This is a genomic window from Chitinispirillales bacterium ANBcel5, assembly GCA_029688955.1.
GTDB lineage: Bacteria > Fibrobacterota > Chitinivibrionia > Chitinivibrionales > Chitinispirillaceae > Cellulosispirillum > Cellulosispirillum alkaliphilum.
The window spans coordinates 57,672-102,486 of the sequence record JARUKZ010000014.1 but is presented as its reverse complement, the minus strand read 5'-3'; the positions used below and the strand labels follow the sequence as shown (position 1 = coordinate 102,486).

At 40.7% G+C, this 44,815-nt stretch carries 34 protein-coding genes (1 of these 34 running past the window's edge); 14 read left to right on the top strand and 20 right to left on the bottom strand.

Annotated features, from left to right (window positions below; translation table 11 throughout):
- Positions 1-507 precede the first annotated feature (507 nt).
- The 3 genes from QA601_09635 (at position 508) to QA601_09625 (ending at position 5,766) form a co-directional block, all read left to right on the top strand.
- Positions 508-1,449: a radical SAM protein gene (locus QA601_09635; GenBank protein MDG5815340.1), complete on the top strand. Its 942-nt coding sequence runs from the start codon at positions 508-510 to the stop codon at positions 1,447-1,449.
- A gap of 171 nt (positions 1,450-1,620) precedes the next feature.
- Positions 1,621-4,566 (top strand): hypothetical protein, encoded by a 2,946-nt coding sequence (locus QA601_09630; GenBank protein MDG5815339.1) that lies wholly within the window; start codon positions 1,621-1,623, stop codon positions 4,564-4,566.
- A gap of 54 nt (positions 4,567-4,620) precedes the next feature.
- Positions 4,621-5,766, top strand: a complete 1,146-nt coding sequence (locus tag QA601_09625) for a glycosyltransferase family 4 protein (protein ID MDG5815338.1) — start codon at positions 4,621-4,623, stop codon at positions 5,764-5,766.
- Here QA601_09625 and QA601_09620 read toward each other — a convergent pair.
- From QA601_09620 to tgt, 3 genes are read right to left on the bottom strand one after another with little or no spacing between them, the layout of a single operon-like run.
- A complete protein-coding gene (locus tag QA601_09620; protein MDG5815337.1) occupies positions 5,756-6,169 on the bottom strand; it encodes a Smr/MutS family protein in 414 nt (137 codons plus the stop codon). The genes QA601_09625 and QA601_09620 overlap by 11 nt on opposite strands.
- Positions 6,162-7,088, bottom strand: coding sequence for a hypothetical protein (locus tag QA601_09615; protein ID MDG5815336.1), 927 nt, complete (start codon positions 7,086-7,088; stop codon positions 6,162-6,164). The genes QA601_09620 and QA601_09615 overlap by 8 nt, the downstream gene beginning before the upstream one ends.
- A 4-nt stretch (positions 7,089-7,092) precedes the next feature.
- On the bottom strand, positions 7,093-8,256 hold the full coding sequence (gene tgt, locus QA601_09610) for a tRNA guanosine(34) transglycosylase Tgt (GenBank protein ID MDG5815335.1): 1,164 nt from the start codon (positions 8,254-8,256) through the stop codon (positions 7,093-7,095).
- Between the two features lie 331 nt (positions 8,257-8,587).
- Between tgt and dxs the strand changes: the two genes are divergently transcribed.
- Positions 8,588-10,492 (top strand): 1-deoxy-D-xylulose-5-phosphate synthase, encoded by a 1,905-nt coding sequence (gene dxs / locus QA601_09605; GenBank protein MDG5815334.1) that lies wholly within the window; start codon positions 8,588-8,590, stop codon positions 10,490-10,492.
- An 84-nt stretch (positions 10,493-10,576) separates the two neighbouring features.
- On the opposite strand, the gene QA601_09600 is transcribed toward dxs, so the two are convergent.
- Both QA601_09600 and QA601_09595 read right to left on the bottom strand, forming a co-directional pair.
- A complete protein-coding gene (locus tag QA601_09600) occupies positions 10,577-11,419 on the bottom strand; it encodes a glycosyltransferase (protein MDG5815333.1) in 843 nt (280 codons plus the stop codon).
- A 7-nt stretch (positions 11,420-11,426) separates the two neighbouring features.
- Entirely contained in the window at positions 11,427-12,317 is an 891-nt protein-coding gene (locus QA601_09595; protein MDG5815332.1) for a glycosyltransferase family 2 protein, read from the bottom strand.
- 221 nt (positions 12,318-12,538) lie between these two features.
- Between QA601_09595 and QA601_09590 the strand changes: the two genes are divergently transcribed.
- The 3 genes from QA601_09590 (at position 12,539) to QA601_09580 (ending at position 16,284) form a co-directional block, all read left to right on the top strand.
- A complete protein-coding gene (locus tag QA601_09590) occupies positions 12,539-13,699 on the top strand; it encodes an anhydro-N-acetylmuramic acid kinase (GenBank protein ID MDG5815331.1) in 1,161 nt (386 codons plus the stop codon).
- Positions 13,700-13,827: 128 nt separating this feature from the next.
- Positions 13,828-15,114 carry an alpha-amylase family glycosyl hydrolase gene (locus QA601_09585; protein MDG5815330.1) on the top strand — a complete coding sequence of 429 codons (1,287 nt, stop codon included), beginning with the start codon at positions 13,828-13,830 and terminating at the stop codon, positions 15,112-15,114.
- Between the two features lie 105 nt (positions 15,115-15,219).
- Entirely contained in the window at positions 15,220-16,284 is a 1,065-nt protein-coding gene (locus tag QA601_09580) for a cellulase family glycosylhydrolase (protein MDG5815329.1), read from the top strand.
- 219 nt (positions 16,285-16,503) lie between these two features.
- Here the strand turns inward: QA601_09580 and QA601_09575 are convergent, their stop codons facing one another.
- Entirely contained in the window at positions 16,504-18,090 is a 1,587-nt protein-coding gene (locus QA601_09575; GenBank protein ID MDG5815328.1) for a Do family serine endopeptidase, read from the bottom strand.
- Between the two features lie 162 nt (positions 18,091-18,252).
- On the opposite strand from QA601_09575, the gene QA601_09570 reads away from it, so the two are divergent.
- Complete coding sequence (locus tag QA601_09570) at positions 18,253-18,750, top strand: general stress protein (GenBank protein ID MDG5815327.1); 498 nt, start codon at positions 18,253-18,255, stop codon at positions 18,748-18,750.
- Between the two features lie 8 nt (positions 18,751-18,758).
- Here QA601_09570 and QA601_09565 read toward each other — a convergent pair whose 3' ends face one another.
- Positions 18,759-19,583, bottom strand: coding sequence for a DUF4184 family protein (locus QA601_09565; protein ID MDG5815326.1), 825 nt, complete (start codon positions 19,581-19,583; stop codon positions 18,759-18,761).
- Positions 19,584-19,720: 137 nt separating this feature from the next.
- On the bottom strand, positions 19,721-22,060 hold the full coding sequence (locus QA601_09560) for a YCF48-related protein (GenBank protein ID MDG5815325.1): 2,340 nt from the start codon (positions 22,058-22,060) through the stop codon (positions 19,721-19,723).
- A gap of 409 nt (positions 22,061-22,469) precedes the next feature.
- Here QA601_09560 and floA point away from each other — a divergent pair, with 409 nt between their 5' ends.
- From floA to QA601_09535, 5 genes are all read left to right on the top strand, one after another.
- Entirely contained in the window at positions 22,470-23,459 is a 990-nt protein-coding gene (gene floA, locus QA601_09555) for a flotillin-like protein FloA (protein ID MDG5815324.1), read from the top strand.
- Positions 23,460-23,498: 39 nt separating this feature from the next.
- Positions 23,499-24,002: a hypothetical protein gene (locus QA601_09550; protein MDG5815323.1), complete on the top strand. Its 504-nt coding sequence runs from the start codon at positions 23,499-23,501 to the stop codon at positions 24,000-24,002.
- A 181-nt stretch (positions 24,003-24,183) separates the two neighbouring features.
- Entirely contained in the window at positions 24,184-25,704 is a 1,521-nt protein-coding gene (locus tag QA601_09545) for a hypothetical protein (GenBank protein MDG5815322.1), read from the top strand.
- A gap of 138 nt (positions 25,705-25,842) precedes the next feature.
- Complete coding sequence (gene asd / locus QA601_09540) at positions 25,843-26,955, top strand: aspartate-semialdehyde dehydrogenase (protein ID MDG5815321.1); 1,113 nt, start codon at positions 25,843-25,845, stop codon at positions 26,953-26,955.
- 143 nt (positions 26,956-27,098) lie between these two features.
- On the top strand, positions 27,099-27,827 hold the full coding sequence (locus QA601_09535) for a hypothetical protein (GenBank protein ID MDG5815320.1): 729 nt from the start codon (positions 27,099-27,101) through the stop codon (positions 27,825-27,827).
- A gap of 9 nt (positions 27,828-27,836) precedes the next feature.
- On the opposite strand, the gene QA601_09530 is transcribed toward QA601_09535, so the two are convergent.
- Positions 27,837-28,559: an RsmE family RNA methyltransferase gene (locus tag QA601_09530; GenBank protein MDG5815319.1), complete on the bottom strand. Its 723-nt coding sequence runs from the start codon at positions 28,557-28,559 to the stop codon at positions 27,837-27,839.
- A 152-nt stretch (positions 28,560-28,711) separates the two neighbouring features.
- Between QA601_09530 and QA601_09525 the strand changes: the two genes are divergently transcribed.
- The gene (locus QA601_09525) at positions 28,712-31,162 is read left to right on the top strand and encodes a response regulator (protein MDG5815318.1); all 2,451 of its coding nucleotides are present in this window, start codon (positions 28,712-28,714) and stop codon (positions 31,160-31,162) included.
- Here the strand turns inward: QA601_09525 and QA601_09520 are convergent.
- The 11 genes from QA601_09520 to QA601_09470 all read right to left on the bottom strand — a co-directional run.
- Positions 31,104-31,778 (bottom strand): hypothetical protein, encoded by a 675-nt coding sequence (locus tag QA601_09520; GenBank protein ID MDG5815317.1) that lies wholly within the window; start codon positions 31,776-31,778, stop codon positions 31,104-31,106. The genes QA601_09525 and QA601_09520 overlap by 59 nt on opposite strands.
- 7 nt (positions 31,779-31,785) lie before the next feature.
- A complete protein-coding gene (locus QA601_09515; protein MDG5815316.1) occupies positions 31,786-33,012 on the bottom strand; it encodes a DUF362 domain-containing protein in 1,227 nt (408 codons plus the stop codon).
- A gap of 40 nt (positions 33,013-33,052) precedes the next feature.
- Positions 33,053-33,523 (bottom strand): hypothetical protein, encoded by a 471-nt coding sequence (locus QA601_09510; protein MDG5815315.1) that lies wholly within the window; start codon positions 33,521-33,523, stop codon positions 33,053-33,055.
- 34 nt (positions 33,524-33,557) lie between these two features.
- The gene (locus QA601_09505) at positions 33,558-35,840 is read right to left on the bottom strand and encodes a hypothetical protein (GenBank protein ID MDG5815314.1); all 2,283 of its coding nucleotides are present in this window, start codon (positions 35,838-35,840) and stop codon (positions 33,558-33,560) included.
- A gap of 3 nt (positions 35,841-35,843) precedes the next feature.
- A complete protein-coding gene (locus QA601_09500; GenBank protein ID MDG5815313.1) occupies positions 35,844-37,487 on the bottom strand; it encodes a SpoVR family protein in 1,644 nt (547 codons plus the stop codon).
- A complete protein-coding gene (locus QA601_09495) occupies positions 37,488-38,867 on the bottom strand; it encodes a DUF444 family protein (protein ID MDG5815312.1) in 1,380 nt (459 codons plus the stop codon). It lies immediately after the preceding gene.
- Positions 38,868-38,875: 8 nt separating this feature from the next.
- Positions 38,876-40,936 carry a hypothetical protein gene (locus QA601_09490; GenBank protein ID MDG5815311.1) on the bottom strand — a complete coding sequence of 687 codons (2,061 nt, stop codon included), beginning with the start codon at positions 40,934-40,936 and terminating at the stop codon, positions 38,876-38,878.
- A 333-nt stretch (positions 40,937-41,269) separates the two neighbouring features.
- Entirely contained in the window at positions 41,270-42,298 is a 1,029-nt protein-coding gene (locus QA601_09485; GenBank protein ID MDG5815310.1) for a 3-deoxy-7-phosphoheptulonate synthase, read from the bottom strand.
- A 208-nt stretch (positions 42,299-42,506) separates the two neighbouring features.
- Positions 42,507-43,475, bottom strand: coding sequence for a PAC2 family protein (locus QA601_09480; GenBank protein MDG5815309.1), 969 nt, complete (start codon positions 43,473-43,475; stop codon positions 42,507-42,509).
- 185 nt (positions 43,476-43,660) lie between these two features.
- A complete protein-coding gene (gene hydE / locus QA601_09475; protein MDG5815308.1) occupies positions 43,661-44,779 on the bottom strand; it encodes a [FeFe] hydrogenase H-cluster radical SAM maturase HydE in 1,119 nt (372 codons plus the stop codon).
- Positions 44,769-44,815 carry the final stretch of a hypothetical protein gene (locus QA601_09470; GenBank protein MDG5815307.1) on the bottom strand. 196 nt of this gene lie beyond the right edge of the window, so only the last 47 of its 243 coding nucleotides appear in the window; its start codon lies beyond the right edge, outside the window; the stop codon is at positions 44,769-44,771. The genes hydE and QA601_09470 overlap by 11 nt, the downstream gene beginning before the upstream one ends.

Genomic DNA, 44,815 nt, shown 5'->3' with positions numbered 1-44,815 from the left:
TGGAGCCGAGACGAGTTGCGGGTTTAAAATGAGTTTTTTCATAGGCTGAAACGCCCCTCGGCTACGCTCGGGGAACTGCTTAAGGCAACCTTCGACGCACGCCCTTCGAATCACGCTCAAAACACGCTCGAGGAACTGCTTAAGTGCATTGTCCATAATACCCAGCTGAGGTGTGGCTTCATTCCTTCATTCCTTCATTCCTTCATTCCTTCATTCCTTCATTCCTTCATTCCTTCATTCCTTCATTCCAAACTCCAAACTCCAAATTCCAAATTCCAAATTTTCCCTTTCCTCCCGCGATTATAGCCCAAGGGTCCCCCCAAACGGATCCTTTCACGCTTTCACCATTGACGCCCGGGGGTGACCCAATCCATTGCCTTTAGCCCCATAAAATTTTTATCCCAAATCTTTACTCCAAATCCCAAATCCCCCCTCCTTCTACTCTTACTACAATGTATCTTTATAACAGTCGATTAAAGGTCAAATACAACGTGGGGGGGGATAATCATGCAGTATAAAAACCTTTTTGGCCCTGTGCGCTCCAGAAGACTTGGTCTGTCACTTGGTATCGATATGGTACCATTTAAAACCTGTACCCTGGATTGCATCTATTGTGAGTGCGGGGCAACCACCGAGCTGATTCATGAGCGCAAAGAATATGTCCCTGCCCGGGATATCATTGAAGAACTCAACCACTATCTTTCAACACACCCCAGTCCCGATTATGTTACTTTGGGGGGCAGTGGTGAGCCCACACTTCATAGTCAAATAGATACCATTATCAATCATGTAAAAAGTAATTACCCCTCCATAAAGGTGGCTCTTTTAACCAACAGTACCTTTTTTCACCTTCCAGAGGTTCGCCGCGGTGTGCTTGGGTGTGATATAGTCCTGCCTTCATTGGACGCGGTTTCCACTCAGGTGTTTGAAAAAATCAATAAACCAGCCGTTTCTGTAGACTGTGAGATGCTAATTGATGGGCTGGTGGAGTTTTCAAGGGAGTTTAAGGGCCAGATCTGGCTTGAGGTGTTCATTGTGCCGGGGATAAATGACACCGAACAGGAACTGAAGCTGTTTAAAGAAACTATCCAACGAATCAAACCAACCAGGATTCAGCTAAACTCGCTGGACAGACCGGGTACATGCAGCTGGCTAACCGCCGCTTCTCCCGAAGAACTCGCAACCATCGCGGAATTTATGAAACCACTGCCAGTAGAGATCGTCTCCCGAAACTTCGCTGAGCCGCTTCCGGGCGGATCACAGCTACAGGAGCAAAACGATGCTCTCATGAGCCTGCTAAAACGCAGACCTTCCACGCTCGAAGATATCTCAGTGAGCCTTGGCATTACCCTGAATGCTGCATCAATCCTGGTTGAAAACAGTAAAAAAAGGGACCTGGTGAGCACTAAAGAGGTAAATAACAGGATCTACTATACAGTGGAAAACTGAAGTCCAGCGCTTTCAGACCCTCAGGTATCCCGCTTCACCGAACCCGTATAAAACACCGCCAGTAGCGGTGTTCACACTTCAGTGTATCCATTAATGCCTTCTCTCTCACTAACCGATAAGATATAATGTATTGGGTTAGTAGTATTTCAAACATTTCAGAAGGTTGTTTAATTGTTATTTCGGGCACTTGGTTCCTTTATCCTGCTTACTGCGCTGCTTTGCTCTCCGGCTAACGCAAGAGTGATAGACTGGTGGGGTGATATCTATGGCCGAAACAGCGCAAACACCACAGCCGCCTTTCTCACACTGCCCACATCTGCCGGGCAGCTTGCCCGTGGTCTGGCTTCATCTCCCGGAAATATGGATGCTTCCGATCTTTCCCACTTTCCGGCAAACAGCGCGCTTACCTTTAGACACCAGTTTTCCATAAGCCATCTTGAATGGTTGATGGGGATAAGAAAACAGTATGCCGCGGCAGCCCTGCCACTGATCGATGTGGGGACTTTTGGCTTTTATTTCCGTAATTTAAGCTCGGGCACATTCAGATACGCCCGCGATATCGATGAACAACCCGCTGATCCCACGTACCGGGAGTATGTACTTGGGTTAAGTTTCGCACGATCTTTTTTGCGTCAGAAACTAAACTTTGGACTTAACAGCACACTTGTGGGCAGTCGTCTGGATAAAGACAGGGGCTATGCTTTTTCGGCCGGAGCGGATGTTCTCTACGCACCATCGGAGCGTTTTTCCACACGCCTTTATCTGCTTAATGCCGGCACCCCAATCTCTTATGGCGGCTCAGGGAGCGATCCGTTACCTCTGCAAAGTGGTTTTTCGGTAAACATTGCCCCGCTCAGAAGCGAAAACCACTCGACACCTGAGCTTGATTTTGATTTGGGATTAGGGCTACAGAAAACCGCGGATGAGCCATTGGTAACGGGAATTAGTACAGAGATACGAACAGGCCCTCACCTTTTCTGGCGGGCAGGTTATGAGCACAGTGCCGGAACAAGTATGAGCTTAGGGGGCTTAAGCGCGGGAATGGGGTTTCATTACGGCATTTATGGTCTGGATGCAGGGTGGAAGCTTCAGTCTGAATACTTTGGTTCAGTATGGGCTGCAAATTTTAACCTTCAACTTGAAGAACTGACACCCAAAACGGCAGATGACTACTATCGTACTGCCGTAAGACACTATAACCGCAACAGAAGAATGCTTGCCAGGCATTTTCTCAATAAAGCACTTAAAACGGATCCGGGGCACTGGCATTCCCATGATTTATTAAGCAAGATGAGGTCTGAAACGTTAAGAGATGAAAACCTTGAGATAGGAATCATTTACACAGGAAACTCACGAGGAGAGGTAATCCCCTACCCTCCAGCACCCGATGCCCTTGGCGGGCTTTCACGACAGGCCACCCTTGTCAATAATCTTGGGGGATCTTATCAGACTGCCTTTTCTTTAAATTCAGGCAATATGGTAACAGAGCTCTCTCATCCGCTGAGGGTGGAGTTGATACAGGATTACTACAGCCACCTTCAGTACGATATTATAGCACCAGGAGAGGGGGAAGCACCGTTCTTTCCGGAACTATTCAACAGAAGAGATGGTATTCGCTCAAATGTTGTGCTAACTAATCATCGCCAGCTTCCCGGCCGAATGGTTGAGTATGAAATGATAAACAAAGGCGGGTATAAACTTTTCTTTACCAATGTTATCGGTACATCGAAAGTAAAAGAGGAAAGGGTGTCTTCCAACCTGTCGGGGATTTATGAAGAACTTACTTTGGCACTCAATACACGGTATGCTAAAGAGAGCCATGTCCGTGTTGCCGTAATCCACGAGAACTGGGAAACGGTACGTGCAGTGGCAGAAGCTTTCCCGCAACTGGATATAATAATTTGCGGCAGTCTTGATCAGCGTTTCGATACCCCCATGAAAGTCAACTCTGCAGTGGTTGTATCTGCAGGCAAAGGTGGTAAGTATGTTGGCGCGTTATCGCTACGTTTTAACCGGGACCGTCAGCTTATAGCTACCACAAACAGACTCTATCCCCTCACTGAAGCTATTCCTGAAGACCCGTATATACAGGATAGAATTAATCTTGTGTCCGCAAAACTTGAGCTCACAGAATCGGGGATCGATTTCTTCTCTCAGGGATTATATGGTGGAATAGTCCCGTTTGTCTCCACCAGAAACGGAACGCGTCAGGCTTATGTAAAAGCAATGGAGATACTCTCAGAAATCCCCCTGGCACCTGAGCACTACAGGAGTTTTAGTCCTCAAATCTCCACTGAGACACAGATGGCGCTTTATTTAAGAGAAGAACCAGAATCAGCAGATACCACTCTTGAGGTCTTACGGTTAAGTACTTTTGGAAGAAGAAAAGTAGCAGGGTCCCAAAATGTTAGTGAAGCGATCTTTTCAAATGATGGTAAATGGATCTACTTTGTTGGCACAGACAGCGGGTGTACTTCCCGTACCATCTATCGCACGCCTGCAACCGTCAGGGACGAGATTGAAATGGTTATCGATAAACCCAACGCGCCTGTTAGGGATCTTACATTCTCTCCCGATGGAGAGCTTATGCTTTTTGCTGCCTTAAGGGATGGTTTCTGGCAGATCTATACAACCAATCCTGAGGGAATGCACCCAACATTGCGCACGGAAGAGAACGCTAATCATATTGCCCCATCCTTCTCCCCGGACGGACGATACATCGCGTACTTAAGTGACAGAAGATCGATATCCGGAAGATACAATTTGTGGGTATTCGATAGCCGTTCATCCACGCATAAACAGATAACCTTCAATTCCCGGGTTCAAAACTTCTGCTGGACCGATACTTCAAATCATATTGTATTCTCATCGGGAGTAAACGTTTTTGATCTCAACATTGCCGATATAGCGAACAACAAGACCAGTAAGCTTATAGATTCTAATGAAATGAAAACCTGGAGTGAAATTAATCCCGGCTTTCTGGTTTTTAGCGGTAGTCGTAAAATTGTATATACACGTGAATATCGTGACGGTTCACGGAGTGTTCACTGGTTTGATCTGGATTCAAAAACCAACCACCGGATTATCAACAGCTCAGGCAATGATTGGACAGAATAAAATGCCTCCCCAAACAGTAATTAAGAACTATCTCCTTGAACTAATTGTGTTACCATGAAAATATTACTTACTGTTCACCACAACCTTACACCAGATTCCGGTGCACCAGGCATAACTTTCAGGCTATCGAGATATTTTAAGATGGCGGGACATGATGTTACCATCTTCTCTTTCAGTGACCTTCCCTCCTGCTTCCCTGAAGTGTTGAAGAAGATTCTTTTTCCATTCTTTGTAGCTGTCAGAATTTTTAAGTCGGGTAGAAAAAAGGGGTTCGACGTAGTTGATTCATCAACCGGTGATAACTGGATTTGGGCATCTGTTGTCAAACGATTTCGCGAATTCAAACCACTGCTTGTTACCCGAAGTCACGGTTTTGAACTATTAGCTGATAAGAGGTTAAAAAAGGAAGCGAAGCGAGGGAACCTTAAACTCAGTTGGCGATATCCTTTGTTTCATGGTGGTCTGATGCTTTGGTATGTTGCTTTATCGGTCAGAAAAAGTGATGTTGTATTGTTTTTAAACAGCACAGAAAGAGACTACGCGGTTCAAAGACTGCGATTAGACCCACGGCGGACCATAATAGTACAACATGATATTTCAGACCTTTTTGCGAACCTGCCATTCTATTCCATTAAAAAAAACACTACACCCGCAATAGCAGTTACCGGTTCATTTATCACCAAAAAAGGGATCAGCTATTCTATGCCGGCTCTTAGAAAACTTCTCACACTACATTCTCATCTACGGGTTAAGTTTTTGGGTACAGGCCCATGTGTCAGAAGTATAGTAAACCTTTTCAGTTCGTGTGAAAAAGAGCGTATAGAAATCTATCCCTCCTACCGTAACAAAGATCTACCTGACTTATTAAGGGATTGCCAAATTGCGCTTCTTCCGAGTATTTCGGAGGGGTTTGGTATTGCTTTAATAGAATCTATGGCTTGTGGTCTTGCCCCGGTCGCTTCAGCTATTGACGGTCCACTTGATTACATAAAAAACGGTGAAAATGGATTACTTATAAGCCCTGGCAGTGTTGAAGAAATAGTAACGGGCATAAACTCACTATTGAGAGATAAACGGTACCTTGAAAATCTCAGGATGAGGGCGTGGATCACTGCCCAGCATTATTGCAGCAGAAAAAACAGTAATCATCAGCTTGCGGTGTACGAAGAATTTATGAAAAAGGCAAAAGCTAATATTTAAGATGGACCAGTGTAGCTCCATCCCCACCATCACGGGGTAAAGCCGAACCATAGCCACTGACGAACGAGTGAAATTCCGATCCAAGCATATCTCTTACCACACCCTTTAAAACCGGTCCGGTATTTAGGCATGAATGATACCCCTTACCATGGATAATCAGAAGCTCTCGTATTCCGGCCGCGCGGCATTCATCCATAACCCGTCTTAATTTAATTTCGGCCTGTTCAGAAGTAAGCCCATGTAAATCGGTACTTCTGCGCTGTCGAAGCTTTTTTTTGCCGGTTCTTTTTTTTCTCATAGAACGAGTTGCATCCTTATCCCTCACCCCGTATTTTTCAATATGAGAGAGTATAAGTTTATGGTTAGCAGTGTGTTCTTCTTTATTATCAAAGTATTCAAACATAATTACCACTGTCAATCCAAAGGCGTCCATCAAGCCAAACTGATGCGTTCTTTAGTACCACAGGCAAGATGACTTCATCACTACCGTTGCGTTCTCCAAATAAAAAATATACGGCTCCACGTGCGATACAATGTTCATTCAAACACCCCTTCACCCCTGAAGTCAGATGGGTACCGGCACCGAAACAGTTTACCTTTTTAAGCATCCGTTTTTTTTGGAATACGATCTCAATCTCCCGGGTTGAGCTAAGCGACTGCACACGTTCTATCGATCCGTTTTCAACATACAGAGCAAATGAATCGCTTTGGGGTAGAGGAAAATGCCCACAGAAGTTGTCCAAAACTATCGTGCCCTGTAATGTTTCTTGCTGTGGTGTAATTTCAGCACAGCCGGCCGGTAACACCCCAACAGCTCCCGGGGATGTTATAACCCCGTAGTTTGCTTTATTGGAAGACTTTGAGTTGGTGAATGTTATATCGCTGCCATTGGGGCATTTAACCTGAACAGTTCGGGAGGAGCTTAAAAGAGCAGCACATTTTCTGGTAAATGAGCCGTGACGTTTCCAATCGATATTCATCAATCGGTGAAATCTTTTCGCAACAGGCGCCTTAATCTGAATAAGTCTGGTGGAGTAATCACTTTCTATGATCGGCTTAAAGGGATACTTAAAGGTAGTGATAACAGCATCAAACTGAGAAAACCAGGATTTAACATTTTTTAGGGGATCAGAGCTTAACCGGTGGGGTGAAATCATAACCATCATGGGTTGTTTGCACCTTGATTTTGCGGCTTCCCACAATGCCCGGGCTACTTCATAACCATACTCATCTGTTACAACAAGCAGGCGTTCCTTTCTTTTAAGCGCGAGACAATCGTCAAGCACACCAGCAGCGGATTCTTTTAAATCACTAAAAGTCATTTGCTCACACTTTTCCAATCGCATCATTTACTTTAGAAGACATCACCGACAACACATCTTTTTTCCACTGAGAAAACGTACCCTCAAGGATTCTCTCTCTGGCACTCTTAGTGAGCTCCAAATAAAAATGGATATTATGTAAAGTTAATAACCTGATTGCAAGTATTTCCCCGGCCATATAGAGATGACGAATATAGGAGCGGCTGAAGTTAGTGCAGGCATAACAGCCGCAGTTATCGTCAATGGCATGATCAAAATCCCGCATATGTTTTGCGTTACGTATGTTTAACTTCCCATTCCAGGTAAACACCGAGCCATTTCGTGCGTTGCGTGTTGGCATAACACAATCAAACATATCGATTCCCCGTTCTATGCACTCAAGGATATCCTTTGGAGTACCAACCCCCATCAGATATCGGGGTTTATCCTGAGGAAGCAGCGGGGCAGAGAACTCCACAATCTGGTAAGTGGTTTCAATCGCTTCACCAACAGCCAGTCCTCCCAGTGCGTACCCGGGAAAATCCATGGAGACCAGCTCCCTTGCACAGCGTTGGCGCAGAAGCCTCGATGTGCCCCCCTGAACAATAGCAAAGAGATATTGAGGATACCCGTGGTGAAAAGGGAGTTTGTGGTGGTGTTCCTGGCAGCGTCCGGCCCACCTCAGGGTCCTTTCTACTGCTTTTTCAATGGCGGATGGCTTAGCATCCGAAGGCGGACATTCATCGAATACCATTATTATATCGGCACCAAGATTGTGTTGTATCTCCATCACACGCTCAGGAGAGAAGGTATGCCTCGAGCCATCGATATGTGACTGAAACTCAACACCATCATCACTGATTTTTGATATATCCCTTAAACTAAAAACCTGAAAGCCACCGCTGTCGGTGAGAATAGATCTGTTCCAGTTCTCAAAGCGGTGCAATCCTCCGGCATCCCTGATCAGCTCATCGCCGGGCCGCAGATGGAGGTGATAGGTGTTGGCCAGGATTATTGAACTACCACTCTGCTCAAGCTCAAGCGGTGAGAGTGATTTAACCGTAGCCTGCGTACCAACAGGCATAAATACGGGAGTTTCTATGGTGCTGTGCCCTGTTTTAAACACCCCAGCTCTTGCCTGAGAGTGAGGATCGGTACCGAGAAGGTTGAAAAATAAATCCCTGTCCATGGTTCTCCTGATTCTGTGTGTTACGCCCTGTGCCTGAAAAATAGTTTATCGTTACGTCTGTAACATCCTTTTCATTTTCAGTGGGTGTTTTTATCCTCTCTACAACCCGTTTTGAAGATTTTGGAATAAAGTATACAATAAATTCCACCCATATATCTCATACCTGTTTATTAATACCTTGCTACGAAATGAATTATTAAGGTATTTTTCTGATAGGTTTTTCTCAGAAAGCACTGATGATATATATTGTAACCACAGATGAAGTGAACATGGTGTGTGAAATAGCATAAATCGTAGTTTTTAAGGCAGTTTAACATCAAAGGATTTTATTTTGAGCATTCTCGAAACCATAAATTCCCCATCCGATATACAATCCTTACCAGTAGAATCACTGGAGACGCTCGCACAGGAGATCCGTGAGTTTTTGATCGAGAGGGTGAGTAAAACAGGCGGCCATTTGGCTTCGAGCCTTGGCGTTGTAGAGCTGACGCTTGCCCTGCACCACTGTTACAGAACACCGAAGGATAAAATTGTATGGGATGTGGGGCATCAGGCCTATACGCACAAGATTCTTACCGGCAGACGGGAGATGTTTCATACGATTCGCCAGCATGAAGGTTTGAGCGGCTTCCCAAGGATTTCAGAGAGTGAGTATGACAGTTTTTCAGTAGGACATGCATCGACTTCAATCAGTGCAGCTTTAGGACTTGCTGTTGGAAGAGATATACATAAAAGTGATAATTCTGTTGTAGCGGTTATAGGAGATGGTTCACTTAGTGGTGGTCTTGCTCTTGAGGGGCTCAATAATCTGGGCACAAGCTCAACGCGTATGACTGTGGTGTTAAATGACAATGAAATGTCCATATCCAAAAATGTTGGCGCGCTCTCCCGCTATCTTACCCGGGTTATTACCGACAAGCGTTATAACAAACTGAAATCTGAAATATGGGATCTGCTGGGGAATTTGCCAAACGTTGGTAAGGGTATAAGAAATATCGTACGAACCGTTGACGATGCTGTAAAACACGTTATTATTCCCGGAAAACTTTTTGAAGATATGGGCTTGCGCTATATTGGCCCTGTAGATGGGCACAATGTTTCAGAAATGCTTGAGGTTTTTAATTTTGTAAAGAATGAAACCAATGGTCCCATATTGGTTCATGTACTTACCAAAAAGGGCAAGGGATATCGCTATGCTGAGCAGGATGCTACTAAATACCATGGTATCAGCAAATTTTCGCCACAGACCGGTGATGTAATCAAAAACAAACCCACCGCCCCCTCTTACAGCTCTGTTTTTGGCTCAGCAATGGTTGAGCTTGGTAAAGAGCGTGAGGATCTTGTAGCGATAACAGCTGCCATGCCGGATGGAACCGGGCTCAATGAATTCAGAGATAAATATCCCGATCGCTTCTTTGATGTTGGAATAGCCGAAGGCCACGCAGTAACATTCGCTGCCGGACTTGCTCTTCAGGGGCTTAAGCCTGTTGTGGCTATTTATTCAACATTTCTGCAGCGTTCATATGATCAGATCATGCAGGATGTGGCTATCGACAAAACGAATGTAGTGTTTTGTCTTGATAGGGCAGGTCTGGTTGGTGATGATGGGCCTACGCACCATGGGATGTTTGATATCTCCTTTCTTAGAAGTGTTCCGGAAGCGGTAATAATGGCTCCTAAGGATGAAAAAGAGTTACGCGATATGCTTTTTACAGCAACAGAACATCAGGATGGTCCCACATTCATACGGTACCCAAGAGGTAGCGGAACCGGGGCTGAAACAAGTGGTCCTTTTGAAAAACTTGAAATTGGTCTTCCAGAAATCCTTCACAAGGCAAATAGCAGCTGTGCCATACTTAGTTTGGGGGATTTTTATACTGATGCCCTTTCGGTGCATGAGATGCTTAAGAAGGATAAGATTGATACCACTTTTATAAATGCCAGGTTTGCCAAACCTCTTAGCAAAGAATTTTACACCAATCTTTTTACTAACTATTCTCACATTGTGACTTTAGAAAACAATGCACTACCCGGCGGCTTCGGTTCTGCTATTTTAGAACTTGCCAATGATCTAAACCTTGAACAAACACCAAAAATACTGAGATTTGGTTTGCCGGATTCTTTTGTAGGACACGGGGATGTAAAGAAATTGAGGGAAGAGTTAGGTTTAGCGCCGGAAACGATTTATAACAAAGTTAAAACTTTTATAACCGCATCACAGCCAACATTGGTTTGATCTTTTTAAATAAGTAGTAATCTGATATGTCTGTATGCATACCATATTACTACTTATGTTTTATTATCGCAGCAATCAATTTAACTAAGCAGAATCTTTTTTATCATTATATTTTTTTAGACCATTACTACAAAAATACAGTCCCTTACTCTGCTTCTCTTCCATTTCCATTATATTTTGGGACTGATCAGACCAATTTTCTTGATGGTGAAAATGATAGGTCACCGCAAGATTCCTGACTGATTGTAATTTATACCCTGCCATTTCAAATCGCCAGGTAAGGTCAATATCCTCACCAATCGCGGGCCTGATAAAATCTTCATCAAAACCATTTATATCATAGGCTGCGGATTTAGAAAAGGACATATTACATCCCTTAAGTTGATTAATTCTGCGCAGTTTGGGTACAAACTGAAAAAAGCCTTCGGGGCGAATGAATAACCCCTCTTCTATGTATCTTGCTCCTGTTTTCTTTAGCTTGTGAATATTACGAATTATATACCTGTTGATAGTTTGGGGGTTAAGAGTACCATTCATAAGGTGATCTGTTGTCAAAGGGTCCAGTTTAATTCTTTTTCCCCCGAGAACCACCTTTTCTTTTTTGTTACTTATATGCTGCTCCATGAATCTTGGGTGAAGCAAACAATCCCCATCAATAAATACCAGATAATCACTGCCGGACGCTTCAATTGCCCGGTTTAGCGCTTTATTTTTTCTCCAACCGAGATCTTTTTGGGTTAAATGTATAATGGGAAATGTACATTGACTTTTTTCAAGATACTCCCCGATAGTGCGATCATCACCATCCTGAGATATAATTACCTCGAAATCTTTAAACGTTTGCTTTTTAACAGATTCAAGGACCAGGTTTAGATATTGTACATTCTTATATACTGAAATTATTAAACTGCAAGAATTTTGGGCCATTATTTTATTACCTTGAGGAGTGGTCATCGCTATGTATAGATATACCAGAAGAGGCCCATGCCACCTTGTTTTCTCTGACATGCTTTCTTATTGCCCGGTTATTTAGTATCAACTCCATGTTTCGATAGGGTCGTGGATGGTTTAAATGAACACACACTGCACTGTACCGTATTTGCTTACCCTGCACCCCGGCATTTACCAGGCGCTCCCCCAGCTCTCTGTCCAGTCCTCCGTACTGCATCTGTTCGTTATATCCATTCACTTTTACCAAATCCGATTTCCACCCACTTGAGTTATGTCCATTCCAGGTCGGTTTTGTGGTTGTTAAGCTGTTCATGATAGAGGTGAATATAGGACTTTTTGAAAGTTTGGCTAGTTTTAATGTGAGCGGTTGCCCATTTTTAAGCAACCATTTTATAGAAAACGGATTTCCGTTCATGATATCATCTCTGGTGATTGCATGCGAAACTTCGGTGTCTAATTTAAGATACCCACCGCTCAAAAAGCGATTTTCTTGTGCGTTGAGGTAATGGTGCAGTAGAAAATCAGACCTGGGAATACAATCACCATCGGTGAACACTAAGTAATCTCCGCTACTCTTCAAAATAGCTTTATTCAATATTGTACACTTACGAAATCCCTCATCCGGGTGCCAAACGTGAATGACATTCAAAGAAGTCCTTTCTTTGAACATTTCAATTACTTGCTGGGTTTCCTTACCGGATCCATCATCTGCTATAACGATTTCAAAATCGCCATATGACTGAGTTTCAAACCCCCAAAGTACTTTTGCCAGCCATTTGGGTTGATTATAGGTGGTAATAATTACCGACATTGATAATGATTTATCACTTTTGCGAGTCCCTGAAGGTTTGGCTCCCAAATTGTTGCCATCCATTTCTGATATTAAACATGGTGTTACAGTTTAGTAATCAAAAAAATACTTAATATTTCGTTATTATCAAAGCATTAGCACTCAAACGACTGGAATATAAGTAGTTAGAAATTTGCGTTTTTTTTCCTATATGCTTTTTGCTGAAATTTTAAGTGATTTTCTTGTCCGTTATTCAAAAATTATTATATTTAGATTTTGATTCAATTTCAAAGAAAGATATGCAAATGACAGCCCAAGCTCCTGCCAGACTTAAAAGAGATCGCAAACGACGCATACTGGTGCTATCGGCAGGTGGTATCCAGAGCGGAATTCAGGCCCTTTATATTGGGATGAACAATGGTGATTGGAGTATCCTCTCTAACGTTTTCTCTCCCTACCCTAAGAAAGTCAGGGAATTGATTGAACAGCTAAACGAAACCCAAAAGCCGGTAAAATTATCGGAGCTTGGATGGCTTGAGTACAAAATAAGCATGCTTTTTCTTGAAAGTGCCACTACGGCCCTGGCTCAGACTCCAAAGTCCCTCTCCAAACCTTCTGTTGTGGTTATGAACAAATTAACCCTATGGAAAGGGCCTACAGGGGAGAACCTGCAGCAAAGTAATTGGGATCTTACCTTAGGTGATGCTCAATTTATAGCCAGCTTTATGAATACACCGGTTTTGACCAATTTTATTCGCCATAATATTCTGGCCGGTGGCCCGGGCATTCTTCCCAGCTTTTCAGGAAATCTTAAAATCGCCGGTGATATGGCTGGAATCAACATATTTTTAAATATTGGCCTGGTAAGCCGAATACACATCATTGACACGAGCTCTTCTGAACTGCTTTTTGAATCCGATACCGGTCCCGGTACCGTTTTGATCGACAAGTGTGCAAGAGAAGCCCACTGTCCCGATGGTATCGACAGAGATGGCACCCTTTCCTCCAAAGGCAAGGTCAATACAGAATGCCTTGAACTGCTGGCACAGGAGGCATGGTTTAAAAAACCTTCACCCAAACAGGCTTCGGTGGATTCTTTCTGTTTTATTCTTGAAAATACCGTTTTAGATAAACTTAACTCTGTTGATCGTCTTGCTACGGTTACCGCCCTTACGGCTAAAACTATCTATGATTTCTATGTGCGGGAATACACCCTTAATCTTTTACCCGAAACGTTGTGGGTTTCAGGGGGTGGAAGTAACAACTTTGCGCTTATCGATTATCTTTCGGCTTACTTTGATCCAATTCCAGTTAAAAGTGTAGAAAAATTGGGCATCCCTGCGGATATGAAAGTGCCCCTTACACTTGGACTAACAGTAGATGCTTATCTTAATGGTATAGCCGTACCATGGGAATCGGGAAACAATCCTAAAATCGATCCCCTTGCAAATTGGGTTCTGCCGTAATTAGCAGTCTAAACTGGGGACTATTTGTGTGCGGCACTATTTTTGCTCATTGCATTCATACCAAACTTACTTATTTTAATTAAACCTAAAAACCATACTACAACTGTTTAAATGGAATGGATAGAACAATGAAAAACTCATCCCCGACTCTAATTTACAACCTATTTCCCAGGGTTTTTAAAACTATTGATGATTGGTCTTCTCATGTTGAGAAAATAGCCTCCATGAATTTCAACTCTATTTATGTAAATCCTTTTCATACTGTAGGGGGCTCAAAGAGTCTTTATGCTGTAGATGATTATTTCAAACTAAATCCTGATTTCCTTAAACCTGGAGCAGATCCTAAAGATTTCTCTCCCCTGAAAAAATTTCTAAAAAAGTGTGATAAATACAACATTCAGGTCTATATGGACCTGGTAATCAATCACACTGCTAATGAATCTGTTTTGGTTAAAGAGCATCCTGAGTGGTTTAAAAAAGACGAAAATGGTAACATAGTCCACCCCTATGCAATTGACCCGGCTAACCCATCAAATGTGACCGTTTGGGGCGATCTTTCTGAAATAAATTACGATGATAACCCTGATATGGATGGTTTAATAGCGTTTTGGCAGAAAATGTTGTCCTTCTATCAGGATTTGGGGATAAGCGGCTACCGATGCGATGCTGCATACAAAATCCCTTCAGAGGTTTGGAAAACACTTATAAATACTGCAAAGAAGCGAAATCCCAAATCCAAATTTCTTGCTGAAACACTGGGATGTACTCTTGAGCAAACCATGGCACTTCAAGATTGCGGCTTTGACTATCTCTTTAACTCCAGCAAGTGGTGGAACTTTGAGGCCCCCTGGTGCATTGACCAGCACTGCCAGTTTAAAAGCATAGCACCAAGTATCTCTTTTCCCGAATCCCATGATACGACCAGACTCTCTTCAGATCCACCAGGATCTCTTCACATGCAGAAAAACAGATATCTCCTTTCAGCATTGTTTTCCAAGGGCTTACTCATGCCAATCGGATATGAATTTGGAACACCCAAAGGTCTTCACGTCGTAAACTCTTCACCTGAAGATCTTAGTGAGAAAAAATGGGATATTCAGGATTGGATCAGTAATATAAATAAATTGAAATTGAATACAGATATTTTAAAAGAGGAAGGAAGCTGGAGAGCTGTTTCCGGCTATGATTGGGACCTGCTTTTTCTCATTAAGGAAAGTAATCACAATTCAGGATCCCTGGGGGTAGTGATCAATAAAGACTGGCACAACACACGAAATATTTCTGAACACGAAATTCCAAATGAAATATCAGCTTTCAAAGCACTAATTCAACCCTTTAATGACCCAAATGAGAAACGTCCAAATAAGGGGCCACTCTTTCTCTCCCCTTCAGAAATAGCTCTTTTTTCTAATTAATGAACTATTTCTAATTAATTTGTCTGTATTTATATTAAGAGATATCATAAGAATGCTTATGTATTCTAAACAGATATCTCTAATTTAATGCTTTAAAGGATTATTATGGAACGACTCAGAGGGGTTAATTTTGGTGGCTGGCTCAGCCAAATAGATGCAATAAAAGAGAAAGATCCAAATCAGTTTCCTGGGATCGACACTCACATGGAAACATTTATAGCACAAGAAGATTTTGCACAAATCAGCGCATGGGGTTTTAACCATATTCGTCTGCCTATAGACTACTATCTTTTTTTCACTGAAGACGCTCAGCCTATAGAAAACCGCATCAAACACATTGATCGAGCTGCGCAGTTTTCCAAAGAAAACTCTCTTACACTTTTATTGGACCTTCATGAATGTCCCGGGCATGATTTTGCCGAAACATCAAAGATCCCTGTTCAGAAACTTTTTTCGGAAAAAGAATATGTTAACAAAACCGAAAAGATTTGGGGTCACCTCTCGGAGCGCTACAGTAATGAAAATCATGTAATTTATGAAGTTTTAAATGAACCAGTAGCCCCGGATGCAACCATATGGAACAATCTAAAAGATAGATTATGTAAGTTTATCCGCTCTCACTCCAAAAACACTCCTATTATTGTAGGGTCAAATATGTGGAGCTGGCCATCTACTTTTTCCGAACTTACGCCAGTGGAGCTTGATTCCATAATCTATTGTTTCCATTTTTATGAACCACTGCTTTTTACTCATCAGCTTGCTCCATGGATCGGTGAATCAGAGATTAAAACTCAAAGAGAGTACCCCGGCAACTATGGAGCTGGGTTTATCCGTAAATACGGTCTGGTTCTTTCTGCAGGATCATGGGACAGAGATCGGATAATAAAGGAAATTGAACCAGTAGTTAAATTCAGAGATAAATATGATGTACCAGTAATCTGTAATGAATTTGGTACCTATGCTCCGGTTCCGCTTAAGTACCAACAGTTGTGGTATTCTGATCTTCTCTCTGTATTAAAAGAAAATGATATCGGATTTTCTTACTGGAACTATAAAAACCTCGACTTTGGAATTATTTCCAAAGGGGAATCTCTCCACGAGAATTTACCTCAGTACAAGAATTCAGAAAAAATCAATTATGACGTTTTATCTCTGCTAAGGGAATACTGAATAAATACCAAATGTGGGGTTCATAAACATATGAACCCTACTTTCTTCCTAATAGTTAATTAACCTTATTGTAAAGAGTAGTTAGTTCCGAGTATATAAAATTAATCTAATGACAAACCATCCATTTCAAACCTTTGCTTTCCCAGGTGATCTTTTCTTTTGGTGGTAATACCCCCCTTTTAACCGTACATAATATTCAGTCCTTCAAGTGCTAACATTCTAATCAAACTCAAAGGCCAGAAAGAAAGTATTTCCATTCCTTCTGACCAGCAAAAGTACCGGGTCACCTTTTTCAAAAGTATCTGTGATTTCTACAAACTTTTCCTCCGAGGAGATTGATACTGCTTTCTCTCCACCTACTCTTACCTGAAGTATAATATCCCCGGTGGTTAAACTTGTCCTTGCATCACTAATGTGTGGTTCAATTCTGAGAACAAATACCCCCTCAATATCTGATGGGATATTGTATCGTTCTCTAATTTCGTCAGTAAGATCAGAAACCCTAATACCTGTTTTATTATGTTCTTTTGCAGTTTGTGATTGCGGGATGACTGATGAATTTCCATCTTCAACTCTATTTGATTGAGATGACGTATCAGATACCCGTTCTTCAATTGTTATTCGTAATGTTATTGTTTTCATATCCCTTATTACTTCTACAGCAACAGTTTCACCTGGCCTAAGGTCTGCAACAGTATTTCTAAGATCGTTAGAATTTCCGATTGTTTTCCCTCCGATGCTAACGATCACATCTCCCCGTATGATTCCGGCGTTATAAGCAGGTTGGCCATTAAATACATCTGAAACCAATACTCCGCCATTATGTTCAATACCTAAGGCATTTCTTGCGGTAGTTGTGAGATCCTGTATTGAAACACCGATCCAACCTCTTGTAACTCTTCCCTGATAGATTATATCTTCCATTACCTTTTTGGCCATATTTAAGGGTATTGCAAATCCAATCCCTATAAAGCCTCCGGTTTGTGAATAGATTAGAGTATTAATACCAACAAGCTCTCCATATATATTAACAAGAGCGCCTCCGCTATTTCCCGGATTGATTGCAGCATCGGTTTGAATAAAATCCTGATACATTGTTTGGTCCCCTACCTGTCGCCCCAAAGCAGAAACAATTCCAACCGTTACAGTAGAGGTCAAAGAGAAAGGATTCCCCACAGCGGTAACCCAGTCACCAGGTTTTAGGCTATCACTGTTGCCCAGATATGCTACCGGTAGATCCTGAGGTATTTCATCTGTGATCTTCAGAACCGCAAGATCAGTGAGGGAATCAAACCCGGTGAGTTCAGTTTTTAAGGTCCTGCTGTTGGAAAGCCGTACCTCAACCTCACTTGCCCCCGCAATTACATGGTAATTGGTGAGAATATATCCCTCTTTTGAAACAATCACTCCACTCCCCAACCCCTGCTGGCGGCGTTCTCTACGTTCTAATGGTGGCTCCTGGGATTGATTATGCCTTGGTCCAAAGAAATAATCAAACCCGGGTTCCTGCTCAAACTGACGATAAAAGGGGTTGTTATAAAAGAGTACGGTATCTACTTTAGTAGGTATAACTGAAACTACCCAGGGAACAACTTCCTCTGCAATTTGAACAAAAACATTTCTGAAACGTTCAATATCTTCAAGATTTTCCCTTTGTGGCCTGTTCTGTGCTCCAAAACTTACACTTCCCGGGGAAGGTCTTGTTGTTTTATCATTTTGCTGTGCAAGGGTACAATTAGTGAACAGTAAAAAGGACAACATCAAAAATCTGGAAAGTTTGTTTAAACGCACTATACCTCTTCTCATCTCTCTCTCCTTTGCCTTTTCCACAATCTACTCTATTTGACGTTCAATAGTTATGCCACTTTACCATTAAAATGTTTATGGTATATAATTTGCGGGCTTTATGTTATAATTGCCCGATGGTAATCTTCTTAGCAGTAGGTTATAGGAGCATAGGAGCAAAATATGAAAACTATCTTTACCGTATTCAAAGATATTTCCAAAGCAAAAGAAGCTATCGATCGTTTAAATCAGAGTGGATTCGATAAGTACCAAATGAATTCAATTGTGCAGGAGTCTACAGCTAAATCACACTTTGATATTAACAGACAAGAGATTAAGGTAGAAGACTCAGAGTCTCTGGGGGGGAGAAAGGTGCAAGGTTTTGAAAAACTATTTGCCGGGCAACAATCTTTAGATACAGTCGATGCTGGCAGGATTTTAGCCGCCGGCCAGGGCGGTACCATTCTGGGGAAAGCAGCAACTTCTGCCCCCATCAGAAAAGTTGATAATCTAAAAAAAGCTCTGATTGATTTCGGTATACCGGAAGATACCGCACAAAAGTATCAGGAAGGTGTAGCTAAAGGAAAATTACTATTCTGGATCCGATCAGAAGATACTGATAGTCCCAAAATTACCAACATCGTTAAGGACTATCAGGGAGAGGACTTAGTGACTATATAACTTTTCATCTATTCGGTACGTAGAGTATTTGTAGCATTTTGCTCAAGCATGTTCCTGTGGTCAGCAGGAGTCAGTCTATACCACAGGAACGCAAAAACTATCAGTGATAAAAGAAAACTACTGGTAGCAGCAATCGTTGCATTTGATACGAAAAGTTTAACCATCTGAACACCCTCTGCAGGTATAATTGTTACATACCCGTAAACGACACCTCCCACAAGTGTCATAGCGCACATAAAAACAGCTACGACTCCCTTACTTCCACTTGGAAATTTCTTGTTTCTCTCCAATTTGCCTTCAGGTGCAGTTTTGTACCAGCTGTAATACCAGTATACAAGCAATAGCATTCCTATGGCAGAAATGAGGTATTGAAGTAAAAAGTACACCCTTAATGCTCCACCATCGAATTCAAAAAGGGTAGCAGATAATACTGGAAACAGTTCTACAAAAAAGCCGTCACTATGGGTAAGGGCATCAAGAACTATGTGTGATAGTGCTCCTATAGTAAGTGATAGAAAAATATTACTCAATCTTCTAATCGAAAAAAACGTGTAATTACCGGCAAGAGGTAACAATTTATTCTGATGACTGTGTGGCAGAAGGGTAATTAGTGGATATTTTAAAAATTTATGGAATATAAGAAGCACTAAAAAACCGACCGGTAGGCAAAATAGTAAAATACCTGGTATGGTATGAGCAATCAACCTGCCTGTTGTTAGTCTCAGAAAAAATTCAAAATCAGGTATTACACTCCCTACAATTAAAGCTGACAGAGAGAGTCCTAACTTTTGAAACGGAACAGCTACTACGGGGTGAGCGGTTGTAAGCGGCATGTAGAAAAGAGTATCCTTTCTTTTGATTTTTTCTCGATGAAAGGATACTTCGAAGCGGTATTTTTTTTATTGAAAAAGAGTGTCTTGGCTTAATCAGAAAAATTAGGGAGGTGGTTTATACCTCCCCTGGTACCAAGCTATCTCCCAATCAACAGTGGTTGAACCACTGATATATCACGATCTTTTTTAACCCTCACCATATACATTCCATTCGATAATCCCCTGGCATCCATCCTAATTACCTGCGCTCCTGCTCTAAATCTCTTTGGAGTTGAACTATACACCGTTCTTCCTCTGAGATCAAGAATATCAATTTGAACGGTGGAAACCCCATCTGCTCTAAAGTGATAAGTGAATTGATTACCCTGTTTTGTAATATGCGGTCCTCCGGATGTTCTTGGGACCACTCTGTTAGTAATACTTAAAGGTACTGCAGGACCATTTATTCTAACGATTGTACCAGCGTCACCAACGGCCCATCCCAAACTATCATTAACCAAATGCATAGACTCGATTCTAAGATAATTTGCCCGGGTACCCCGCTCTATACTCCAGCTCTCTCCGCCATCTTGAGTGTGCATAATCACACCCCAGTCACCTGCAATCCAGCCAACATTTTCTGATACAAATTTGATGGAATTTATCTGATCAGAACCAAACTCTAAATCGCTGAGTTGCCAGGTTTCACCACCATCTGCTGTGTAGTATAGATTTTCTCCACCAACCCAGCCTTCGGTTAAAGATGAGAAGTGCACCGCATTTACAGCCCCGGTGATGGTCTCGTCTGCACTCCTTTGCCATGTCTCACCACCATCACTGGTACTTAATAGCAGCCCGTTACTACCTCCGGCGATCCAGCCATTTAAATCATCCAGAAAAAATATTTCTCCAACCTGCTGCAGTGGTTCAGAAATTGGTGTTTCAAATAGTTCCCACGTTACCCCATTATCGGTACTTTTTAGAATGCGTATGTTTTGATGTTCCCGATTTTCAGGCAACAGCCAAACGATATCCCCTAGGGCTGCTATGGAAAGAATCCGATGACCAGTTTGATCGATTTTAGGTTCCCAGGTTTCTCCACCATCCTCAGTGTACAGAACCGAGTTATTAAACCCATTACACAGATCACTTTCTGCAAATCCTGCAGCCCACCCTCTATTTTCATCAACAAAAACAATATCATTTACCCTCTGCATCCCTCTAAGAGGCTCAAGACAGGTTTCATTACTTTCGTACTGAAGTTCCCAGGTCTCTCCTGCATCGGTTGTATGAAAAATCACCTGTGTTCCATGATCCACATAGAGCTTTATACCTGTTGCCCACCCTACCAAATCATTAATAAAGTACACACCAAACATCCGATACTGGGGATTGATTTGTATCTGCTCTATTTCAACATCTATACTTGCATCCCCCACACCATGCCAGGGATTAGCTGATATACATGAAAAGTCTCTGTCCCCAACAGCAACCATTCTGTTTTCTGTAACATGAACAGCCCATAACCCCTCACCTCTGTGATAGTTCATGCTAATTAGTTCCCAGGTCTGGCCACCATCAACAGTGCCAAGCAATGGAGGTGAGCCAAAACGCGAGCCAACAGTATACCCTCTGTTTGAATCAATAAACTGAATATCTCTAAGGTTGTAGTCTAAATCCAGCTCTTCCCAACTTTCTGCCCCATCGGTGGTTTTAAAAGCAGTGGAGCCCTGATACGTTGCTTGGGAACCATTTAAGCTGGTTGCCCATCCTAATTCATCATTCAAGAAAAATACGGAAGAGAATAAATTGCCATAGCCTGAAGTTAAAACTGATTCCCAGTCATCCCCACCGTTTTCTGTTTTAAAAACTATTCCAGAGCCATTTTCACCCGTTGTGTCGCCCCCTGCAGCAAAACCAGTTTGTGAATCCAGGAAAAACAAACGGTTAACTACTGAAAAATCCCGGGGTATCGACTTCCTTTCCCAGTTTTGTCCCCCATCATCGGTTCTATAGATGATCCCCACACGCTGTCCTTCACCTAACCGGGATCCCGGTGTAGCAGATTGCGCCCCTGCTATCCAACCAACTTCAGAGTTCAGGAAAAATACATCCCTAAGCTCATGGTCGATTTCTTGAGCCAGTATTTGCCAGCTGTCACCTCCATCCTCAGTGTAAAGAACCGTACCTCTTTGACCAACAACCCATCCCTGATCTTCGCTAACAAACTTAACCCCATTAAAAGCATCAACAACCGGCACCACAAGCTTCTCCCAGCTCTCTCCCCCGTCTTCTGTTTTTATAACAGTTCCATTTCTTGCATTTGTATCCTGATCCCAGTAAGGTGTCCCTACCGCATATCCTACCAAGTCACCTACAAATGAGTGATCTCTCAGATCAAATGAAGGTTCCCGGAATTGAAGTTCTGTATCAAATCCATATACAACAGTAATAAACGACGTGATAATAACAAGCAAAAACATCTTTTTGAGATACATTCTGCTCCCCCTTCTTACATTGTTTCTTCTATTTCAGTAAAGAATACAGTTTCTGAATCGATAAAATGAGATTCACCATCACCTGAATTGTTTTAGTGATAAGGAAGCGCTTCCCGATTCTTTTAAGTACAATGTGCAAAGGCAATGCCACGCTTATTCAAAACTCACCTTTTATGAGCACCCTGGGGGCTTACTGCTCTTTTAATTTCCAAAAAAGTTGGTTTTGCTTACAAGACCGACGCTGGAATACTACAGAGTTGTTAGTTTTGGAAAGAAACACACCAGATGAAGTTTAACCCTTGAATTTTGATCGTTGTACAAATGTTTTCCCAGAATTGTTTTATGTAACATATTATATTATTGTACTATCATTATTTTTAAATAATCACCATTTCTGGAAGGATGCATTATGCCTCTAAACACAATTCTCGTAATAGTTCTTATTGTTGCAGCAATCATTGTCTTTTTTACAGTGGCTTCTGCCTTTTCTTTGTGGATGCAAGCACTTATCTCTGGTGCACGCGTTGGTCTTCTTAATATTGTTTTCATGAGGTTTAGAAAAGTTCCTCCTAAACTTGTAATCGATTCAAAGATTATGGCGGTAAAAACCGGACTTGATATTTCCACCGATTCACTTGAATCTCATTTTCTCGCCGGGGGAAATGTTTTACGCGTAGTACAGGCACTTATAGCAGCAGACAAAGCAAACATTCCTTTGACCTTTAAGAGAGCGGCTGCAATTGACCTTGCCGGAAGAAATGTTCTTGAAGCAGTGCAAATGAGTGTTAATCCAAAAGTAATTGAAACCCCTCGTGTTGCCGCTGTAGCCAAGGATGGTATCCAGCTTACAGCGCTGACCCGGGTAACAGTGCGAGCAAATATTGATCGTCTCGTCGGTGGTGCCGGTGAAGAGACTGTTTTAGCCAGGGTTGGAGAAGGAATTGTAACAACCATCGGTTCAGCGATCAATCACAAACAGGTGCTTGAAAATCCAGACTCTATCTCCAAAAATGTCCTTGGAAAGGGTCTTGATGCCGGTACCGCCTTTGAGATCTTATCTATTGATATTGCAGATGTGGACGTGGGTAAAAACATCGGCGCTGAGCTTGAAACGGATAGAGCTGAGGCTGATAAAAAGATCGCTCAGGCAAAGGCTGAGGAAAGACGTGCCATGGCGATTGCAGCTGAGCAGGAGATGAAAGCTAAGGTTGTAGAGATGCGGGCAAAAGTGACTGAAGCCGAAGCAGAGGTTCCACTCGCCATGTCTCAGGCTTTTAAAAATGGTCAGCTTGGTGTAATGGATTACTATCGTATGAAAAATGTTGCTGCAGATACACAGATGCGTGAATCAATAGGCGGACAGCAAGGTTCGGAAAAAAAGAATAACAAAGATAAGTAGTCCTTTTTAACTTTGTTATGAAGCCTACAAAGGAGTATTATGCAAAATCTTTTTGAAAATCTTGAGACTTTGCTGCCAATTATAATTTTTATAATCTGGCTGATTGTTACCATCATCGCTTCTTCTTCCAAAAAAAGGGAATTACCTGAGGAGGATGAATGGCATCGCAAAGATACAGAACCGAAAGAGCCAAAGTCATCTGAATCCACAACATCTATTTCAGAGGAGCTTAAACGGTCTCTGGAAGGTATATTTGGTCCCCTGGAAGAACCGAAGCCTAAACCGGAGGTAAAAAGGAAAAAGGAGCCAGAAAAAAGAATCAAAGTCCAAAAAAAGGTTGAAAAGGACCCTTATAAAAAGGCTAAAGTTCCTTACCTCAATAAGCAAAAGAAGTTTCCTACGCTGGAAGAAGGTGTTTATGAAAGAGAGACAGAACCTACTCAACCATTGTTTACATCAAAAGAGCTTAGAAACGCAGTTGTGCTCTCAGAGATTCTTCAACTTCCTATTGCACTAAGGGAGGAAATACGGGAATCTCCCTGATGTTTGATTGGCCAGCATAACCTGCTGGCCAATGATTTAAGCTCTGTGTCTGAACCCCTTGTAAAATTAACTCAGGTTTAATTCTTACATTCTGTTCAGATAATAATATGTTGCAATACGGCTCTATTCTATCTATTTTATATGTCTTATTCTTTTTTCAATGCACTATGGAGGAAGTATTATGCCCAAAGAAACAGTTGTAAGTAGTTTTAGACTTAAAGGTAGAGAGATTCTCTCTTCTTACGCAAGCCTGACCCTTGAAGGTGTTATGACTGCTAAGGTAAAAAGAGGTTCAGAAACCTTCACTATAGAAGAACGCAATGGAATTGCAAAAGGTACTTCAGATGGAGAAAATGAAGCTATTTATATTCCTAACGACAAAGCGATTGCATCCATAGAAAAAAACATCGCACCTTTGCTTCCCCGCAGAGTAGTGATACGCAAACCATCTGATATCTTTGATGCCTGTTTCAAATTTGACCTGACTCTGGTTGAAAATGCAGGTCCCAATAAGAAGAAATGGGGTGGAAACGCTTGTTTAGCCTCTTCAACTGTATTTTTCCAAACCCTTCTGAAAGCATCCGGATTTAAACCCTGGGAAGTTTTCACTAACGGCCGCAAACCAAAATCTTTTTACATGCCTAACATTGCCTTCAATATGGTGTGTGGCGGAGAGCACGTACCAGGAACAAAACAAGATATTCAGGAGATGTTCTTTTTCTCCATGAAGGATAAATTGGTTAAAGATGTGCTTGTAACCGGAACGAAATTTTTCCGCCAGTTTGAGAAAAACCTGGTAAGGGATAACCTCCCCACTGGTACAGCAAAAGAGAGAGGGTTTGTATTTCCTGTAGAGGATAACTTTGAAGGTCTTCGCAGGATTAAAGAATGCGCAGACCAGCTTGGACTTAAAGACTCAGATTATGCGATTGGAACAGACAATGCATTCTCCGAAATTCAAAAAAGTGATGAGCTACGTGAAGAGGGTAAATATGACCTTCGCTTTTCCGGACAGGGAATTAAAACCAGAGAGGAACTGGTTGAGTTTGATTACTCAGTAGTGAAAAGTGCCTCAAACTTTGTTACTATGGAAGATCCCGGTTCAGAGCACGACCTTATTGCTCATAAGCTTATGAATGAAAAATACGGCGATCGCACTCAAATAGTGCTGGATGATATTGCTGTTACACAGATGCGTTTTATCATCCCTTTTCTGGCTGCACCAGAACAAAAAGACAGAGCAGGTAATTCTGTACTGATTAAATTGAATCAGGCAGGTACATTCACCGAAACTCTTATTGCTTCAAAAATCGTTCTCGGGCTTGCAGATGTAGAAGAAGTTGAAACCTTTATCAAAGCTCGTCGCGACACCCGCAAGGTTATGGCTGATCTAAAAAGCGTTGGTGTTAGCAGTATTGAAGAAGCACTCGAGAATATTGCAAATGGTGGTTTTACAGCCTTTTTCTCTCACCGTTCAACAGAAGGCTCATCAGAGTTTCTGCCCCTGCTTCCGCTCATGTTCGGCTCCGTGAGCCGTAAGGTTTGGTTTAAAGCCGGAGCTCCAAATGGTGAAAGAAATCTGCAAAATTATAACCCTTTGATCAGAGCTGAAGAAGAGATGCTTGAAAAAGGTATACCGGTTGAAGTTGCAGGTTTTGAAGGATTGCCTGATGGTGTTGAAATTCCAGCACTGGAACAATAATTCTCCACACCGTTGTGTACTATTTGGGGGGTTTCTTAAGCCCCCAACTTTTGCCTTAATGGCGTAGTATCCCCATTTATTATTTTTTCCAGTCTTTGTATTGTACCCTTCTTTTACGAACAATTTTGTGAGGTAGTTATGATTAGAGTAGGATTTATCGGCTGGCGTGGAATGGTAGGATCAGTTCTTTTAGAGCGGATGCAAGCTGAGAAAGATTTCAATGGCTTTGAACCAATCTTTTTCTCCACTTCCCAGGTCGGCGCTAAAGGTCCTTCACTTGGCTTCGATATACCAAATCTTAAAGATGCTTTCGACATTGATGAATTATTAAAATTAGATGTAATTGTTAGTTGTCAGGGTGGAGATTATACCACCAAAACATACAAACAACTTCGCCAGGCCGGGTATAAAGGTTTTTGGATTGATGCAGCTTCCACCCTCAGAATGAGCGATTCAAGTATCATTGTTCTGGACCCCGTAAACAGGTCTGTTATTGATAAAGGTATTCAGGATGGAGTACGGGATTTTATTGGTGGAAACTGTACGGTCAGTTTAATGCTTATGGCACTTGGCGGACTCTTTGAGCAAGATCTTGTTGAATGGATCTCTTCTATGACCTATCAGGCAGCCAGCGGTGCCGGTGCCAAAAACATGACCGAATTAGTAAAACAGATGCAGTTTTTGGGCAATTCAGGCCAAAGCGTTTTTGACCAATCTCGCTTCAGTGCACTTGAGCTTGACAGTGTAATTACTTCCAGCCTTAGAAGTGACTCCATGCCCATAGAAAATTTTACCGCTCCACTTGCTGCATCCCTGCTACCCTGGATAGACAAACCCATGGAAAATGGTCAGACCAGAGAAGAGTGGAAAGGGTATGCTGAAACCAATAAAATTCTTGGCCGCTCAGAACCGATTCCTATTGATGGAATATGTGTCAGGATCGGAGCTATGCGCTCCCATAGTCAGGCATTCACTATCAAACTTAAAAAAGATGTCTCAGCAGAAGAAATCACTTCAATTATAGATAATCATAACGAGTGGGTAAAAACAATACCGAACGAAAAAGAGCACTCTTTAAGAGAACTAACCCCTGCGGCAGTTTCGGGTACCCTCTCAGTACCTGTCGGACGAATTCGCAAAATGAACTTAGGTTCTAATTATATTTCTGCTTTTTCCGTAGGTGATCAGCTCTTATGGGGCGCAGCAGAACCAATCCGCAGAATTTTGAAGATCGTTTTGCAATCCCTTTAGTTTTTTTACAGTCTTTAGCTTATATCAGGAGGATAGGTAATCTTTTACCTATCCTCCTTTTTTGTATATAGTTAGATATTATTTACAGCAAAACATATTTTTGAATTTAAGCACTGCTTTTCCAAACTTATTAGGAAACTATTTTGGGTAATAAAACATTTCCATTTTTGCTCTTAATCCTCTTGGCTCTTAGAACTCAAGGGTCAGAATTCAATTTCTCCTCTGCATTTATACTACCAGGCATTTCGGTAAGCTATTCCAATAGGACCCCGTTCAGAAATCACGATAATATAGATCGAGTAGAGCAGCTTACCTCCAAAAAACTATTATCGCTGGGGGCCTTAGCAGGAAAACGCTTCCCAATAAATCACAAATTCAGACTTCAAATCACCGCAGATGTTCACTATGGTAGAAATGTCGCGGACACACTGTTTAATGTTTCTCTTACTGATGAAACTATTCGGGATCTACTACGTTATGAATACATATTTTCAGCCGGAATACTCCCCCAAATTCAACACCAACTGCCACTTCAAAACAATGCAAATTCATATTTCTATGCCGGTGTCGGCTTGTTTTACTCCACATACAAGGAAAAACTCTATGATTTCAATCAGACTATAACGATTGAAGATTCACAGCTAAGCTCCTCTTCTAGGTTCTCTTTTGCTTTAAAGACCGGTATAGGTGTAGAGTTCCCCGTTTCGAATAAAATAGGTGGAGCTGTTGTTTATGGAATAAAATTTTGGAGACCAGTAGAATACAATGAATCACGAGACCTCTTCCCTATGGGGATTGATTACAGAGAACGCTTTATTACCCATTCCCTTACTATTCACCTTCTTTTACCAGACCCATCCAGATCACAGTAGAACTTATGATTAAAGCGTATGTCCTATGATTTGTGCACAAAGCACAGTTGCTGCAAGTTCTGTACGAAGCCTATTTGGAGTTAATTTAACATAAACAACCTTAGTTCTATTAAACTCGGAGATCTCGGTAGCAGAAAACCCCCCAGGGGGGCCAATGATACAGGTTACCGGAGTCTGCTTGTCTCTTATCTCACTTTTCAATGTAGAACCGTTTGGATCTGCTACAATCATATGGGTCTTATCTTCTTCCAAAACTTCTTTTAAAATAGTTGGATATACCAATTCGGGGATATAAGGATAGAGGCACTGTTTCATAGATGAGATCATTTTTAATTTAAAACGTTCTTCGTATCTTCTCCACTTATCCCACCACGGTTTCCTGCAATGCTCAAAAATAACCGGGATTATTTTTTTTACCCCTAAAGCGGTTAATGATTCTATTGCTGATTCAAAGTGTGCTCGATCTGTAAGCCCTAATGCAATTGTTACATCAGGAGTGATTCTCTTAACTGACCAACTCTCCACAATATTACATTCTATACTACTTTTTAGAACAGATTCTACTTCACAGACAAATAGGTTTCCCTGCCCATCGGTTATCTGTATATGCTCTCCATCTTCTACTCTTAGAACAGCTATCGCATGTTGCTTCTCCTGACCATTGATTGTTATACGGTTTTTTGTTTTGGATTCTGAGTAGAAAAGAAAGTGGTCATTATGTTTTTTTTTCATTTTGTCCTCATTATAATAATTATATTTTCTTTTAAACCATGCAACAAGCAGCCCTAATTGAGAGAGCTAAATTGTAAAAAATAGTAGTGGAGTATACTATATAGTTCGGCTTAAACCTGTAGAATAAAATAAATAAATGATTAGCAACACATATGAATACTGATATAATTGATATCTTCAAAGAGAACTTCTACTTTTTTGTTCTGGTTTTTACAGCCCTTTATGGTTTTGCATTTTTGTATTTTTTATCCAGCCGCTTTCAGCACTCCCGCATTTCAAGAAAGTTTGCATTCCTTTTGTTTACTGTGTTTTTGTGGGCTCAAAGAGATGCTCTTGGTCACCTTTTAACCCCCTACTTTAGTACCAGCACCAATCTTTTCCTTACTGCAGCTCTTTCAATTTTTTATATGATTGTAGTACCTGTTTTTTTTGAGATTTTCATTACCGTTTACAACGCAAATGTTCCCAGTACAAAGAGATTTAACTATCTTGAAACAGTTCGAAAAGCAGCATGGATCGCTATCTTGGTTATTTATATACTGGCATTACTCTTTCCTTCTGCCATGTACGATAATTTCGACATTGTTGATAACTTATACATATACACATCTGGTCCGTTGATGCAAGCATACTTGCTACTTACATTTCTATTAACGGCGATTCCTTCGTTGTGCCTTATATTTCTCTCACGAAAAAACTTTAACTCAGAGCCATTTTGCTTTGGCTTTGGTGGGGTAACCTCTATAACCATTGTTACATTAACCAATTTTTTCCCTGGTACATTTGGTTTCTATTATCGACTTGGCTGTCTCAGTATTGCACTTTTTTGTATGTTTTCCTTCTATGGTATCAAGAGGTACGGGAAAGCATTTTCCATTGCAGAAATACTTGAGGAACGTGACAAACTAGTTATGACAGGAAAATCGCTTAAGCATTTACTTAACATCAAAGATCCAGAAGCGATATTTCAAAGTATTTGTGATTACGCAAGAGAGATTTCAGAATCTGTAGGATCAGCCATAATCTTTTTTAAGCAAGAGAAAAATTTTTCAGCTCAAATAAAATCTGTATCAGCTCAAACAAACACCCAAATTCTTTTACAGTTTTTAAAGCTTAATAGTTCTCATCTTCTTGAGAAAGACAGCTTGTTGTATTCCCAGTCACAATCATCAAAAACGCTACAATGCGATAACCTTCACTCTCTATTACCTTCAGTTATTAGTCAGCAGGAAAGTAAGGGGCTTTCAGAAAAACTAAACATTAAACAGATTGTAAGTTACCCCTTCATCTTTAATGAAAAAACACAAGGTACTGTAATATTATTCAGAGATAAAATAATAAACAATATAGACCTTTACTCAGTTTTTGCAGTTCAATGCTCTCTTGTGCTTAAGTTTTCTGATCAAATTAAAGAGATTGAACAAAAAAGAGCCCTCGAAGAACAGCTTCACCATGCACGTAAAATGGAAGCGATTGGAAGGCTTGCTGGAGGTATTGCTCATGATTTTAACAACATGCTTACAGGCATTAATGGTTATGCAGGGCTAATAAAGAGAAAGTTTAGCTCAGGTGATGCAACTTTATCAAGATATATTGATACCATTAGCTCTGCTGCCAAGAGATCTTCAGATCTTGTACAACAACTCCTAACTTTTGCCCGTAAAGAAAACATACGATCAGTCCCCTTCGATGTACATAAAACGATCAAAGAAGTTATTCATCTTTTAGGAGCCTCGATAAACAAAAAAATTTCACTTGATGCTTCTCTGCAAAGTAACAACCCTATTGTTACTGGCGATAATACTCAAATTCAAAATGCACTTTTAAATATTGCATTGAATTCAAGAGATGCCATGCCTTTTGGCGGTTCACTTACATTCCAAACAACAGATAGTACCATTCACCCTGATAAAGACACTTCAGACAATAGTACTCAAAACTTCATTATGATAAAGATAACTGACAGTGGTACAGGTATGAGTGAGGAAATAAAAAGACACGTATTTGAGCCATTCTTTTCCACAAAACAGGTAGGTCATGGGTCAGGCCTGGGACTTGCCAGTGTATATGGTATAATAAAGCGTCACCAAGGCAAAATTACAATGGAATCTAGCCCCGGGGAGGGAACATGTGTTTCAATTCTTTTACCACAAAGTGATAGTGAATATGATCAAAAAAATGAGCCTCTACCACTGATTAGAGGCAGAGGCAAGATACTGGTTGTAGATGATGAACAGATAATACGTGAAATGGTTGAAACTACATTAACAGAACTTGGTTATAGCGTTACATGCTGTTGTAACGGATCTGAAGCAGTAGCGTTATACAGATCTGAGCACAACTCTATTGATCTTGTGGTGCTCGATATAATGATGCCGGTGATGGATGGATTTGAATGCCTCAAACACCTTAAGTCCATTAACAAATCTGTAAATGTAATAATATGTACAGGACATAATCCTAAAGAGGGTAAAGAAGATGATTCTCTTAATGAAATTTCAGGCTATCTGAACAAACCCTACGATGATTTGGACCTATCAATAGCTATTTCCCAGGCACTGAAGAAGCAAAGTCCTGCTCAGAAAGCAAAACAGGTAACTTAGAAGAAATGTAATGCTGCAGATCCTTAATACTTATTCTATACCCTTCTTTGTGAAGAGTTGTACAAAAATCCATATGGGATCTTCCAGCCCTATACTGCGGCTCTGTGGGTGGGTGAAATAAATAATCATTTAAAAGAGATAAATCAGAACAGACCATTAAACTCGATTGATAATAATACCTATCAGGCTTACGCCCCATGTAGAGCGAACTTCCGAGTATTTTTTTTTCTTTAATGGCCAGATCACTTATCCCCCGATGCTCTACTCCATAAATACCAGCTATGTTCAAAGCACCAATGAAAGCATCATGAATTTTCTTAAATATATCAAGGGCGGTTTGCGATCTTTCCCTTTCACCCACGATTACCGTAACGAGCACACCAGGGGAAAGAACAACAGTTCCCCCTCCCCCTCTTCTCTGCTCCACAGTTACTCCATCTGCAGCACATCGTTCAAGCATTATTTCGTTTTCTTGTTTGCATGAAGGACCGTGAACTATCTCAATTTCTTTTTGCTGGTAAACCTCTACATACGGAAACTGACGTGCGATTGCACCATACATAAATACTGCATCGTTTTTTCGTAGTGGCCCTGGAAAGTTTGGACATTGTATCATACTCTAATCACCTCCTTTTCTTCATAAAACGACCTGACATGAAAAGAGAGATGTAGGAGAGAAATGGAATCATTTTACCCAAAAGCGGCTTTCGTATCTTTATTGCTCGCGAGGGGCACATCTCGTGACAACAATAACAACGTATACAGTCCCGGTAATTGTAAACTGGTGGCCTTTTCCTACCCCTTTTGCTCCGCCACATAACAGCTTTAGGGTCAACCGGACAAACCTGTATACACCTTCCACAACGGGTACAGGAATGGGTGATTATAACAGGACGAGGTGTGACCAGTCTTTTTAAACCCTTAAGAAATACAGTACCCGGCATGCTCTCTACTGGTTTTCTCACAATCTTAAATCTTTTATCAATGAATTCCTCAATACTGTCTCCCAACAGCTCAATTTCATCTTGTAGATAAGTACCCAGTCCGATCTCTTTTCCAGGTAACGATGTTGGTACAAATTCAGGATTGAGGTCTACAATTCTTGAAGCTACAGCATCGAGGGCGACCGGATCTGTAGATAGTAAAAGCAAACCAAGCTTTTTGGGGTCTCCGCTGCGTGGACCATTGCCCTCCATAGCTATAATAGCATCCATGATATACAGCCTTGGTTTTACGACCTGACATACATCAACCAGAATTTTAGAAAATTCAAGTACGTCCGGGAATTTTGCGTGATATTCCCCCTTGGTTGCACCTGGAACACATCCATATTGGTTCTTAACTGCCCCGGTTAATCTTGTCAGCCCATGAGATTTCAATTTAGGGATACTTACCAAACCGTCACACTCAAGAACCCCATTTGCAATATATAGCTTTTTACTGGATAGCCCCTTGGGATGAGAGACATATCTTCCGTGATCAAAATCAGCTAATTTAAGACCCAATTCATCTGCTACAGCTGCATGCCCACTTTTTTTCAGCGCATTTATTGCTGGTTGAAAACCACCAGGTGAATCGCCGTAATTTAACTCTGAAACCCGACTTTTGAAGAGTTTCGCTACTGATTTAAATACACTGGGATGAGTAACCACACAGCGTGCAGGATCAGTACCCCATAAAACGTTTGGTTTAAGCAGTAATTTTTCTGATGGTGATGCAAAACGCTTAATTCCACCTAAAAGCTCAATACCCCGTTTTAGAGCACTATCTAGCAATTCTTCGTCATATGATGAACAAGATACAAGTACAACTTTTGATTTAGCCATTTCCCCCCAATGATTTTTGAACATACAAAACCCCTAAATATAAATTAAGGAAAAAGCGAGTCCTTTAAAACAGAGGAAGTTCCAAAGCCTTTGAAGGGTTTTCCAAATTTTCAATCAAATAGTTTAAACCAGAAGAGCTTATTCTGAAAAGTTTATTATACCCTTCCTGCAAATTGGGAATTTGTAGTTTTTTGAAAGTAGCACGGATGCCGACCTCTGGGATACATTCTTTATAAGCTCTCCTGTTATTTCTTTTCAATGCCTCCTTTAATGTGATGTCAAAGAAGCAACCGATAATTTCATAACCAGCCTGCTTGGCTGGTACTATATATCTTTGGCGATCCCTGGCTGTAGGATTTGTATTATCAACTACAAATCTGGCATTTGTTTCAAAACAGGTACTCATAAATCTTCTTTCTCTATTTCTGGTCTTAAGCAGATCAAGACTTATGAGCACATGTGATTTGAAAAAACGTTCTTTAAAAAAGGTGGTCTTTCCCGATCCCTGAATACCTGTAAATAGTAGTATCTGCAATTTAAAACTCCATACAGTGCATCATTCGACCTCTTTAGATTTCAAATTTTTTTGCAAGTTCATTATCGATTACATATATGCACACTTCTTTGGCCCCCTGTTCTGTATAACCAAATTTCTTTCTCAAATTTCTCATCAAATACTTAACGTCATCCCTGATTCTTTTATCGTAAGTTTTAAAATCATTAGTACTATAATCTTTTATAGCTCTCCTGAAATTATCATTATCAAGGAATGGATCAAGAGAACGTTGTTTTAAATTCTGAACATAACGCTCCTGTAATGCTCTAAAAAGCGCAGTATCAGTAATCGGTCTGTTTTCAACCAACATATCCTGAGTTAGGGTGTTTGATGTATAATCTTTTTGAGTTTCTTCTCTAAAGGACCACCTTCTGGAAGCCCCTACACCACTTCCAAGTATTCTGGTTTCAATAGACTCGAAAAAATCCTCAGTTATTTTCAGCTGCTCTCCGGTATACGTACATAACTCTACTGCTGGTGGTTCAAAGTTTACAGCAAAGATATAGTTGAGAATGTCTCTTTCGATTTGCTTTTCGTTGTAGTAGTATAATGCTTCTTTAACTTCCTGCAAAACGGTATAATTATACATCCTAAGAAGCGAATCAAGAAATCCTGCAGGAATTGACCTCATCAAATCACGTTTTTTGCGAAGGAAAAAATCTACCAGCATTGACATGTTTATCAGCTTATCCTGTTTGTAATAAGTTGATATGAAATCATCAAAAATTTTTATTGAATCTCTACCTGAAATCCCACTGATACCTTCGCGATCCGACTCACCAATAATCTTACGTCTCCTTCTTGCAGTCAGACTCTTTCTGTCTTCTTCGGTAAGCCAGGACGGAATAATACCTGAATAAATATCCATCTTCAGTAGCTGAAGATTTTCATCACAGTAGAGGTTGTATTTCTTTGGATCCCCGATCCATTCAAGAAGCGCCTCAGAGCGTGTATTCATCCGTGAGGATATAATTACCCTGGCAAAATTGTTCAATACTCGTGGTAAGAACAAATCTTCCACATGAGAGCCAAAAGTGTGACGATAAATTTTGACTTCTGTAGCCAGATCAAGCACATAGGGGATATTAATATACTCTATTCTATCACTAAAAGACCTAAATTCTCTGACATTATTTTGATCCTCTGGGTTCATAATAGCCAAAAGTAGCGAATTAACATTCTCTTCAATATCATCAACCTTATGCACACCTTCACTAATAATGTTGTGCAGTTCGATAAGTCGCTCTGTATTATGGCTCTTTATATCCATTAAGGCGTATATTCCATTGTTAGTTTTTGCATATCGTGAGTATAGATAAAAGACTTCAGAAGAGTCTTTAAGCAATGCATTAATCTTTCTCTGCATTAAAGGGTTATGAATGATGCTGTTTTCCGGAGAACGGTCACCAGGGTTAAAGATGCTTATACCCTCACCCAGTCTTCGGTTAAAACGATATTGGCGAGCATAAATCATCTTGTGAACAGCTTCGGGATTTTTCAATTTACTTAACAATGCTCTGTAAAGACTTGAGCAGAATGTGCATGGTTTTTCTCTAAAAACCCAGTGATACTCTTTGCTGGAAAATAATGTTTCTAGAAAATCTGAATTTTTAAAAACATCTCTAAAAAAGATCTCCCTGTAATGTTTGGGGATTATAAGGATCGGATGATCATGACTTGGACATGGGATTTCAACTAACCCATCACTTCCTGTTGTAGCGAAGCGTTCGTGAAGATGATTTAAGGTATTTTCCCTTTCTCCTCCCAGCATTAACGCAAGCTGTTCAAACAATGGCTCTTTATCTATGGTAACACCAAATTCTGATGGATCAAGTCGCCAGATGGTTTCATAGCGCATCCCTTCATCACAGTTAGCATAGCTTTCCAATTTTCTTAGCAGATTATTGAGAAAAGTACTTTTACCACATCCAGGTGGACCATTAAATATATAGATTTTATTCTGCTGTGCGCCTCTGCGCATTCCTTCTACAAGATTCACCAAACGATTTGCAAATATTCTGTCAGCAAAAAATGGTCTGTCTGAATCTACCTCAAAAAGGTTACTACAATTATAATCTACATAATGTATCGACTCAGGATCATTTGGATACTCATCAACTCCAGAGCCCAGGTAAGTTGAGATCATATCATGGAAAACCTGAAATACGTTTCGAAGCACAATCTCTGGAGTTTTGTACATTTCCCTGAGAAATAGTTCAAAAGAAATAGGTGGATGCGGACTTCGGTCTGTCATACGCCTATTAAGATTACCCAATGCATTGTTTACATTTTCCATAATTTATGTAAGAACCTTCCGTGATAATTTTCTGTCTTTCATTGTATACAAAACACGTTGCCATCTACGCTCTTTATCTGAATTTCCATTATCCGTTCTTCGTACACTTCTGCCAAACCCTACACTTTTGGTATTTTTGTCAACCTCACTGGTTTCAAGCTGAACCGGTCCGCCCCATAGAAATTCAATTCCAAGCAGCACGTTTGAAATATATTCATTCACAAGTGGTTTCTGTTCAAAATGATGATACAGATAGAGTACATCGTTAGCATTTCTGTCCATATCCACAGTTATATAAGGCGGATGATAGAGTTGCTCCTGAAGCATCTGACGGTACTGTTCTGCCTTTCTGCTTTTTACATAATATTCCCAAACCATTCTACTTTGATTTAGCTTTTTACCGGCAACAAATAGATTGTGCTTATTTACAAACTCCTGATCGACAAACGTATCGATAAAAAGGCTATCGCTAAGGTTTCGGCAAACATCATAAATAAGCTCTCTACCGCGGCCCTCTGAGGCGTCAAAATCATTCCGTTCTTTTCTATTAGAGAGCTTATCATAAGCCATTGAATATTTTCCCTTATCCCCCAGCTCTTCAATATACTGAAAAATCCTTATCCCCAGAGCATATGGGTTCAGACCAACTCTTGGCATAGAAGCGATTCCGGCATGAAGTTTGGCAAAATCGACTTCGTGACCCTTTATCCTGTCATCACTCAAAAACAGATTTTCATGCCAATAACTTGCCCACCCTTCATTCATTATTTTTGTACGTATTTGAGGCTGAAAAAACAACGACGTTTTTCGCACAACCTCAATTATTGACTTCATCCATTTGTTCTTTCCTCTATTCAACGATTCAGAATTATTAAGGATATATTGCATAATATCCTGTTTTCCATCTTTTCGTACAGAAACATATCGTTCATAGTTTGATGTAAATTCAGGAAATCGTTGTTGTACATCTGCAAAGAAGACCTGTTCCACAACGGAAGGTGAATCACCAAGACACTTATTGTACCGCTCCACTTCCTTGATGTATTCACTAAGTGGCACTTTTTTTACTTTCTGCAAAAACACATCAAAATAGTAATCAAGTACAGTAATTGAATCCTGAGCCATTCCATCATATCTGGATAGTTCATTATGATATCCTACCAAATTGTCGATAGCCCTTGCAAACTCTATTATGTAATCAACCCACCTTCCTTTTTCGGACCGAAGGTTAGAGATCATACGTTTATCAGATAGAGCTTGCCCTGTAAAGTCGTAATCCCACGTATTGCGAAAAAACTGATTATTTTGGAAAAAATCCACATGAGCAAGAACGTGATAGAAAATCATCACATTCATCCAGTCGGGGTTATTATCATTGTAGAAGGATATTGCCGGTCTGGTGTTTATCACTGTTTCATACGGGTTATTTGGATAAAGTTCATACCGCCCCTTCTCCTTCAACACCTCTACATCATGTACCCAGTAGTCATACATAGTTGGTATCATCAGTTTAGGTGTCAGCTCAATGAGATCTCTATTTGTAACGATATACTCAAGAGTTTCATTTCCAAACCTTAAACCAGCATCATATGCCCGTTCTTTACAGCCTTCCATTATTTTCTTTGTTTTCTGATTAATTAATTCCATTTAGTGTAGAACCTCTTGGGAAAGAAGTTTTCTAATTCCTTCAATTAACCGACTCTCATCTGCATTTTCATGGAATATATCCATACGGAGAAGGTCGGCATATTCATCAAGCATTCCGGAATCTTCAATATACTTTTGAACTTCAGTTTTCTGCCCTGCACTGTAACTGTGTTCAGCAATGGAGATTCCCACTCTGCTTGCATAGGAAAGGATCTTTTTAAGTTCAGGAAGAGCTTTTTCTCCAACAGTATCCCAATCATCGCCATCGGTACCCTGAAAGAGGAAAATATTGTAATCCTGAGCTAAATTCTCCTTTTCGACAATTTCATTTACCAGGGTATAAGCAGCCGAAACCTGTGTTCCTCCTGCAACCTTTGAGTTATAATAGGTGTAAAAATCAGGTACTTCTTTTGCTTCAGTGTCATGCACAATAAAACGTGTTTCTACTCGTTTGGCATACTGATAAAGCAACCATGAGTATATAAGTACATGTTGTGCAACGACCAGCTCTGTGCATTTACCAGCCATAGAACCAGAATAATCCCGCACAAAAAACACCATGGCTTGTGATTCATAATCCTTCTCTCTGGAAAGAACCCGGTAGACTTTATCTCTGGGAGACACAAGAAGGTTGGTGCTGTCAATACTACAGGGCTCAGGAACACGCCCCAAACCGATATTGGTTTCGAGTACTTTTCGCAAGGTAGCTTTTTTATCAAGCACCTGGCCAAAACCTCTGTTTTTATCGGTAATATCGTAGGTATATTTGCTCAAAGCACGTTTGGTACCTCTGTCCTTAAGGTTGGGTAACTCAAACTTTTCAGTCAGTATTCTCCCAAGGTCATAGGCGCTTGATTCCATTTCGTGAGAACCACCCTGCCCTTCCCCGGATCCGGTTCCTTCGCCCTTCTCTGGTCTGACTGGCTGCTCTCCTATAACCTCTCCTTCCTGCCCTTCTCCATACCCTCCAGCTTCTCCATCTTCAGAGGGATCTTTTACCGAATCGTGTATGAGTTTTTCTTCCACAGTTGTGGGGACAATCACCACAGAATCACTTGCACCACGTCCTGGTTTAAATAGTTTACCAACTCTTATTTTTCGGGGAAAGCCATCTTTTTCCCTTTGCCTGTCCCGATCCAGAAGCTCATCAATTGTTGATATACCTATCTGAACTGTATAGTTACCCCTTGCAAGCTTTTGAACCATCTGTGCATCGTTGCCGGTATATATACCGGGCACTGCAGATGTTTCAGGTGAATCCACCGTTAAAGGAAGAGAGTGATCTCTCTCTTCCCCATGTTCTGCATAATCAGCAGCAAGCTTTTGCTCCAGAGCATCCAAAAATTCAAATGATTTATCAAACTTATCTTTATATTCCATCAAAACCCCTAATTCTCATCTTCCTGAGTGCAGAAGTATTCTATTGTTTTTTGCGCACAGGTATTACAGTAATTAAGTTTATTAAACATCGTTTCAATCATACGATCATAAAGTTTTTGATTTTCATCATTTGTTCTATTGGCAAGAGCACCAACCAGACTTCCTGCTCCGGCGATATCACTCTTAAGGCGCACATCTGTTACGGCTTTAACCAGTTCAAGATTGTCCATGAAATCATATCCCGGGTTCAAGGAGATTTTCTGGCCATATATTTTCCTGATACTGGTTCTGAATGTATCTCGCTGCTCTCTTGTTTTCAGTCCTAACCGTTCCTCAACGCTAGTTATATACCTTTCATCAATCTTTAAAGCCTTTAGTTCCCCATTTTGAGGATCTTTATATTTCCACATCTTATCGGGGCCAAGATTCTCCGCATCAATACCGATTATCATGTTTACATAGTTCATAACATCTTTTCGTATCGCATAGGGTTCATCCATATAAGCATTAAACATTTCTGTCATAATCCTTTCACGATACAACCCCTTGGCAATTTTTAGATCCTCAAGATATTTTTTTCTGTCATTAGGATCGGTAACATAGTCAAGAACTACCCGTTCAAGAGCTCTAAATACATCATATGCAAAAACACATTTACCTTCATTTGTTTCAGAGCTTTCTATCAAAAGCTGTACAGCTCTACCAAGATTTCTCTGTCCAAGCCCTTTTTGTCCAAACCTTTTAACAATTGAAGTATCCTGATTAAGAGTATCAATTACCTCTGCCAAAGTTTTAATACTTTTTTCTCCAGCCACTTCTCCTGCAGATAGTTTGAGCATTTCAATCGGTGTAAGTTTTTCCGACCTTGGCAAACGTGACAGAACAACAGCAATAGAAGCTGCGTAGTTAAGATTTGGATCCTGATGAAGGACCTCTTTATTAAGAGTTGTTCTGGTCTCTGAACCTATAACATACTGTGTCAGCTCTCTTTGAAGGCTGTAGTTGGTATTATGTGAGACATAACAAATACGACATCTGTCTACAATCGGGGCCTCTTCCTTTTCTGAAAGGAAACGATTGAATTCAGAATTATTTGAGGTAGCTATGATTAAAGTATCAATTGGCCATTTGTATCCATCGACTTCGATCATACGGTTTTGTATCACCCCAAGATATACCTGCACAAGATCCTTTTTGTTTTTGTAGATCTCATCACTGAAATGTATTCCTCCTCCCGCTACACGAGCAAGTGCACCTCGCCTCAGATCGAAACGATAGGGGTTATTGGTGTCACTGATATGTAACAGTCTCTGTATAGACTCTTCTCCAAGTAAATCAACTGCAGAAGAGGTCATTTTGTCTTTTGCAGGATATTTTCCAGTAATTGTACCTAAACTCTCTGAGAGTGGGACGGGTACGATTTCTACAAATGAAAGCATCTCGTCTATGTTTTCAGATGTATATTCTCTAACCTCACTCCAGATATAAGAGCTACATGCTCCCAAGGGACGATAATTATCGTATATCTGCTCAATATCTTTCTCGGTGAATCCTACCTTTTTAATAAGAAAATCTTTTGTCTGATCCTTACTCTCTAAGAAATTCATCGCAAGAACCATAGGATCTTCATAGGTCTGTGATTCAATGGTTGTAATTTTCCCGTAAGTGCCAAGTTTATTCAGATTTTTAAACCTGAAAGTATATTTACGGTTTTTCTCCTGGCTGAGAAATTCTCTATACCGGGAACAGAGAAATTCTACAAAAAATGTTTTCCCGTTACCAGGCTCCCCTACCAGCACAAAAGCCATCTCTTCTGATGATCCACCTTCGGCAGCATCTTTAACATATGATACAAAGCTGTTGATTTCATCATACATACCGATCACATGTTTTTTACCGGTGCGAAAAATACTGAAATCATACGTAGTCTTACCATTTACAGAGACTTTGTCTATAGGGTTCTCAAGAATCATGCGCGCTACGCCCTGAAAGGCATTCTCAAACACACGTTCTTTGTTTTTTACAGCTGTAAGATGATACAGCAAATCACTGCGGTTTTTTAAACCCATTATTCCTCCTGAGGCTATTCTAGGTAATTGATACATTTTCATCTAAGCGGACACACACCCAGCAAACTTTTTTTGAAAGTATGGTCTTTGGGCTGACCTTTAAATTAATCTCCAGATAGATAAGAGGTACCTATCTATACTTTGGTTTAATCAACTGATCCGATTCTAAGGATGGCAAATTTTTATATCACCAGCACAAAACTATCATTTATTTAACAGAGTCCAAGCTGCTGTTTTTTTTGTTTTCTATTCGAAGGGAATTACGCATTAAGAGCAGATTTTATTTCTCCGGATATTCCCTAAAGTTGTAAATATCCGGAGAAGGGGAGTTTTTTAGCAGTTTTCGGCTATCATCATAATAAGTTTTTCGGAGTCACTCCAACCCAAACAGGGATCAGTAATGGATTTTCCATAAACATTTTCCTGGGGTTTCTGTGCACCATCTTCAATATAGCTCTCAATCATAAAGCCGCGGATAAGGTCCTTAAGAGCGGAAGAATGCTTTCTGCTACGCAGAACCTCTTTTGCAATTCTGGGCTGTTCCTTATAGCTCTTGGCCGAATTATCATGATTGGTATCAACAAAAATGGTTGGGTTTCGCAGCCCCCGCTTCTCATACTCCGAAGCAGCCAACATCAAATCTTCGTGATGATAGTTTGGCATTGTACGCCCATAATTGTCTATAGAACCCCTTAAAATCAGATGTGAAAAAGGGTTTCCCTCTGTTGCCACTTCCCAGCCATTATAAGAGAAGGTGTGAGGTATTTGAGCAGCCAGTACAGAGTTAAGAGCGACCTTTAAATCACCGCTTGTTGGATTTTTCATGCCAACGGGGATATCCAGCCCACTGGCAGTAAGTCTATGCTGCTGGTTTTCAACAGATCGGGCTCCCACCGCTACATAGCAAAGAAGATCATCAAGATAAGGATGGTTATTTGGATAAAGCATCTCATCAGCTGCAGACAAACCACTCTCTCTAAGCGCTTTTATGTGCATCTTCCTTATTGCAAGAATCCCCTCGGCAATATTGGGACTCTTTAAATGATTTGGCTGATGTGCCATTCCCTTATACCCCTGACCAGTAGTTCTCGGTTTATTAGTATAGATGCGGGGAATAAGGATGAGCTTATCTGCCACCTTCTGCTGTAATTTGGCAAGTCTGGAAACATAATCGCAAACAGCCGCCTCATCATGTGCAGAACAAGGTCCAATTACAACTATAAAGCGATCCTCTTTTTTCTGCAAAACTGCCTGAATTTCCCGATCACGTTGTTGCTTCATTTCATTTAGCTCTGAAGGAACCGCTACACTTGTCTTTACCTCTTCGGGGGTAGGTAACTTTCGTATTTGGGTAAATCCCATTTGCCTCTCCTAAACATTTGCTTCTTAATGACTAAACTGATACACCTATTGGAGTTTAGCTCTGGACCCGCAGAGCTATCCTTATTAAGTCGATACACTAACTATAAAATACATAGTAACCGGCTATTATTCTATTAATACTTTTTAAATTGAGCCAACAAAACAACTATAGCTTAGCTACCTCCCAAGCACCTTTTTTTTGATTGGCTTACTCGTTAAACAGATCAAGAAATCTATCTTCATAGTCTCTATACACCCCCATCTCATCCAGTAATTTCTTTAGTTCTATACCTTTACTGCGATCTTTTTTCACTTGTTCGAACATCTGCTCTATCTTTTCACTCTGGTTTCTGTTTATAATATCCTGCTCTGAGATGATAGATTCACTGGTAATCTGTTCCAGCTCTTTTTGTAGCTCTCGTTTCTCACCACCCAACAGATTAGGTAACTGTTCTTTAATTTGTGACTCGATTTGCTCAAATTGTCCATTTAAATTATCAGTGTTTTTTTTCACTTCATCCAGATCAATAGAACAATTTATAATATCTGAAATAGAAGAGATAACTGGTAATGCGGCTTTTGGATAAGTAAAATTACCAGCATATACAGGCATAGTGGCTAAAATACAAGCGGAGTCAAGGCCTTTTGAAGAGGCGATTACAGGCACCGCCCCAGGTAAGCCGTTAATTTCACCAGACATCAAAGGACTTATACCGTTATCCCTGAGCTCTTTAGATATCCTTTTGCTGTTAGCTGCAAAATAAAGCTGTGAGTTTTCAGTGTGACTCATTGCATAAGGAATAGCAGAAACTGTTAATATCTGTTTAACATTGTATTGACGTGCTACACCAAAGACTTTTTGCAGAAGGAAAACCCCTTCAGTTCCTCCCATCTGTATATTACTTTCCATGATTATCACGTCTGGGGAAGTACTGTAATAAAAGCTGCAAAAAGGAGCGTCGCCTGTAATAAACCTGCCATTTTCAACAAGTCCGGAATGTGGCATAAAAAACGATTTCACATCGATGCCACCGAGGGGCTTAGCTTGCAATTTTCTTCGGATGTAATCAACACTCACAAGACCTACATTACCCACACCAGGCCATGCAGCTATCAGTACTGGTGGATTTGTAAATTTTATATCACTGTTTTCAAAAGGTATTAAATTATTTGACATATATATCACCTCCTGCCCACCCGCAACGCAATACTTATGCCAGCTTAAAATGTGGTGATTTTACTGTCTGATTTTCTATTCTAAGAGAATGCATCGTTTAATTTTAACACACAATCGTTTAGTATTGAAACAATTGCGATACAATTTTTTATCACTATTTTTATCTGTTTTTGGTTCACCAACTGCTATGCATTGTCTGCCGATACACTATTTTTTAATCTGTTTTTATGATGCTGCGAATCTCCCCATGCATTAACACCAATTTCACGCCCCAGTGATAAAATCCTTCTCTCAAGACAGTATCTGCACTGTTCCTTATTTTCATCAACACAGGGTTTATTCTCGTAAAGCAAGTAGTCTTTTCTGACCTCCACGGGAGTTAGCTGTGGCATTATCACATTTGCTCCGAAATCAAGTCCCTGTTCCCTACCATCATCTTTAAGTGCTTGCAGAGCTGTTGTTGCTGCAATATTAACGTCTCCTAAGACGATTCTTGAAGCAGCTATCATTAAAAGTGATTGTTGGAAAATCGCTTCGCTGCCTTTTTTATTATCTTCTTCATACACGCTCATCGGTGTTTTTGAATGGACTATAAAGGGACCCATTCCGATCATGTCGATATCATGTTCCTTAAAAAACAGTATGTCTTCTGCTAAGTGCTCCACAGTCTGGCCGGGAAGACCAATCATAACACCGGTACCAACCTGAAACCCCACATCTTTTAGCATACAAAGGTTATCAACTCTTTCAGAAAAGTTCTGATCTGGTGGATGGATTGATGAAAATAACTCTTTATTACTGGCCTCAATTCGTAACAGATATCGATGAGCACCAGCAGCGTAAAAACGCTCGTAAACTTCTTTAGTCTGTTGTCCAACACATAGAGTTATACCCAACCCACGGGGTAGAGTATCAGAAGTGGTAATCTTTTTTATTTGACACACAACTTCCTCAATATAATCGATAAATGAAGAGTCCTGTCTTTCACCCGATTGCAGAACAATGGAGCCATATCCCTGATCAGCACACCATTTCGCAGCATCAATTACATTTTCCTTATCAAGAAAAAACCTTTTTACAGAATTGTTACTTTTCCGTATACCACAATAGTTACAATCCCTTATACAGGTATTTGAAAATTCAATAAGTCCCCGGTAATAAACTTTGGCCCCACAGTTTTCAAATAATTTTTTTTGGGCGGCCTTTTTAATTTTATCTAATTCGGAAGATTTCCGCACCGAGAGTATTTTTATGATATCCTCTTTACTGAAGTTTTCCTTTTGAATAATCTCATCAATACTCATCTGTGTTTTTTAGTCTCCTCTCAATAATACCTTTAT

Coding starts and splice junctions, on each gene's coding strand:
- QA601_09635 (MDG5815340.1), top strand. CDS start 508: ATGCAGTATAAAAACCTTTTTGGCCCTGTGCGCTCCAGAAGACTTGGT.
- QA601_09625 (MDG5815338.1), top strand. CDS start 4,621: ATGAAAATATTACTTACTGTTCACCACAACCTTACACCAGATTCCGGT.
- QA601_09620 (MDG5815337.1), bottom strand. CDS start 6,169: ATGTTTGAATACTTTGATAATAAAGAAGAACACACTGCTAACCATAAA.
- QA601_09615 (MDG5815336.1), bottom strand. CDS start 7,088: ATGACTTTTAGTGATTTAAAAGAATCCGCTGCTGGTGTGCTTGACGAT.
- tgt (MDG5815335.1), bottom strand. CDS start 8,256: ATGGACAGGGATTTATTTTTCAACCTTCTCGGTACCGATCCTCACTCT.
- QA601_09600 (MDG5815333.1), bottom strand. CDS start 11,419: ATGGCCCAAAATTCTTGCAGTTTAATAATTTCAGTATATAAGAATGTA.
- QA601_09595 (MDG5815332.1), bottom strand. CDS start 12,317: ATGGATGGCAACAATTTGGGAGCCAAACCTTCAGGGACTCGCAAAAGT.
- QA601_09590 (MDG5815331.1), top strand. CDS start 12,539: ATGACAGCCCAAGCTCCTGCCAGACTTAAAAGAGATCGCAAACGACGC.
- QA601_09585 (MDG5815330.1), top strand. CDS start 13,828: ATGAAAAACTCATCCCCGACTCTAATTTACAACCTATTTCCCAGGGTT.
- QA601_09580 (MDG5815329.1), top strand. CDS start 15,220: ATGGAACGACTCAGAGGGGTTAATTTTGGTGGCTGGCTCAGCCAAATA.
- QA601_09575 (MDG5815328.1), bottom strand. CDS start 18,090: ATGAGAAGAGGTATAGTGCGTTTAAACAAACTTTCCAGATTTTTGATG.
- QA601_09570 (MDG5815327.1), top strand. CDS start 18,253: ATGAAAACTATCTTTACCGTATTCAAAGATATTTCCAAAGCAAAAGAA.
- QA601_09565 (MDG5815326.1), bottom strand. CDS start 19,583: ATGCCGCTTACAACCGCTCACCCCGTAGTAGCTGTTCCGTTTCAAAAG.
- QA601_09560 (MDG5815325.1), bottom strand. CDS start 22,060: ATGTATCTCAAAAAGATGTTTTTGCTTGTTATTATCACGTCGTTTATT.
- floA (MDG5815324.1), top strand. CDS start 22,470: ATGCCTCTAAACACAATTCTCGTAATAGTTCTTATTGTTGCAGCAATC.
- QA601_09550 (MDG5815323.1), top strand. CDS start 23,499: ATGCAAAATCTTTTTGAAAATCTTGAGACTTTGCTGCCAATTATAATT.
- QA601_09545 (MDG5815322.1), top strand. CDS start 24,184: ATGCCCAAAGAAACAGTTGTAAGTAGTTTTAGACTTAAAGGTAGAGAG.
- asd (MDG5815321.1), top strand. CDS start 25,843: ATGATTAGAGTAGGATTTATCGGCTGGCGTGGAATGGTAGGATCAGTT.
- QA601_09530 (MDG5815319.1), bottom strand. CDS start 28,559: ATGAAAAAAAAACATAATGACCACTTTCTTTTCTACTCAGAATCCAAA.
- QA601_09525 (MDG5815318.1), top strand. CDS start 28,712: ATGAATACTGATATAATTGATATCTTCAAAGAGAACTTCTACTTTTTT.
- QA601_09520 (MDG5815317.1), bottom strand. CDS start 31,778: ATGATACAATGTCCAAACTTTCCAGGGCCACTACGAAAAAACGATGCA.
- QA601_09515 (MDG5815316.1), bottom strand. CDS start 33,012: ATGTTCAAAAATCATTGGGGGGAAATGGCTAAATCAAAAGTTGTACTT.
- QA601_09505 (MDG5815314.1), bottom strand. CDS start 35,840: ATGGAAAATGTAAACAATGCATTGGGTAATCTTAATAGGCGTATGACA.
- QA601_09500 (MDG5815313.1), bottom strand. CDS start 37,487: ATGGAATTAATTAATCAGAAAACAAAGAAAATAATGGAAGGCTGTAAA.
- QA601_09495 (MDG5815312.1), bottom strand. CDS start 38,867: ATGGAATATAAAGATAAGTTTGATAAATCATTTGAATTTTTGGATGCT.
- QA601_09490 (MDG5815311.1), bottom strand. CDS start 40,936: ATGGGTTTAAAAAACCGCAGTGATTTGCTGTATCATCTTACAGCTGTA.
- QA601_09485 (MDG5815310.1), bottom strand. CDS start 42,298: ATGGGATTTACCCAAATACGAAAGTTACCTACCCCCGAAGAGGTAAAG.
- QA601_09480 (MDG5815309.1), bottom strand. CDS start 43,475: ATGTCAAATAATTTAATACCTTTTGAAAACAGTGATATAAAATTTACA.
- hydE (MDG5815308.1), bottom strand. CDS start 44,779: ATGAGTATTGATGAGATTATTCAAAAGGAAAACTTCAGTAAAGAGGAT.